At 43.7% G+C, this 57,671-nt stretch carries 44 protein-coding genes, 1 tRNA gene and 1 pseudogene (1 of these 46 running past the window's edge); 31 read left to right on the top strand and 15 right to left on the bottom strand.

Translation table 11 applies throughout. From position 1 onward, the window contains the following. Positions 1–1,089 carry the 3' portion of a phosphoglucomutase (alpha-D-glucose-1,6-bisphosphate-dependent) gene (pgm, locus tag K0625_RS13390; RefSeq protein ID WP_220110158.1) on the top strand. 564 nt of this gene lie to the left of the window's left edge, so only the last 1,089 of its 1,653 coding nucleotides appear in the window; its start codon lies beyond the left edge, outside the window; the stop codon is at positions 1,087–1,089. Positions 1,090–1,169: 80 nt separating this feature from the next. On the opposite strand, the pseudogene K0625_RS13385 reads toward pgm, so the two are convergent. Then, positions 1,170–1,352: pseudogene (locus tag K0625_RS13385) on the bottom strand (peptide-methionine (S)-S-oxide reductase); the annotation flags it as partial. 199 nt (positions 1,353–1,551) lie between these two features. On the opposite strand from K0625_RS13385, the gene astE reads away from it, so the two are divergent. From astE to K0625_RS13345, 8 genes are all read left to right on the top strand, one after another. Further along, the gene (gene astE, locus K0625_RS13380; protein ID WP_220110157.1) at positions 1,552–2,589 is read left to right on the top strand and encodes a succinylglutamate desuccinylase; all 1,038 of its coding nucleotides are present in this window, start codon (positions 1,552–1,554) and stop codon (positions 2,587–2,589) included. Positions 2,590–2,813: 224 nt separating this feature from the next. After that, positions 2,814–3,992, top strand: coding sequence for a thiamine pyrophosphate-dependent dehydrogenase E1 component subunit alpha (locus tag K0625_RS13375; protein ID WP_220110156.1), 1,179 nt, complete (start codon positions 2,814–2,816; stop codon positions 3,990–3,992). Between the two features lie 3 nt (positions 3,993–3,995). Continuing rightward, positions 3,996–4,973, top strand: a complete 978-nt coding sequence (locus K0625_RS13370) for an alpha-ketoacid dehydrogenase subunit beta (protein ID WP_220110155.1) — start codon at positions 3,996–3,998, stop codon at positions 4,971–4,973. 10 nt (positions 4,974–4,983) lie between these two features. Continuing rightward, entirely contained in the window at positions 4,984–6,564 is a 1,581-nt protein-coding gene (locus tag K0625_RS13365; protein ID WP_220110154.1) for a dihydrolipoyllysine-residue acetyltransferase, read from the top strand. 146 nt (positions 6,565–6,710) lie between these two features. Beyond that, entirely contained in the window at positions 6,711–7,778 is a 1,068-nt protein-coding gene (nadA, locus tag K0625_RS13360) for a quinolinate synthase NadA (protein WP_220110153.1), read from the top strand. Positions 7,779–7,936: 158 nt separating this feature from the next. Continuing rightward, entirely contained in the window at positions 7,937–9,931 is a 1,995-nt protein-coding gene (locus K0625_RS13355) for a methyl-accepting chemotaxis protein (protein WP_220110152.1), read from the top strand. Positions 9,932–10,194: 263 nt separating this feature from the next. Further along, positions 10,195–10,716 carry a hypothetical protein gene (locus K0625_RS13350; RefSeq protein WP_012324907.1) on the top strand — a complete coding sequence of 174 codons (522 nt, stop codon included), beginning with the start codon at positions 10,195–10,197 and terminating at the stop codon, positions 10,714–10,716. A gap of 94 nt (positions 10,717–10,810) precedes the next feature. Beyond that, positions 10,811–11,575, top strand: a complete 765-nt coding sequence (locus K0625_RS13345) for a tetratricopeptide repeat protein (protein ID WP_220110151.1) — start codon at positions 10,811–10,813, stop codon at positions 11,573–11,575. A 98-nt stretch (positions 11,576–11,673) separates the two neighbouring features. Here K0625_RS13345 and K0625_RS13340 read toward each other — a convergent pair. Continuing rightward, positions 11,674–11,764, bottom strand: a tRNA-Ser gene (locus K0625_RS13340). Between the two features lie 232 nt (positions 11,765–11,996). Beyond that, positions 11,997–13,454: a cardiolipin synthase gene (gene cls, locus K0625_RS13335; protein ID WP_220110150.1), complete on the bottom strand. Its 1,458-nt coding sequence runs from the start codon at positions 13,452–13,454 to the stop codon at positions 11,997–11,999. A 444-nt stretch (positions 13,455–13,898) separates the two neighbouring features. On the opposite strand from cls, the gene K0625_RS13330 reads away from it, so the two are divergent. From K0625_RS13330 to K0625_RS13300, 7 genes are all read left to right on the top strand, one after another. Next, complete coding sequence (locus K0625_RS13330) at positions 13,899–14,756, top strand: endonuclease/exonuclease/phosphatase family protein (protein WP_220110149.1); 858 nt, start codon at positions 13,899–13,901, stop codon at positions 14,754–14,756. A gap of 59 nt (positions 14,757–14,815) precedes the next feature. Then, complete coding sequence (locus tag K0625_RS13325; RefSeq protein WP_220110148.1) at positions 14,816–16,753, top strand: RecQ family ATP-dependent DNA helicase; 1,938 nt, start codon at positions 14,816–14,818, stop codon at positions 16,751–16,753. Positions 16,754–16,873: 120 nt separating this feature from the next. Then, positions 16,874–18,649: a DUF885 domain-containing protein gene (locus K0625_RS13320; RefSeq protein ID WP_220110147.1), complete on the top strand. Its 1,776-nt coding sequence runs from the start codon at positions 16,874–16,876 to the stop codon at positions 18,647–18,649. Between the two features lie 208 nt (positions 18,650–18,857). Beyond that, positions 18,858–19,538 (top strand): response regulator transcription factor, encoded by a 681-nt coding sequence (locus K0625_RS13315; protein ID WP_220110146.1) that lies wholly within the window; start codon positions 18,858–18,860, stop codon positions 19,536–19,538. A gap of 143 nt (positions 19,539–19,681) precedes the next feature. Further along, complete coding sequence (locus K0625_RS13310; RefSeq protein ID WP_220110145.1) at positions 19,682–20,809, top strand: M14 family metallopeptidase; 1,128 nt, start codon at positions 19,682–19,684, stop codon at positions 20,807–20,809. Between the two features lie 71 nt (positions 20,810–20,880). Then, complete coding sequence (locus K0625_RS13305; protein WP_012324917.1) at positions 20,881–21,198, top strand: hypothetical protein; 318 nt, start codon at positions 20,881–20,883, stop codon at positions 21,196–21,198. Next, positions 21,195–21,479, top strand: coding sequence for a YeaC family protein (locus K0625_RS13300; protein ID WP_220110144.1), 285 nt, complete (start codon positions 21,195–21,197; stop codon positions 21,477–21,479). The genes K0625_RS13305 and K0625_RS13300 overlap by 4 nt, the downstream gene beginning before the upstream one ends. Before the next feature lie 68 nt (positions 21,480–21,547). Here the strand turns inward: K0625_RS13300 and ansA are convergent, their stop codons facing one another. Both ansA and sppA read right to left on the bottom strand, forming a co-directional pair. Continuing rightward, entirely contained in the window at positions 21,548–22,561 is a 1,014-nt protein-coding gene (gene ansA / locus K0625_RS13295) for an asparaginase (RefSeq protein WP_220110143.1), read from the bottom strand. A 172-nt stretch (positions 22,562–22,733) separates the two neighbouring features. Then, on the bottom strand, positions 22,734–24,575 hold the full coding sequence (gene sppA / locus K0625_RS13290; RefSeq protein ID WP_220110142.1) for a signal peptide peptidase SppA: 1,842 nt from the start codon (positions 24,573–24,575) through the stop codon (positions 22,734–22,736). Between the two features lie 166 nt (positions 24,576–24,741). On the opposite strand from sppA, the gene K0625_RS13285 reads away from it, so the two are divergent. Beyond that, entirely contained in the window at positions 24,742–26,757 is a 2,016-nt protein-coding gene (locus K0625_RS13285) for an NADPH-dependent 2,4-dienoyl-CoA reductase (protein WP_220110141.1), read from the top strand. A 135-nt stretch (positions 26,758–26,892) separates the two neighbouring features. Then, the gene (locus K0625_RS13280) at positions 26,893–27,336 is read left to right on the top strand and encodes a YciI family protein (RefSeq protein ID WP_220110140.1); all 444 of its coding nucleotides are present in this window, start codon (positions 26,893–26,895) and stop codon (positions 27,334–27,336) included. Between the two features lie 17 nt (positions 27,337–27,353). Here K0625_RS13280 and yfaE read toward each other — a convergent pair whose 3' ends face one another. From yfaE to ubiG, 5 genes are all read right to left on the bottom strand, one after another. Further along, positions 27,354–27,752 (bottom strand): class I ribonucleotide reductase maintenance protein YfaE, encoded by a 399-nt coding sequence (gene yfaE / locus K0625_RS13275; protein ID WP_220110139.1) that lies wholly within the window; start codon positions 27,750–27,752, stop codon positions 27,354–27,356. Next, positions 27,721–28,851 carry a class Ia ribonucleoside-diphosphate reductase subunit beta gene (gene nrdB, locus K0625_RS13270; protein WP_220110138.1) on the bottom strand — a complete coding sequence of 377 codons (1,131 nt, stop codon included), beginning with the start codon at positions 28,849–28,851 and terminating at the stop codon, positions 27,721–27,723. Before nrdB ends, yfaE begins: the two co-directional genes overlap by 32 nt. 88 nt (positions 28,852–28,939) lie before the next feature. After that, positions 28,940–31,228, bottom strand: coding sequence for a class 1a ribonucleoside-diphosphate reductase subunit alpha (gene nrdA, locus K0625_RS13265; RefSeq protein ID WP_220110137.1), 2,289 nt, complete (start codon positions 31,226–31,228; stop codon positions 28,940–28,942). A 437-nt stretch (positions 31,229–31,665) separates the two neighbouring features. Continuing rightward, positions 31,666–32,358, bottom strand: a complete 693-nt coding sequence (locus K0625_RS13260; protein ID WP_220110136.1) for an HAD family hydrolase — start codon at positions 32,356–32,358, stop codon at positions 31,666–31,668. Continuing rightward, on the bottom strand, positions 32,358–33,071 hold the full coding sequence (gene ubiG / locus K0625_RS13255) for a bifunctional 2-polyprenyl-6-hydroxyphenol methylase/3-demethylubiquinol 3-O-methyltransferase UbiG (RefSeq protein ID WP_220110260.1): 714 nt from the start codon (positions 33,069–33,071) through the stop codon (positions 32,358–32,360). Before ubiG ends, K0625_RS13260 begins: the two co-directional genes overlap by 1 nt. Positions 33,072–33,380: 309 nt before the next feature. Here ubiG and gyrA point away from each other — a divergent pair, with 309 nt between their 5' ends. Both gyrA and serC read left to right on the top strand, forming a co-directional pair. After that, complete coding sequence (gene gyrA / locus K0625_RS13250; protein ID WP_220110259.1) at positions 33,381–36,098, top strand: DNA gyrase subunit A; 2,718 nt, start codon at positions 33,381–33,383, stop codon at positions 36,096–36,098. A gap of 229 nt (positions 36,099–36,327) precedes the next feature. Then, positions 36,328–37,422 carry a 3-phosphoserine/phosphohydroxythreonine transaminase gene (gene serC, locus K0625_RS13245; RefSeq protein ID WP_220110135.1) on the top strand — a complete coding sequence of 365 codons (1,095 nt, stop codon included), beginning with the start codon at positions 36,328–36,330 and terminating at the stop codon, positions 37,420–37,422. Between the two features lie 53 nt (positions 37,423–37,475). Here serC and K0625_RS13240 read toward each other — a convergent pair whose 3' ends face one another. Then, positions 37,476–38,681, bottom strand: a complete 1,206-nt coding sequence (locus K0625_RS13240; RefSeq protein WP_220110134.1) for an amino acid aminotransferase — start codon at positions 38,679–38,681, stop codon at positions 37,476–37,478. Between the two features lie 441 nt (positions 38,682–39,122). Here K0625_RS13240 and aroA point away from each other — a divergent pair, with 441 nt between their 5' ends. The 8 genes from aroA (at position 39,123) to K0625_RS13200 (ending at position 46,389) form a co-directional block, all read left to right on the top strand. After that, on the top strand, positions 39,123–40,403 hold the full coding sequence (gene aroA, locus K0625_RS13235; RefSeq protein ID WP_220110133.1) for a 3-phosphoshikimate 1-carboxyvinyltransferase: 1,281 nt from the start codon (positions 39,123–39,125) through the stop codon (positions 40,401–40,403). Positions 40,404–40,649: 246 nt separating this feature from the next. Continuing rightward, positions 40,650–41,342: a (d)CMP kinase gene (gene cmk / locus K0625_RS13230; protein ID WP_220110132.1), complete on the top strand. Its 693-nt coding sequence runs from the start codon at positions 40,650–40,652 to the stop codon at positions 41,340–41,342. Between the two features lie 102 nt (positions 41,343–41,444). Next, positions 41,445–43,112, top strand: coding sequence for a 30S ribosomal protein S1 (rpsA, locus tag K0625_RS13225; protein WP_012324932.1), 1,668 nt, complete (start codon positions 41,445–41,447; stop codon positions 43,110–43,112). Positions 43,113–43,184: 72 nt separating this feature from the next. Then, positions 43,185–43,472 (top strand): integration host factor subunit beta, encoded by a 288-nt coding sequence (gene ihfB / locus K0625_RS13220; RefSeq protein WP_012324933.1) that lies wholly within the window; start codon positions 43,185–43,187, stop codon positions 43,470–43,472. Between the two features lie 122 nt (positions 43,473–43,594). Continuing rightward, positions 43,595–43,885, top strand: coding sequence for a LapA family protein (locus tag K0625_RS13215; protein ID WP_012324934.1), 291 nt, complete (start codon positions 43,595–43,597; stop codon positions 43,883–43,885). A gap of 1 nt (position 43,886) precedes the next feature. Next, positions 43,887–45,047 (top strand): lipopolysaccharide assembly protein LapB, encoded by a 1,161-nt coding sequence (lapB, locus tag K0625_RS13210; protein WP_220110131.1) that lies wholly within the window; start codon positions 43,887–43,889, stop codon positions 45,045–45,047. Positions 45,048–45,142: 95 nt separating this feature from the next. Next, a complete protein-coding gene (gene pyrF, locus K0625_RS13205) occupies positions 45,143–45,844 on the top strand; it encodes an orotidine-5'-phosphate decarboxylase (protein ID WP_220110130.1) in 702 nt (233 codons plus the stop codon). 2 nt (positions 45,845–45,846) lie between these two features. Next, a complete protein-coding gene (locus K0625_RS13200; protein ID WP_220110258.1) occupies positions 45,847–46,389 on the top strand; it encodes a DUF2058 domain-containing protein in 543 nt (180 codons plus the stop codon). Between the two features lie 79 nt (positions 46,390–46,468). Here K0625_RS13200 and K0625_RS13195 read toward each other — a convergent pair whose 3' ends face one another. From K0625_RS13195 to K0625_RS13180, 4 genes are all read right to left on the bottom strand, one after another. After that, a complete protein-coding gene (locus K0625_RS13195; RefSeq protein ID WP_220110129.1) occupies positions 46,469–46,807 on the bottom strand; it encodes a hypothetical protein in 339 nt (112 codons plus the stop codon). Positions 46,808–46,823: 16 nt separating this feature from the next. Further along, positions 46,824–48,968, bottom strand: coding sequence for a lipoxygenase family protein (locus K0625_RS13190; protein WP_220110128.1), 2,145 nt, complete (start codon positions 48,966–48,968; stop codon positions 46,824–46,826). Positions 48,969–49,092: 124 nt separating this feature from the next. Beyond that, a complete protein-coding gene (locus tag K0625_RS13185; protein ID WP_220110127.1) occupies positions 49,093–50,448 on the bottom strand; it encodes a DUF1329 domain-containing protein in 1,356 nt (451 codons plus the stop codon). A 23-nt stretch (positions 50,449–50,471) separates the two neighbouring features. Then, positions 50,472–52,292 (bottom strand): DUF1302 domain-containing protein, encoded by a 1,821-nt coding sequence (locus tag K0625_RS13180; RefSeq protein ID WP_220110126.1) that lies wholly within the window; start codon positions 52,290–52,292, stop codon positions 50,472–50,474. Positions 52,293–52,730: 438 nt separating this feature from the next. Here K0625_RS13180 and K0625_RS13175 point away from each other — a divergent pair, with 438 nt between their 5' ends. The 3 genes from K0625_RS13175 (at position 52,731) to K0625_RS13165 (ending at position 57,448) form a co-directional block, all read left to right on the top strand. Beyond that, positions 52,731–53,774 carry an AraC family transcriptional regulator gene (locus K0625_RS13175; protein ID WP_220110125.1) on the top strand — a complete coding sequence of 348 codons (1,044 nt, stop codon included), beginning with the start codon at positions 52,731–52,733 and terminating at the stop codon, positions 53,772–53,774. Positions 53,775–54,002: 228 nt separating this feature from the next. Continuing rightward, positions 54,003–55,574 (top strand): AMP-binding protein, encoded by a 1,572-nt coding sequence (locus K0625_RS13170; RefSeq protein ID WP_220110124.1) that lies wholly within the window; start codon positions 54,003–54,005, stop codon positions 55,572–55,574. A gap of 116 nt (positions 55,575–55,690) precedes the next feature. Beyond that, positions 55,691–57,448 carry an acyl-CoA dehydrogenase family protein gene (locus K0625_RS13165; protein ID WP_220110123.1) on the top strand — a complete coding sequence of 586 codons (1,758 nt, stop codon included), beginning with the start codon at positions 55,691–55,693 and terminating at the stop codon, positions 57,446–57,448. The last annotated feature ends 223 nt before the right edge of the window (positions 57,449–57,671 follow it).

Here is a 57,671-nt window from a genome sequence, read left to right as displayed (position 1 = left end):
AATCGCCTTGATTACACCCAATCTATGCAGAGTCATTTAGTTCAAGAGGTCGATTTAATCACGCCTTATGTTGATGATCTCATTAACGTAATTGATATGGATGCCATCAAGAAAGCAAAAGTGAGATTGGGCGTCGATCCACTTGGTGGCTCTGGTATCCATTATTGGGCAGAGATCGCTAAGCGCTACAAGCTTGATATTACGTTAGTGAACAAGAGTATTGATCCAAGTTTTGGATTTATGCCGCTGGATAAAGATGGCAAGGTCCGCATGGATTGTTCATCTCCCTATGCGATGTCCGGCCTATTAAAGCACAAAGACAATTTTGACCTATGTGTAGGTAACGATCCTGACTATGATCGCCATGGCATCGTTTGCCCAGGCTCTGGCCTAATGAACCCCAATCACTTCTTAGCGGTGGCCATTGACTATCTAGTCACCCATAGGCCTCAGTGGTCTAAATCTTTAGTGATTGGTAAAACGTTAGTTTCTAGTGCCATGATAGATAAGGTGTGTGAGCAACATCAACGTGTGATGAGTGAAGTTCCAGTTGGGTTTAAGTGGTTTGTTGATGGTTTAGCGCAGGCGACCTTTGCCTTTGGTGGTGAAGAGAGTGCTGGTGCGGCTTTCTTACGACGCGATGGCACCACTTGGTGTACCGATAAAGATGGATTTATTTTAGCCTTACTGGCCGCCGAAATGTTGGCCGTGACCGGTAAAACACCAGCAGAGCGTTATAATGAACTCGTTAAGCTTCATGGCGAGAGTTTTTATACCCGCGTAGATAGCCCTGTTACAGCCGAGAAAAAGGCCAAGTTTGCCAAGATTATTGCAGAAAACGTAGATACTAAGGTATTAGGTGACACTAGGTTAGCAGGTGAAACGATCACAAGCGTACTGACAAAAGCGCCAGGTAATCAAGCCAAGATTGGCGGCATTAAAGTTGTGACTAAAAATGCTTGGTTTGCTGCTAGACCGTCGGGTACAGAAGCGCTATTTAAGATATATGGTGAAAGTTTTGTTAGCCAAAAGCATCTCGATGAGGTGATTGCTCAAGCTCAAGCCATGATAGAGACGATGTTAAGTTAACCATTCGGTTTATGTATTTTATCGAGCCCCTGTATCAATACAGGGGCTTTTTATTGGACAGCTTATTTATACCAATTGTATTAATATGAGATATGGCAGCTAGGAAGTTCATTTTTCTCTAGATAATTCTGATGGTACTCTTCAGCTCGGTGAAAAGTGAGCAGGGGAACTATCTCTGTCACGATATGGCGGCCACCCCATTTACCACTACGTGCTAATGTTAATTTAGAAAGCTCAGCCGCAGCTTTTTGCGTTTTGTCGTGTTTTACTCATAAACAAAATGTAAACAGTAAATGGCAATAAAGGTAAATTTTTTGGAATATGTTAGCTTTGAAATGCTGATAAATGGCTGATGTGGGAGTAAAATGTTACTATGCTAAATCCGAGTTTTTATAACAAAAAAGGATCTTGCTTAAACTGCCCTTTGTTGAGGTGTTTATGTAGGACAATAAGGAGTACCTCGTGTTACAAGCACTAAAAGAGTCTAAAGACTTTTTACAACTTACACTCGCCCAACCACAACATTTCGATGAAACATTCACATTTATGCTTGGCTCTCATACTCAAGTGGAAGTATGGGATACGGGGGTCATTGTGTTTGAGCCTAAGGTGGCTCGGGGAAAAGACATTGTACTCTCATGTGCTGTGCACGGTAATGAAACCGCGCCTATAGAGCTATGTAACGGACTTATAAAGTCACTGCTTGAAGAGAGATTAATTGCCGAGCAAAGGATACTTTTTCTTTTTGGTAATCCGCCTGCGATTATCAATGGCACCCGCTTTATTGATGAAAACCTTAACCGGCTGTTTAATGGAGCTCATTCTGTTGGTGAAGGGCTAGTTAATCCAGAACGTATTAGAGCAAAAAAACTTGAGTTTTACGTTGATAAGTTTTTTAGCTCATCAAAAGATAACAGCCATAAAATTCATTACGATCTTCACACCGCTATCCGAGGCTCTAAACACGAAAAATTCGCTATCTACCCATACAGACCTGGTCGCAAGTACAGTGGTGAGCAGATCATGTTTCTTGAAGCATGCGGTATCGATACAGTGTTATTTCATCATGAGCCCACTACTACATTCAGCTATTTCTCATCCCTTAATTACCAAGCCGATGCATTTACTATTGAGTTAGGCAAAGTGCTTCCAATGGGCCAAAATGATATGACGCGCTTTATCGCGCTCAACGAGATGCTTAGCCGCTTAATCGGCAATAAACCCTTAGAACTGCCAGTTTTTAATGCTAATGCGGTGAATCTGTATCAAGTGTGTCGAGCGATTAATAAAGGCTTTGATGACTTTGAGTTTACCTTCGCCAATGATGTCGAAAACTTTACCTCATTCCCTAAGGGCTATATTTTAGCCAAAGAGGGCGGGGAGAGCATCAAGGTTGAACACGAAGTAGAAGCCATCGTCTTCCCTAATGCCAAGGTACCAGTAGGTCAGCGAACGGTTTTATGTTTAAAGCCTGCCACCACTGAGAATATAGACGGTTAAATATTTGCATTAAGGATTAAGATTAACGGTGCCTGTTGCGGGTTTGCACTTGGATGTAAAGCTAAACATACGCGCAGGCCCATCGTTAGTTTTTGCTAAGATAGAATGAATGGTTGATAGGTAGTTTACGTTAACGTAATGTTCTGCAACGCGTATAACAAGAATTAACTCTTCTCATGGGAAGAGGACTCAATAACAAAGCACTCAGCTGATAAGAGAATAGTATGAGCAACGCAACAAGCCAGAATGAAACTGTCCATCGTGTCAGTTTTCTCGATAGGGATTCAGTAAACATTCCTATTTTAAAAATCTTGCAAGCCGATGGTACCGTGTATGAAAACGCGGTATTACCTGCTATTGATGAAGCCCTAGCACATAAGATTTATGATACGTGTGTATTTACTCGAGTATTAGACGAGCGCATGTTGGGCGCACAGCGTCAGGGCCGGATCAGCTTCTATATGACCTGTACAGGTGAAGAAGCCTCTATTATCGGCAGTGCAGCATCACTTGATAATGACGATGTTATCTTAGCGCAATATCGTGAACATGCGGCGCTGAGATACCGTGGATTTACCACAGAGCAGTTTATGAATCAGCTGTTCAGTAATGAAAAAGATCTAGGGAAAGGCAGACAGATGCCGATCCATTACGGCTCTTCTGAGCTGAACTACCAAACTATCTCATCACCACTTGCGACTCAGATCCCTCAGGCGACTGGTGTAGGTTATAGCCTAAAGATGCAGGGAAAGCGTAATATTGCCATCTGCTACTTTGGAGAGGGGGCCGCATCTGAAGGTGATTTCCATGCTGGTCTAAACATGGCCGCAGTGCTGAAATCCCCGACTATTTTCTTCTGTCGTAACAATGGTTATGCGATCTCGACACCGACCAGTGAGCAGTTTATGGGGAACGGTATCGCAAGTCGTGGCCCAGGTTATGGCATGCACACGATACGTGTTGACGGTAATGATATGCTTGCCGTGCTTGCTGCAACTCAACAGGCAAGAGCCTATGCGGTTGAAAACAACGCACCAGTTCTTATAGAAGCCATGACTTATCGACTTGGCGCGCACTCATCATCGGATGACCCTTCAGGGTATCGCTCAAAAGATGAGGAAGCGAAATGGCAACAACATGACCCAGTTAAACGCTTTAAACTATGGATGATCAACAAAGGTTGGTTAACCGAAAAACAAGACTCTGAGCTGTTTGAAAAATACCGTAGTGAAGTGCTCGCTGAGGTAAAGGTGGCAGAGAAGCTACCAATGTCCAGTGTTGATACCTTGATTGAAGATGTTTACGACACGCCAACGCCGCGATTAAAGCAGCAGTTAGAGATGCTGAAAACCCATATTAAGAAGTACCCAAAATCATATCCAAATAGCGAAGGGAGTGTATAAGCCGTGGCCGAAATTAACATGTTACAAGCCATCAATGATGCACTCTCTATGGCGATGGAAATCGACGACAAGGCGATACTCTTCGGTGAAGATGTAGGTCATTTCGGTGGCGTATTCAGGGCGACTTCTGGTTTACAAGATAAATATGGTCGTGATCGCTGTTTCAATACCCCATTAACCGAACAGGGGATCGCTGGATTTGCTAATGGTTTGGCCTCAAATGGCATGACGGCAATTGCTGAGATCCAGTTTGCTGATTATATCTTTCCTGCGATTGACCAAATTGTGAATGAAACCGCCAAATTCAGATACCGCAGTGGCAATGAGTTTAATGTCGGTGGCGTCACTTTTAGAACTCCCTATGGCGGCGGCATTGCTGGTGGGCATTACCATTCACAATCCCCTGAAGCATACTTTACTCAAACTGCGGGCCTTAAAGTCGTGGTTCCGCGTAATGCTTACCAAGCTAAAGGGCTGTTACTGGCATCGATCCGTGATAAAAACCCTGTGATCTTCTTTGAGCCTAAGCGTCTGTATCGTGCCAATATCGGCGAAGTCCCTGATGGTGATTATGAGATTGAGTTAGGTAAGGCTGAAGTTGTCCGTGAAGGTAAGGATATCACCTTGCTTGCATGGGGCGCTCAGATGGAGATCATAGAAAAAGCTGCCGATATGGCTGCAAAAGAGGGGATCTCCTGTGAAATCCTTGATCTTCGAACTTTAGCACCTTGGGATGTTGAAACCGTGGCAACATCAGTGAAAAAGACAGGACGTCTGCTGATAAACCATGAAGCACCGTTAACAGGTGGCTTTGCCGGTGAAATTGCCGCAACCATTCAAGAGGAGTGTTTCCTATACCTTGAATCTCCAATCAGCCGGGTCTGTGGGTTAGATACTCCTTATCCTTTAATTCATGAAAAAGAGTATATGCCTGATGCGCTCAAGACATTTGAAGCCATTAAAGCATCGGTAACATTTTAGGAGCTTGGCGATGATTAAAGAGTTTATTCTGCCTGATATTGGAGAGGGTGTCGTCGAGTGTGAGCTTGTCGAATGGTTAGTCAGCGAAGGGGATGTTGTTGTTGAAGATCAGCCCATTGCAGATGTGATGACCGATAAAGCCTTGGTGCAGATTCCAGCGCCCCATGCTGGTGTGATAAAAAAACTTCATTATGCTAAAGGTGAAATAGCAAAAGTTCATGCGCCTTTATACTCTGTTGATATATCAGGGGAAGTTACATCTTCTGATATTGCTGAGACCCAAGCTTTTGAATCAAAAAGTGAGGTTGAAAAGCAAGAGGCAGCTATCTCAGTTGAAAATATCTCATCACAAGGAGCTGTTCAAATCGAGGAGTTTCTTTTACCTGATATTGGCGAAGGAATTGTTGAGTGTGAGCTGGTCGAATGGCTTGTGAAAGAGGGCGATCTTGTTGTTGAAGATCAACCCATCGCAGATGTAATGACAGATAAAGCCTTAGTTCAGATCCCTGCCATTAAAACAGGAAAAATTGCTAAGTTACACTACCGCAAAGGCCAATTGGCCAAGGTCCACGAGCCTCTCTTTTCGGTAGAGGTGGCAGTAGAAGCTGGCGTTAAAGTACCATTGACTTCTGAGACTGCAGTAGCTAGCGAGCCAGTTGTTTCTCAAGAGCTGGTCGCTCAAGGAAAAGCACTTGCCAGTCCTGCTGTTAGGCGCCTAGCTCGAAGTTTGGGTATCGATATTGCCAGTGTTTCCGGTACAGGCAAAAATGGTCGTGTCTATAAAGAGGATGTTAATCGTCACCAGTCGGGTGCGACAGCGATAACATCTCAAGCTCAGAGTGAAACGGTATCATCGCCTCAAGTACTTCAAGGTATTGCTAGTTTACAGGATCGTGTTGAGCCTATTCGTGGTGTTCAGGCGGTCATGGCTAAGATGATGACTGAGTCAGTGACCACAATCCCACACTTTACCTACTGTGAAGAGATAGATCTCACTGAGCTGGTTAAGCTCAGAGAGAGTATGAAGAAAAAATACTCAACAGATGAGCTTAAACTCACTATGATGCCATTTTTCATGAAGTCGATGTCACTGGCATTAAAGCAGTTCCCAGTGATAAACAGTCGCGTCAATGAAGATTGCACTGAGCTGACCTATCTTGCCCAGCATAATATCGGCATGGCAGTAGACTCAAAAGTGGGGCTGTTGGTGCCTAATGTTAAAGGGGTACAGGATAAATCTATCTTAGAGATCGCAGCTGAGATAACGCGTCTGACAACCGCTGCTCGAAGCGGCCGTGTTAGCCCTGACGATCTAAAAGGTGGCAGTGTTTCTATCTCAAATATCGGTGCTTTAGGTGGAACGGTAGCGACACCTATCATCAATAAGCCTGAGGTTGCCATAGTCGCGCTAGGTAAGCTGCAAGAGTTACCAAGGTTTAACGAAAAGGGTGAGGTGGAAGCTAGGAAGATCATGCAGGTAAGCTGGTCTGGTGATCATCGAGTGATTGATGGTGGAACCATTGCCCGTTTTTGTAACCTCTGGAAGTGTTATCTAGAGGAGCCGCAGGAGATGTTATTGGCGATGCAATAACAGATAAAGTGAGTGATAAAAAGAGCGCTTCGGCGCTCTTTTTATATAAAAAATTGACTTTTTTCTGTTGCCTCCTGAATAGAGGTTAATTTTTCGGTCATATTTACGTATAATCCCGCTAATAAGAATTTCGTCCTGGTTGTAAAATGAGTCAGTTAGCCCCAAAAGTTGAACCAATTCAATACCCTTTTCCACCAAAACCACTTCCTTTATCTGAACATGAAAAGTCAGAATACAAGGCAAAGATCAAACAACTCCTGATAGACAGAGACGCGGTTTTAGTGGCTCACTACTACACAGATCCTGAGATCCAGGCGTTAGCGGAAGAGACGGGTGGCTGTGTTTCTGATTCACTTGAAATGGCGCGATTTGGTCGCGATCATCCAGCAAAAACCTTGATTGTTGCTGGCGTTAAGTTTATGGGGGAAACCTCTAAAATTTTAAGCCCAGAGAAAACAGTATTGATGCCAACACTCGAAGCGACCTGTTCATTGGATATTGGTTGTCCCATTGAAACTTTCAGTGAGTTTTGTGATGCGCACCCAGATCACACCGTTGTCGTGTACGCCAATACTTCTGCTGCAGTTAAAGCACGTGCCGACTGGGTGGTAACCTCAAGTATTGCCCTTGAGATTGTTGAGCACTTAGACAGTGAAGATAAGAAAATTATCTGGGGGCCAGATCGCCATCTAGGCAGCTATATTGCTAAAGAGACTGGTGCAGAGATGCTCATGTGGCAGGGCGAGTGCATCGTTCATGATGAGTTTAAAGCGAATGCATTGCGAGAGCTTAAAATACAACACCCAGATGCGGCTATTTTGGTTCACCCTGAGTCTCCAGCTAGCGTGGTTGAACTTGCCGATGCGGTGGGTTCAACAAGTCAGCTCATTAAGGCTGCTCAAACCATGGAGAATGACACCTTTATCGTGGCAACAGATAAGGGGATCTTCTATAAGATGCAGCAGGCGGCACCAGGAAAAACATTAATTGAAGCACCAACTGGTGGTAATGGGGCGACGTGCCGAAGCTGTGCTCACTGTCCTTGGATGGCGATGAATGGTTTACAGGCGATTGAAGCTTCATTAACGGCTAAAGATACCCAAGAGCATGAGATTTTCGTCGATGATGAATTGCGAAAGGACGCTTTGATACCGCTTGATCGTATGTTGAACTTTGCTCAAACACTGAACATGAAAGTGAAGGGTAACGCTTAGTCATTGAGTGTTTCTGCTGATATTTTGAGCAGTAAAAATTGATCTAGATTAAAAAGCCCTCAAAATGAGGGCTTTTTTTTATTTTATTTACTTTATTTAACGGGAATAGGCTAAAATAGTAACCACTAAAAAATTGTTAGAATACAGGGATGTTACTTATGAACTTTCGTTGGGTCGGAAATTTAACAATTACTAACAAACTGCTCTTAGTCATTATCCCACCTATCTTAGGATGTATCGTTTTCGGTTGTGCCATTGTTTATAATCAGTACCGTCTCTCGACAGGTTTAGAGCAAGTAAAAGTGCTAAGTGAACTTGCTGTCGTCAATAGCGATCTGGTTCACGAACTGCAAAAAGAGCGGGGTATGAGTGCCGGATTTATAGGTTCGAACGGCCAAGCTTTTGCGAATAAATTACCAGCTCAAAGAGCAGCAACAGATAAGCAGTTGAACGGCTTTAAAGATTTTGTCTTAAACAACTCCCTACCAAACTCATTTTCAAGTCAGCTCAGTCAGTTAAATCGCGATATTTCACAGCTTAACTCGATGCGTAAAAGTATTGATAGTTTAACTGTGTCGGTAAAAGAGGAGGTGGCTTTTTATTCCCAGCTCAATAATGGCTTACTTGCGATCGTCGATCACACAGTGAAAGAGGGAGACAGCCAGACTATTGCTATTCAGGCGGCTTCTTTTAGCGCTTTTTTACAGATGAAAGAGCGGGCGGGCATTGAGCGCGCGGTACTGAGTTCAACCTTTGGTAATCGTGAGTTTAAACCTGGCATGTTTCTGAAATTTGCTACTTTAGTGTCTGAGCAACACAGCTATGAGGAACGTTTTCTTGCACTAGCCACGCCAGATGTCCAGCAGCAGTTTCGGAAATTGACGAACTCGCGAGCGGTCAAGGATGTACACTCACTGCGTGAGTTAGCCTTCAGTGGTAATGCCGATGCACTGAGTGCTCAAAGTGCCGAGCAGTGGTTTGCCAAATCTTCTGCTCGAATTGAGCTTGTGAGGCAGTTTGAAAAGTCACTATCTAACTCTTTAATCTCCCAGACTGAAGGGAAACTGAGTGGGGCGAAATCGCTGATGTACAGCATTATGTTGTTGATGCTAATGGCTGGTTCGTTAGTCTTTTATATCTCTATGACAGTCGCTAAATACATGCATAACCGACTGCATTACCTTCATGATAGCGTTACGCAAGCTCAGAAGAATTTTGACCTAAGCATTCGTATTAAGGGAAATACGAGTGATGAACTGGGTCAATTAGGAAATGCATTCAATCAGATGATGAGTGATTTTGAGAAGGTGATCTATCGTGTTAGAACTAACACAGATAGTCTGCTTAAAGCTTCTGAAAAGATGGAGTCATGCGCTAATGTGATGCAAAGGGATGTAGCTATTGGTCATAGTGAGACTGAACAAGTAGCCTCTGCAATGACTGAGATGAGCAGTACGGTGCAGGAGATTGCCCTTAATGCTGTCAAAGCCTCAGAAGCTTCGGCTGCTGCCAATATAGAAGCAAAAGAGGGCAATATTGAGGTTGATAAGACCGCCGAGAGTATTCATCTTCTAGCTGAAGAGATAGGTGATGCTTCAAAAGCGATCAATGAATTGGATAATGATATTCAAGGTATTGTGAGTGTTCTTGGGGTGATAAGTGGTATCGCTGAGCAGACAAATCTTCTAGCGCTTAATGCGGCTATTGAAGCTGCGCGAGCGGGTGAGATGGGACGAGGCTTTGCCGTGGTAGCCGATGAAGTCAGAAGCCTTGCTCAACGCGCTCAAACCTCGACAGAGGATATTCGTGATATGACAGAGCGGCTTGAGAAAGGAGCTGCCGTTGCTGTTCTTGCAATGGAGAAGGGTAAAGCACAGGCAGAGCTGAGTGTTAAGGACTCAGAGAAAGCGGGACAGGATCTGGATAAAATTGTGGCTGAAGTCGGTGTGATTGATGCGATGAACGAACAGATTGCGGCAGCGACTCATGAGCAATCGACAGTATCGGAAGAGGTTAATCGTAACGCACTTAAGATCAGTGAAATCTACCAAAACACTCAAACCATTGCTGATGAGCTCAGTGCCCTTAACGAAGGCTTGTTAGCCGATGCGAATATGATGTCTCAAGAGGTCAGTAAATTTAAAATTAGCTAAGTTATCCCGTCATAGATCTACCAACAAGCCCTGCATAAAAGCGGGGCTTTTTGTTAGCGCAGTATTACTATCCTTTGTAACTACTCCTTTACTCCTAAATTAACCAGTTTTTCTTTATTAGTTAAACAGACTCTGGTAATACCTTGAGAGGTTTTACAGCCAAACATAAGGCATAAGGATATGGATTAATGTTCTAGATTTAATTATATATTTCAATATATTGATTATAAACAGTTAATGGCATTAGGGAAGCAGGAGTCATTATGGATAATTTAGATGTGGTTGCAATACTTGGAACCGGTGCAACTGGTTTCTCATTTTTAATGTTATTCATCGGATATAAACTGACATCCGATGTACAAAATAAGATTTTAGACACCAGCCTTTTAGACTTTGAGCCCGAAAAACTTAAAATTTGGGAGGAGATGGCAGGCAAGCAACTGAATAATACACGGATTTTTTTAGGGTTTACCCTGCTTTTTTTAATGGCAGGTCTCGCCATTTTAATACATCGACCTGAAGCCGAAGTTGTATTGAGCTTGACTCCGGTAGAGGCTGAACATCCCACCATTCTCTATATTCAAAATAGAAAAATCACCTTAGATGAAAACGGCAAAGGTTTAATTGTCTTGAAAGATGAGCATGCATTGAATATTGATAATTCAACCGTTTTTTCTAAACTTTCAAAGCTTGAAGCAAAATTATCGGCCAGCACTACATCTGAAAATGCCTTAATACAGCAACTATCAGATAATACTAATGATTCAGGTTTCGGTGACTTTTAACCAGGAGAGCAGCATGGTCAGCTTAATCAAGCATTATGGTTATCTCGTGTTACCGATCCTTTTTTTTGTTCCATTGTTTGGGATAGCAGAAACAATGGAACTTAAGGATGTAAAAGCACTCATCGAAGAGGGAAGGAGCTTAGAAGTCGTTAATACTTTAAAAGAGAGGCTAAATGAAACATCTGAACCGAAAAAGAGAGCAGAGCTACAAGGTGCAATAGGTTGGACCTTAGTACAAGCCAAAGAGTACGAGGAAGCAAATAAGTATTTAGAAAGCTCTTTAGTCGGTGCGACTGATGGCGGCTATACACATGTTAAGTTAAGAGCCAATAATAATTTGGGGATCTTACATTATCTGCAAAATGATTTTGACGTTTCACGGAGTTATTTCAATCAAGAGATAGCCAGTAATAGTAAGACTGCAAAGATATATCTTAGGTTATTAGACATCAAAGAGAGGGAGTATTTGGGGAAGGAAGCCCTGTTATCTGGTGTCGGGAAAAGACAGAGTAAACAGTTTCAAGAGGCGATAAATGAGTATGAGGTATCATTAGAACACCAACCTAATAACCCTAAAACACTCGAGTTTAAGGGATATGCTGAATTTAGGTTAGGGAACCTAGAGGAAGCTTATCATACGCTTGAGCAAGCAAAGCGCGCCGATCCCAAACGCAAGTTCACCCATCTAAACTTACTAAAAGTAAGCTGCGCACTTAAGTCCTCACCAAAGGTACTGCAGGTGATTAATGGATCAGAGCTAGAACAGGAAGTGTTTATCGATTGGGCCGAGCGGGATCTTGAACTTCAAAGAGTGTGTGATGGAAATGAGGCGTTTACAGACTTTATCCAAGCTAAGTAGCGCTGAATATCTGATAGGCTTGTGAGTGAGAAAGGAAGCCTAATTAATAATTTAATACGAAAAAGGGCTGTCACGAATGATAGCCCTTAATCTAAATATGGCGGTGAGTTAGGGATTCGAACCCTAGATGGGCTATAAACCCATACACACTTTCCAGGCGTGCTCCTTCAGCCACTCAGACAACTCACCAAATTTTTAACTATTATAGCGTGTTAGTTTTCACGTTTATCTCTATATCGCTGAGATAACAAGTTTGGAAATCGTTAACAAATCACTAAACCGCGCTGACTGGCTTTCCCTGTTAACGGAGCGGTACTTTACGCAAAAGCCTGAAGATGGTCAAGTGATAAAACTGACATTTCAATCGTTTGCGTATTAGATAGTCAAATAGTGTTTATTTAAAACGCGTTAGCTGCGTTTTTTACAAGAGTGGGCTAAACATATAGAAAAACTGCTCTATGATCCTCTTATAAACGGGCCTTTTACGCCACCTCTCATGTTCGAGCTGTGTAGAGTCATCAATGTAGCTCTGTTGAAGTTGACTTAGCTCCTGAGTAAAAGCCAGATCGTCTACCGCCAAAGTGACTTCGTTATTTAGCCATAGACTGCGCATATCTAGGTTAACAGTGCCTATCAGACAGTGGTTTTGATCGATAACGACTGATTTAGTGTGTAAGAGTCCACCTTTAAAGCGGTAGATCTTAACCCCTGCACTGAGCAGTTCGCCGAAGAAGGAGCGGCTGGCCCATTTAACCATGGTTGAGTCATTTCTCTCTGGAATTATGAGCTCGACAATGACGCCGCGCTGAGCTGCTGATGTTAACGCAAACATCAGGTTTTCACTGGGAACAAAGTAGGGGGTCGTGATAACAATTTTTGATTTTGCCTGATAGATACTCAGTAGCAATACCTGATGAATAATCTCTGAGGGCATTCCTGGTCCCGAAGGGATCACCTGCAGCATATCGATAGGGTGATCAGCGTTTAGCTCGATGCACTCAGGGGCTTCTGGTAACTGCCTGTGATTGGTCTCGACTTCCCAATCCCAGCTATTAATCGTGTTGAGTACAGGTACGTTCGAGCCAGTTATTCGCACCATCACATCAATCCACTGTCCAACATGGGCATTTTGTTTAAAAAAGGCTGGATCGACCAGATTCATAGAGCCTGTATAGCCTATTTGATTGTCTATGATGACAATTTTACGGTGCATCCTAAGGTCTAAACGTCTGAAGAACATTCTAAGTGGGGAAACAACCAGAGCCTCAGTTACCTCTATGCCACTTTGCTTAAGCTGTTTTGGCCAATGGCTCTTAAAGAATTGCCGGCTTCCTGCAGCGTCCAGTAATAGCTTAATTTCAACGCCGCGTTTTGCGGCATCAATCAATGCTTGCACGACTTTGTCTGCTAAACCGCCAGGGTGCCAGATATAAAATTCGAGGTTAATTGAACTTTGAGCTCCCTCGATATCAGCGATGAGCGAATTTAAGATCTGTTGTGGACTGGATTGAAGCTCTAGTTGGTTATTGCCTAAAGAGGGGATCCCCAATCTTTGCTCGCACAGCGAACTGATGGAGTGGCCATATTCGGTTAACTCTTTAGGTCGGTATTGGCGAAACAGGTAGAGATCAGCGAACCACTTCCTGTAGGGGGCATACATCAATTTGGCTCTGTTTTCTCGTGCTTTTCCCCAGTTCTGCTCTCCAATAAGTAAGTAACCTAATACACCAAAGAAAGGCACGAAATAGATAACCATCATCCAGGCTAACGATACGCCGATACTGCGGCGTTTGATAATTACTCGAATCACCACTCCGGCGGCAATTAACCAGTATGCAAATAAACCCACTAAGGTTAAAATTTGATAAAAATCTTCCATATTCTCTGCTTGAGGTTAGTATTTAAACCACGATGAAATTAAGCGTCTAGTGTGCATTGTTTTTCGATATTAATACAGATAGATATTGTCACTAGACTTGAACTTTTTGGGCATGGCTAATGCTTTGTTATATTGCTATACCCAAGCTACCTCAGGGTGCTCGTTTCAGAGTTCCCGTAGGATAGCTGAACAAGGCAGTGATTGAGGATAATGGTTATTCCCTTGTCGATATCACTAACGCAGTGCAGCGGTTCTACGGGAGCTCCCGAAGGGCATGGCGCGAAGCAACATTTTTCTGTGTTATGAAATATTGAATTAGAATAACTAGTCCTACTATTTCATGCCTTGAACTCTGTCACTTCTCGACATGCTGAATCCTGCACCTTGAAGTTGTTTGGGTATAACCATAAGCTCAGTCTAAAGTTATATAAATGGGTAACTATATTGAAATTAAGTGTTAAAACGATACTTGCCTTAGTCATGGGGTTGTCATTTAGCGCCGTCACTTATGTTTATGTTGTTAATGAGGCGAATGGAGAGAGTCAGATCATGAACAGTGCAAGTTTACCCTTGTTTCTATCCCAATGTGTTGAGAAGTCTGTGAGTACTCCATTAGATCTTGAGGGAAGGCTCAACGTGGCGGTTTGGAACCTCTATAAGCAACAAAAGTCTGGCTGGGACTCTGTGTTAACTGAACTTGTGTCTAGTAACGAGCTCGTGTTGTTGCAAGAGGCTAAGTTATCAAAGAACTTAACTCAATTTATAACAAACAATAGCCAGCAGGTATTGATGGCCAAAGCCTTTAAGGTGTTCAAAACACCAATCGGCGTGATGAACTTGGCCAATGTGCAAGCTGAGTCTGCTTGTGCTTATCATGCTACTGAACCTTGGATCCGTTTTGCCAAATCTGCGCTGGTTTCACAATACCTATTATCCAATGGCGAAAACCTGATGGTTGTGAATCTACATGGAATCAATTTTGATTGGCGCTTAAAAGCTTATCGATCTCAATTTGCACTGTTAGCTGAGCAGATCAGTGTACACACTGGTCCAGTAATCATGGCTGGTGACTTTAATACATGGCGACAAAGCCGCTTAGATGTGGTTGGCGAGTTTGCGACAAAATTAGGGTTACAAGAAGCAAACTATGAGACAGATAACCGTAACCGCGTATTTGGTAAGGCACTGGATCACCTTTATTATCGAGGTCTTAAGTTACAAAAGGCTCACTCTAATACGACAGAGGCCTCAGATCATAACCCGATACAAGCAAGCTTTACCTTGATTGAAAAGCGTGTTTAGCCCTGTATCAACTCTCTTAATATCATTAGCCATTGTCGCCATTTAAGGTAGGTTTATTCATGCAGCAGTTATTGCAATCCCATTTCGGTTTCAGTGAGTTTAGACCCGGTCAAGAACAGGTCGTTCGTGCCATACTCGATGGCCATAGCGCTGCCGCTATATTTCCAACGGGTTCGGGAAAATCACTCTGTTATCAACTGCCCGCCCTGTGTTTACCTCATTTGACCATAGTTGTGTCGCCACTGCTTGCCTTGATACAAGATCAGATAAGCTTTCTCAATAGCAAAGGTATCGCTGCAGCGAGTATCGATTCGACCCAAAGTCGAGAGGAAACCAATGAGGTGATGGCAGGCGTTAGAGCTGGTGTGATAAAGATCTTAATGATCTCTGTTGAGCGGCTCAATAACGAACGCTTTAGACAGTTTATTGCCGGAGTACCCATTTCGCTATTAGTGGTCGATGAAGCCCACTGTATCTCTGAGTGGGGGCATAACTTTCGTCCAGATTACCTAAAACTGCCCAGCTATCAGCAAGCATTGAATATCCCCCAAACCTTACTGTTAACAGCCACGGCAACCTCCAAAGTCATACAGGATATGGGAAGTAAGTTTGGCATTAAACCTGAGCATATCACCTTAACGGGCTTCTACCGGCCTAACTTGCACTTAGGAGTAAAAGGACTCAGCAGTACTGATAAACTTGATTATCTCTCCACTTGGCTACAAACACGGCTGGCTAGCTCTGGGATCATCTATGTCACGCTACAGCAGACTGCTGAAAAGGTTGCTGAGCAACTAAAAGCAAGAGGTATATCGGCAAAAGCCTATCATGCGGGTATGACCTCTGAGGTGCGCCAGGCCATTCAGCACAAGTTTATGTCAGGAGAGCAGGGCATTATTGTCGCTACCATCGCCTTTGGTATGGGGATAGATAAGAGTGATATTCGTTTTGTGGTGCATTATGATCTACCAAAATCTATTGAGAACTACGCACAGGAGATTGGTAGGGCTGGACGTGACGGTGGAGACTCTGAGTGCTTGGTGCTGGCGAACGGGGATAATCTCAGTACATTAGAGAACTTTGTGTATGGAGACACTCCTGAGCCGGTAGGGATTGAGATGGTGCTTAATGAGATAAAAAAAGCTGCTTTTGAGAGCAGGAGCTCGCAATTACCTCAATGGGAGCTGGTGTTAAATAGTCTCTCTAATCAATCCAATATTCGCCCGTTATCCCTTAAAACCTTGCTGGTGTATCTGGAACTTCTTAATGTCATTAAGCCTACCTACAGCTACTTTGCCGAGTATAAGTTTAAGTTTCTTCTTCCTGAAGCGGAAGTGATTGAGTATTTTACCGCAGAAAGACGAGACTTTATTCGCGCCATTTTTACTACAGCAGATAGGGCAAAAATTTGGTCGAGTGTTAACTTTGATTCACTGAATCAAAGTTATGCTAGCGACAGACAAAGAGTCTTAAAAGCTATCAATTACCTTGATGAAAAAGGGATGATTGAGTTGCAATCAAAGCAGATGACTCAGGTTTATCAGGTTGTGAATAGCGAATTTGATGATAAGGAGCTAACAGCAAGGTTATCTAAGCGTTTTTTGAATAAAGAAGCCAGTGAAGTGGCGAGGATCAATCATCTGGTTGAGCTGTTTACTTCGCCAAACTGCTTGAGTCGCCAACTTGCTCACTATTTTTCAGATGATCAGATGACACAAGATTGTGGTGTCTGCTCAGCTTGTCGTGGTGAGCAGGCAATACTTCCTCCACCTCCCTACTTAACACCGCTTGAGGAGTATGACTTTAACCAAGTTTGCGTTGATGTTGTCACTAAGCTTGGTACTGCATCTACACCAGTTTTGGTGGCTCGCTTCCTTTGTGGACTCACTACCCCCTTGTTTACCAAGTTAAAGCTCAGATCTGCTAAAGGCTTTGCTCAGTTTGAGCGATACCGATTTTCTGATGTAAAGCTATGGGTAACCCAAGGGCTAAAATAGATGTAACGCTATGTTTCTGACCCGTTACAGATGCTGAAAAATTTTATAAGACGTGGTTAACTAGGCCGCGAAAAAGAGTCAAAACTAATAAAAAATAAAAACAATGAATTGGGATTAGATATGAAAAAAGCAACATTATCACTGGTGGTAGGATTAGCGCTTACGGGATTGACTGGGTGCCAGACTCAGGAGAGTACTCAGCAAACAGATGTAAAAAGTGTGACTCAACAGCAGATGAGCTTTAACCAATTTTCTCAACAGTTTGTGAGTGACTTCTGGAAAGAGTCTCCCACGTGGGCGCTCTACAGTGGATATCACAAGTACGATGGTATTTTAAAGATCCCAAATGAAGAGAATCGTCAGGCATCGATATTGTTTAATCAACAACAACTGGCAAAACTGGCTCAGTTTGATACAGATAAACTCTCTGCAAACGAGCTTATAGATTACCGTTTAATTGAGAATTTGCTTAAGCGTGACCTATGGGAGATCACAACCTTTAAGTCTTGGCAGTGGAATCCAAGCGCTTACAACGTCGCAGGTGGTTTTGCACAACTGATTAATGAGGATTTTGCCCCATTTGATGCCCGTCTTCGTTCAGTATTGGCACGTATGGAAAATGTTCCAGCCTTTTATGAAGCAGCGCGCCACAATATCAATAATCCAACCTTAGAGCATACTCAATTAGCCCAGATGCAAAATCAGGGAGCTTTCTCGGTGTTCTCTGAAGATCTATTAGATAGCGCTAAAAACTCAGGGCTGACAACTGCAGAGAAAAAACTGTTTGAACAGCGCTTTAATGCATCAACAAAAGCGATAAAAGAACATATTGACTGGTTAGCAGCGCTAGCGGCCAAACTTGAAAAAGAGGGCGCGCGCAGTTTCAGAATTGGTGAAGAGCGCTATGAAGAGAAGTTTGCTTTCGATATCCAAGCAGGCATGAGTGGTAAAGCTCTCTATGAGAAAGCATTGGCAGATAAACTGCGCGTGCAAACTGAGATGGCTAAAATTACTACTCAGCTTTGGTCGAAGCACTTCGATACTCCGCAGCCAAAAGATCAGAATAAAGCAACCCGTCAACTGATAGACAAACTCTCTGCAAAGCATGTTAAACGTGACGATTTTGTCGATGAGGTGAGAGCGCAAATACCTGAGTTGGTTAAGTTCGTTAATGAGAAAAACTTGGTCACGCTTAACCCTGAAAAGCCATTGGTCGTGCGGGAAACTCCGGCTTATATGCGAGGCTTTGCTGGTGCATCAATCAGTGCGCCAGGGCCTTATGAGAAGTCGAGTAACACCTACTACAATGTGACTCCCCTCGATGCCATGGATGCAGAGTCTGCAGAAAGTTACCTTCGTGAGTATAATCACTGGATCTTACAAGTGCTTAATATCCATGAAGCCATTCCTGGGCATTACACGCAGCTCGTCTACTCAAATGAATCACCAAGTATGATTAAGAGCTTGTTCGGCAATGGTGCAATGGTTGAAGGTTGGGCCGTTTATACCGAGCGTATGATGCTTGAAGAGGGTTATGGTGATTTTGAGCCTGAGATGTGGTTAATGTATTACAAGTGGAATCTGAGGGTTATCGCCAATACGCTACTCGATTACAGCATTCAGGTTAAAGGGATGACTGAAGAGCAAGCGTTAGACCTTATGGTAAATGAAGCGTTTCAGCAACAGGCAGAAGCCGAAGGTAAGTGGAGAAGGGCTACGCTTAGCCAAGTCCAGTTAACTAGCTACTATTCAGGCTACCGTGAGATCTATGATTTCAGAGAGGAGTTGAAGGGGATAGAGGGCGATAATTTTGATCTAAAAACTTTTCATGAGCAGTTCTTAAGTTATGGAAGTGCGCCTGTTAAGTATGTACGTCAACTTATGCTAGAGAAGTAATTTAGCCATATCTTCTGACACTTTGTCAGTCAATTTCACTAAAGCCAGACTCGTTCTGGCTTTTTTTATCTCTTGTTTTTCTGTTTGTTACAGACAACTAGACGATCTAACTAACAAAATTAATATTTATAATGAAAAATAACTAGTAGATCACATTTGAATATAGTAATGTTGTTGATAATTGTTCGCATTTGCATTAAAGGTTGAGATGAGCAAAGTACTCTTAGTTGATGATGATCTGGTTTTTAGGGAGCTATTAGAGCAAGCGCTCGCTGAAGAGGGTTATCGTGTTATCTGCGCTGAAGATGGAGTCGCTGCACTTTCTATATTGGAAATAGAGAGTCCAGATATCATATTGCTAGACATTATGATGCCAAATCTAGATGGCTTTGGTTTGTTAGCTGCTCGTAAGGAGCAGATCCCTGTGATTATCATCTCTGCCATCGATTGTGAGAGTGATAGGATTAAAGGTTACGAGTTAGGTGCTGATGACTTCCTCAGTAAACCTTTTAGTGTAAAGGAGTTACTTGTACGCATGGCTGCACTACAACGTCGAGTGGATCTGGTTCGTTCCGAGCGAATCTGCTCTATTGAACAGATTAAAGATGAAGTCGAGTTTGATGATCTTCAATATTGCGTCTCTATCGCATCTAAGAGGGTGTTGCTGACTCAAACTGAGTTTAAGCTATTTAAGTACCTGTTTGAGCGTAAAGGAGAGGTCATTACTAAGCAGGAGCTTCAGCGAAGTGTGCTGCAAAAAGAGCTGGGAAAATTTGATCGTAACTTAGATATGCATATCAGCAATACCCGTAGAAAGCTTGCCAATACTGAACTGCCTAAAACCTTAATTAATACCGTTAGAGGGCAAGGGTACAGTTTCGCTACCTAATGGTAACGAGATACCGATAAACCGTGAAGATTACTGTTTATTTTTTACTTTTCAAGCTGCTCTATGGCGCTTTTTCGTTTATCCTATAGCGTATCAGATAGGCCGTTTTAGCCTCTCTTAATTGATAACATAAAGGAAACGTTATGCGGATCAGCGCCAATTTTGATGGTGGAAATATTGAAGTCATCAATCAAGATAATATTAAAGATGTGCAACTGGCTATTCGTCCCGATGTTGGTGATGAGTTTTATCAGTGGTTCAATTTTCGTTTAGAAGGCGAAGTGGGAAGCCAGTACCTACTTAATATTATGAATGCTGGTTCAGCTTCATATCCTAAAGGTTGGGAAAATTACCAAGCCGTAGCGACCTATGACAGGCAACAGTGGTTTCGTCTTCCAACTGAGTACAAAGATGGTAAATTAACCATTCAAGTTGACCTTGATTGTGACTCTATTCAAATAGCTTATTTCGCTCCCTACAGTTATGAACGTCACCAAGATCTTCTCGCTTCAGTCCAAGTCCACCCATTAGTCAGTCTCGAGCACTTAGGTTTAACCTTAGATGGCCGAGATATGACACTGGTGAAAGTGGGGGATGGTGATGAGTCTAAAGCAAACATCTGGATCACAGCGCGCCAACATCCAGGTGAAACGATGGCTGAGTGGCTAGTCGAAGGCTTCTTTAACAGCTTGCTTGATAGTGACAATGTCAATGCTCAGGCGCTGCTAGACAAAGCAAATTTCTATATCGTTCCTAATATGAATCCTGATGGAAGTGCACGTGGTCATTTGAGAACCAATGCACTGGGTGTTAATTTAAATCGTGAATGGCAGACCCCTTCACTTGAGAAGAGTCCTGAGGTCTACTACGTCACCAACAAGATGAAAGAGACTGGCGTGGATCTCTTCTATGATGTCCATGGTGACGAAGGCTTACCTTATGTTTTCCTTGCGGGTTGTGAAGGCGTACCTTCCTATGATGAGCGCATGGCAAAGCTGCAACAAGATTTTGTGGACGCGCTAACACTGGTCAGTGCCGATTTTCAGTCTGAGTTTGGCTATGATAAAGATGAGCCAGGCAAAGCAAACCTAACAGTTGCCTCTAACTGGGTCGCCGAAACATTTACCTGCCTCTCTAATACACTCGAAATGCCATTTAAAGATAATGACAATATGCCAGATCCTATGTCTGGCTGGTCTCCAGAGCGCTCTATTTACTTAGGTGAGGCATCTTTAATCGCTATGTTAGCGGTAGTGAATAACTTACGATAATAACTGTGTGTGACTAACTTGGTCTAGTTTTGGGCTAGTTAGGGTTAGTCACGCAGCTTTGAGGTAATACGATGGCATTGATTGAATGTCCTAGCTGCAATAAACGGATCTCAAGTAAGGCGACAGAGTGCCAGCATTGTGGAAGTCAGCTATCAGGGGATAATCAGGTATTGAGCAAAATCAGCCATATTAAACGCTCGGCGCAACTTGTGAATCAAGGCCTACTATCCATGTCACTGTTTATCGCAGGAGTCGTGGTATGGTTTTGGGGAGGGGAGCCCGCTGAAGGGTTACGTTCCTATATTGGCGGCGCTTGTTTTGTACTTGGCTTTGTTGGCTACCTAGTTACCCGATTACAGATAGTGTTACATGAACGGAAAAAAGTATGAGTGATGAGATAAATAAGGTCATCGATGAGATGCCGCAAGAGGTTTATGAGCGTCTGAGAACAGGTGTAGAGTTAGGTAAGTGGGAAGATGGCACTCGTTTATCTGATGCCCAGCGTGAGTCGACTATGCAGCTGGTGATGCTCTATCAGGCAAGAAGACTTAATCAAACTGATCACTTCACCATTAGTAGTGAAGGCACCATAAACGAACTCTCTAAAGCTGAGCTAAAAAAGCAGTTCAAGGGCGAGAGTATCGCCGAGTTTAAAGAGAAAGAGTTATAAATTAGTCTTACTAAGCAGCACCTAGCAGCACTATGGTTGCTCGGTGCTCAATCGCCAACTGAGTCCTTTTAATCTTCGCTTAGTTCACCGACCAAGTTTTGCTGCATTGCGGTGCGGATCTCATTGGGAGTTAACGAGGTCGACAGCAAGTAGTGCAGTTTTGCTAGTGCCGCTTCCGTGGTCATATCTGAGCCACTTATTACTCCAGCCGCTTCTAAAGCATGTCCGGTGGCATAACCTTTCATGTTCACTTTGCCCTGCAAACATTGCGTCAAGTTAACAAGAATGATACCTCGAGCCGATGCTTCAGACAGCGCCTTAAGCAAGCTAGTATTCTGAGGAGCATTACCTACACCATAGGTTAGGATGATTAGGGCTTTTACTGGTTGTTGAAGTAAGTTTCTAATGACGTCGGTGGTGATCCCTGGATACAAGGTGACGACACCAATTGGCTGTGGGCTGATGGTTGCCACTTCTAACTTTTTACTGTCTCCAGTAGCAATTCTTCCGGCTTTCACTCGAATTTTAATCCCAGCCTCAAGAAGAAGCGGGAAATTTGGTGATGCAAACGCGCCGAAACCGTCAGCATGTGCCTTAGTGGTTCTATTGCCTCTAAATAGCTTATTGTTAAAGAAGAGGCACACCTCTGCAATAGGATAGTTTGCGGCAATATACAAGGAGTTAAGCAGGTTGGTTTGTCCATCAGATCTTAGTTGACCTAATGGGATCTGTGAGCCTGTGACGATGACAGGCTTAGATAGGCCTTGCAGCATAAAGGAGAGGGCTGATGCGGTAAACGCCATGGTATCAGTGCCATGTAGGATCACAAAGCCATCATACTTTTCATAGTTGGCTTTGATGTCGTTAGCGAGTCGCTGCCAATCAGTTGGAGCCATATCTGAGGAGTCCATTAATGGGCTGTATTCATGTATGACAAAGTCGGGCATATCATCATAGTAAAACTCAGGCATGGATTTCACACAGCTTGTAAGAAAACCTGCAACGGGGGCAAACCCTTGAGCTGTTTTTTGCATGCCTATGGTGCCGCCTGTGTAGGCAACGTAGATTGTACGCTTTGTCATGATGAACTTCTGTTGGCCACTAATGGGCAGCAGTATACTTGCTTGAAGCGTTCAGCCCAATGCTATTGAGCCATTTAAACTCATTATTGTTACGATTAGTATAAAAAAAGCCCGCTGAGTTGAAGCTCTGCGGGCTTAGTCAATTAATCTTGTGGATAGAAAGCTCTAGATGTTAGAAGTTACAGGTATCGCAGTACAGATACATGCCTTTAGGATCATCAAAAGATCTGAACTCATCAATGGCGTTAGACCATTGGGAGAGTAACTGCTCAATCACAGAACTATGACCCACAGATTCAGGCAAATAAGCTGACGCTGAAGCAAACATCTCTTGAATAAACTGCTCTTGAGGTGTGAGCTCTTGCTCAATGATCTCACTGTCAAAGTCATCGAGTTCCGCCATCTGAGCCGCTTTAGCAACAGCTTGTTTTAGATCGCCTAGCTCGTCTACCAAACCAAGGCTAAGGGCTTTCTTCCCTGACCAGACACGGCCTTGAGCTATGTTATCCACATCGTTCAAGCTCATATCACGCTCTGTGGCAACTAGGGAGATAAAGTCTTGATAGCCACGTTCAACGTGACGTTGAATCACATCTTTTATACCTGGGGTTAACCCCTTCGCCACTGAAATACCTGCCCATTCGGAGGTAGCTACGCCGTCAGTGTGGATCCCTATACTCGATAGCGAGTCTTCAAAAGTGGTGATCATGCCAAAGATGCCGATTGAACCTGTAAGTGTTGTTGGTGTCGCGTAGATGTAATCTGCGCTGGCTGAGATCCAATATCCGCCTGATGCAGCATAACTGCCCATACTGACGACAACGGGTTTACCTGCGGTTTTCAGTGCAAGTACCTCTTGACGGATCTGCTCGGAAGCGAAGGCGCTTCCACCAGGGCTATCGACTCGTAACACAACAGCTTTTACCTGATCATCAAAGCGCGCCTTTCTGAGAAGTTCAGAGGTACTTTCACCGCCAATATTACCAGCAGGTTGATTACCGTTGAGTATGGTACCTTTAGCGACAATAATACCGACAGTATCATTGGTATAGAGAAGAGGGTGCTTAGCGGTGAGACTCAAGTAGTCATGAAAGCCTATCTGTTTAAAACTATCGCCATCTCTTGCCTGTCCGACTAAGTCTAACATCTTAAGCCTGAAGCTTTCTGACGTTGCGAGTTCATCGACCCACTTCATATTCAGTGCCATTTCAGCAGATTGACCTTCGGCATTATCAAGCTCTGCGAGGTAGCGTTCAGAATTGAGCACAAGATCGTCACCTGCAATATTACGATTATCGGCAACCACGCTTTGATAGCTACTCCAGATATCATTCAATAGCGCAAGATTGGCCTCTTTTGCCGCTGGAGACATATCATCACGAATATAGGGCTCAACAGCCGATTTAAAGGTACCGACTCGGAAGATGTGTGCTTTTACTTTAAGCTTCTCAAGTGCCGATCTGTAATATTGGCGATAGCGGCTCAAGCCTTCCAGTTCAACACCGCCCTGTGGGTTGAGGTAGATGGTATCGGCAAAGCTGGCGAGAAAGTATTGATTCTGGCCATAGCTATTAGCTTGTGCAATAACAGGTTTACCCGATTCTTTAAATTGGATTAGAGCATCACCGATAGATTGTAGTTTGCTTATTCCTGTCCATCTCAAATGCCCCATATCCAAAACGATGGAGGAGATGCGGGTGTCGTGAGCGGCGTTATCGATCACATTCAGCACATCGGCAAGCAAAATCTCGCCTTGACCGTCGTGGTTTTTGCCACTTTTCATCGCCTCTTCAAATGGGTCTACTTGTCTTTTTTGCTCAACAATAGAACCTGAAAGGTTGAGTACTAATGCTGACCCAGTTTCAATATTTACACTATCATCTATATTCATGGCAACAATCAGCGCCAGCAGGAAACCGAAAAAGATCACATTTAAAATCAGTTTTCGTGTACCGTTAATTGTTTTCCATAAAAGAACAAATATTCTTTTTATTAATGAGGGTTTATCGGACATTATCCAATCCTTTATTACGTCAATGAGACTATGCTAACTGAAATTTCCGATTTAGGGAAAAATCAATTGTAAAGGAATCTGTTGCTTTACAATTGAACAACTAGTTGAGCTTAACTATAACAAGAGGTATGCTGGTTTAAATCAGTTGTTTAAAAAGGATGTTTGAATGTCGTTTCCGCATTTATTAGAACCCTTAGATCTTGGCTTTACTCAATTAAAGAACCGTGTGCTTATGGGCTCCATGCATACAGGCCTAGAGGAAGAAAAGGGCGGCTTTGAGAAACTGGCACAGTTTTATAAAGAGCGTGCTATTGGTGGTGTTGGCTTAATTGTCACAGGTGGGATCTCGCCCAATTTACGCGGGCGTCTGGCACCAAATGCTTGCCAGCTTAGTTTTCCATGGCAAGTTGGAAAACATCAAATTGTTACTAAGGCGGTTCATGAAGCGGGTGGCAAGATCTGCATGCAACTCTTGCATGCTGGGCGCTATGGTTATCACCCACTCTCTCAAGCTCCTAGCAAAATAAAGTCTCCTATTACACCTTTTACACCCTCAGCCATGTCAGCAAGGCAAGTTCGTGGCACCATTAAGGATTATGTTACCTCAGCGGCCTTATCTCAAAAGGCTGGGTACGATGGTGTTGAGGTGATGGGCTCTGAAGGTTACCTGATTAACCAGTTTGTTTCTGCCCGTACCAATGTTCGAGATGATGAGTGGGGAGGAAGTTTCGAGAATCGGATTAAATTCCCACTGGAGATAGTACGCAGTATTAGAAAGCGTGTCGGCGATAACTTCATTATCATCTTTAGACTCTCGATGTTAGATCTGGTTGATAATGGTTCGACTTGGGATGAAGTGGTGGAGCTGGCTAAGCTGTTAGAGCAAGCGGGGGTCACCATTATCAATACTGGCATTGGCTGGCATGAAGCCAGAGTGCCAACCATTGCAACCAGTGTACCAAGGGGCGGATTTGCGTGGGTGACTGAGCGACTCAAAAAAGAGATGAACATCCCGCTTGTGGCAACCAACAGAATCAATACGCCTGAGATTGCTGAACATATCATAGAGTCAGGTCAAGCGGATATGGTGTCAATGGCCCGCCCATTCTTAGCCGACCCCGACTTTGTTAACAAGGCAGAGGCAAACACCCCTGAGCTTATCAACACCTGTATTGGTTGTAATCAGGCTTGTTTAGATCATACCTTCTCACTGAAACGCGCAACCTGTTTAGTGAACCCCAGAGCCTGTTACGAGACTGAGATCAACTTTACTCCAACGACGAACAAGAAACGTATTGCTGTGATGGGCGCAGGCCCTGCAGGAATGGCTTTTTCTGTCTATGCTGCAAGTCGAGGCCACGAAGTGGTGTTGTTCGAAGCTAAGTCAGAGGTGGGTGGCCAGTTTAATCTAGCTCGTAAAATCCCGGGTAAAGAGGAGTTCGATGAAACCATACGTTACTTTATCAATCAGATGAAGTTGCACAAGGTTGAGCTACGTTTAAATACCCGACTCGACGCCCCTGTGATCAGGGATGAGCAGTTTGATGAGATTGTAATGTCATCAGGTGTAGTGCCAAGAAAAATAGACCTGCCTGGTTTTGATAATCCCAAAGTGGTGGACTACCAACAGGTGCTGAACCGTGAAGTGGCTTTAGGTGAACGTGTCGCATTGATTGGCGCCGGTGGTATTGGATTTGATATGGCCCATTATCTTTGCGAGCCAGAATCGACCACACTGCAACCGGATAAATGGTTAAAGCAGTGGGGGATCGATAAGGAGTACGCTGAGCGTGGTGGTTTGACTAGCCCCGAAGAGGCGAGTGAGTACCGTGATATCTATCTGCTGCAACGTAAAACCAGCAAGATGGGTAAAGGATTAGGTAAGACCACAGGTTGGATCCATAGACTGGTGTTAAAGAAGCATCAGGTTAAGATGAAGACTGGCGTCAGTTATCAAAAGTTCGACGAGCAGGGTTTGCACATAAGTGTGGGTGAACAAGATGAGATCTTGGCGGTTGATAATGTCGTGCTTTGCGCCGGACAGGAGTCTAATCGTACTCTGCAAAAGGAGATGCAAGCAACGGGCTTACCTGTACATCTCATCGGTGGCGTTGACGTAGCAGCTGAACTTGATGCCAAACGTGCGATTCGCCAAGGAGCTGAGTTAGCAGTCAAGCTATAATCGTTAGTAATACCTCTCTAATCTTAAATAGTGTAAGGGGCCGATTATTCATCGGCCCTTTTTTGTACTTACCCATCTAAAAAGAGTTCTCTGTGCTATAACTAGCTCTGAAACCAATAAAAGGGAAGGTTTACTATGCTAGTTAAAATCGCAATATTTCTATCTCTTATTTTTATTAGTACATCTAGCGTCGCAAATTTTGACCCCCACCTTGCCCAAAAGCTAGGTGCCGATGAATACGGCATGAAGCAGTATGTGATGGCTTTCTTGAAAAAGGGGCCTAATCGGGATCAAACTCAAACAGAGGCCGCGGCGCTTCAGCGTAGCCATTTAGATAATATAACTCGCCTTGCTGACGAAGGTTTATTGGTATTAGCAGGGCCATTTATGGATGATGGTGAAATTAGGGGGATCTACATTTTTAATGTAAAAACCGTCGCGCAGGCTCAGGCATTGACTGAAACCGATCCTTCAATCAAGCAGGGACGCTTGGTGATGGAGCTACATCCTTGGTATGGAAGTGCAGCTTTAATGGAGCTAAACACCAGACATAAGTTAGTAAGTAAAAAACCTATTTAATGAACAGCCTCAATAAGCTAGCGGTTATCGACACAGATCGTCTGAGTATCTTTTATCTGTTCTTGTGGGATTAACTTAGCATTTTCTTCGCGTTTAGGTGTAAGGGTTACACCTTGAGTTGGCAGCTCCAGATCGAGATCTGAATTTGGTGTACAGCAGCAGGGGAGACACTCATCCTTTTCAAGATGAACCAGCGGCTCAGTATGGTAAGTCACACCGCCACTGATTATCTTGGTTTTACAAGCGCCGCAATAACCATTGCGGCACTCAGAAAACAGTTTAACTTTTTTTTGCTCCAATGCCATCAAGAGGCTAGTGTACTGCTGGGTAAATAGCAACACAGGTTGGCCTTGCAAGCTGACGATAGGGGCTTTTTTAAAGTTATTAAAGTTCAAAGTCTTCAAACTCACTCTCATCGATGGATGAATCAATTTGTCCAACCAAGTAGGATGATACTTCCACTTCCTGCGGCGCTACCTGTACAGAGTCACTCTCTAACCAGGTCTTCATCCAAGGAAGAGGATTGGTGATCTGTGCATAGGGTAGATCTAAGTTCACTGACTTCATGCGCTCGTTAGTGATGTACTCAACATATTGGCATAAGATCTGTTCATTAAGGCCTATCATAGAGCCGTCTTTAAACAGGTATCTTGCCCACTCTTTCTCCTGCTCAGCGGCTTTAACAAAGATGTCGTAGGCTTGCTGCTCACACTCTTTTGCTATTTCGCCCATCTCAGGATCGTCTTTACCCGCTTGCATCAGCTTGATGATGTGCTGAGTGCTGTTGAGGTGAAGTGCTTCGTCACGTGCAATGAGGCGAATGATTTTCGCATTGCCTTCCATCACTTTTCGCTCTGCAAATGCAAAAGAGCAGGCGAAACTGACGTAGAAACGGATCGCTTCGAGCACATTGACTGACATCATGCAGAGGTAGAGGGCTTTTTTGATCTCACGTTTAGTGACAACAAGCTCTCGACCGTCAATCATATGTGTGCCTTCACCTAACAGGTGGAAAGCTTGGGTGAGCTTGATAAGTGTGTCGTAGTACTCTGCAATGTCACTTGCGCGCTTTAAAATCTCTTCATTTTCAACAATATCATCAAATACAATCGATGGATCATTAACGATATTACGAATAATATGAGTGTAAGAGCGTGAATGAATAGTCTCTGAAAATGACCAAGTTTCAATCCAAGTCTCTAGCTCTGGCAAAGAGACCAGTGGCAGAAAAGCAACATTTGGCGAGCGACCCTGAATTGAATCCAGCAGTGTCTGGTATTTCAGGTTAGAGATAAAGATATGCTTCTCATGATCTGGAAGGGCAGCATAATCGATCTTATCTTTACTGACATCAACCTCTTCAGGACGCCAGAAAAAAGAGAGTTGTTTCTCAATCAGCTTTTCAAACACTTCATATTTTTGTACATCGTAACGTGCCACATTGACCGATTGTCCTAAAAACATAGGTTCCAAACGGGCATCATTAGGGGTTTGACAAAAAGTAGAATAGGCCATGGTTTCTTCCAGAATACAGGGGCTTCATGCCCCTATTAAAAATTAATAACACACTCAGTGCCAATGCACTGAGTCTTGATACACCTTGTTAGATCTTACACGCGCCGCCAGCACAGTCATCGTCTTCTTTCTCAACGCTGACCATATCATCGTGTTTATCTGACGCGCCATCGCGTGTGTTGTGATAGTAGAGTGTTTTCACGCCGAGTTTGTAGGCATTTAACAGATCTTTCAGTAGTACCTGCATTGGCACTTTCTGATTATCAAAACGAGATGGATCATAGTTTGTGTTAGCGGAAATGGCCTGATCGACAAACTTCTGCATTAGACCAACGAGTTGTAAATAACCGTCGTTATTTGGCATCTGCCAAAGTAACTCATAGCTGTACTGGTACTTCTCAAAATCAGGAACGACCTGCTTAAGTTGACCATCTTTGCTCGACTTTACGCTGATAAGTCCACGTGGTGGCTCGATACCATTAGTGGCATTGGAGATCTGTGAGGATGTCTCAGATGGCATCAATGCAGAAAGGGTCGAGTTACGCAGGCCGTGAGTCACGATATCCTGACGCAGTGTCTCCCAATCCATGTGCAGTGGCTCATCACAGATATTGTCCAGAGCGCGCTTATAAGTATCGATAGGCAGTACGCCCTTCGAGTAGGTTGTCTCATGGAATGCTGGACATGCACCTTGCTCTTTAGCCAAGTTCATCGAGGCTTTCAAGAGGTAATATTGAATCGCTTCAAAGGTCTTATGGGTGATGTTGTTTGCTGAGCCATCAGAGTAACGCACTCCCTCTTTGGCAAGATAATTAGCAAAGTTGATCACACCTATGCCAAGTGTTCGACGATTCATCGATGACTGTCTAGCCGCGATTAATGGGTAATCTTGATAATCTAACAAGTTATCAAGGGCACGAACTGCAAGATCTGCTAGTGGCTCAAGTTCTGAAAGGTTCTTGATCGCCCCAAGGTTTAGTGCCGATAGGGTACAAAGTGCAATCTCCCCGTTTGGATCATTCACATTATCCAAAGGCTTAGTTGGCAGTGCGATCTCAAGACACAGGTTAGATTGTCTGATTGGCGCAACTTTACTATCAAAGGGGCTGTGAGTGTTACAGTGATCGACGTTCTGTACATAGATACGGCCAGTTGACGCACGCTCCTGCATCATTAAACCAAAGAGCTCAGAGGCCTTAACCTGTTTCTTACGAATACTGTCATCAGCTTCATATTGTAGGTACAGACGATCGAACTCATCTTGGTCTTCAAAGAAAGCATCATAAAGACCTGGCACATCCGATGGGCTAAATAAGCTGATCACGCCGCCTTGAATGAGGCGCTGATACATTAGCTTGTTGATCTGTACGCCGTAATCTAAATGACGGATACGGTTATCTTCAACGCCTCGGTTGTTTTTAAGGACTAACAGAGACTCTACTTCAAGATGCCAAATCGGGTAGAAGAGAGTTGCAGCTCCTCCACGTACACCACCTTGCGAGCAAGACTTTACCGCAGTTTGGAAGTACTTAAAGAAGGGCAAGCAGCCAGTATGGAAAGCTTCACCACCACGGATAGGGCTACCTAGGGCGCGAATACGCCCTGCATTGACACCGATCCCAGCACGCTGACTGACATATTTGACGATAGAAGATGAGGTCGCGTTAATGGAGTCTAAGCTATCACCACACTCAATCAGTACACATGAGCTAAATTGACGCGTTGGTGTACGAACTCCTGCCATAATTGGGGTTGGCAGTGATATTTTAAACGTTGAAACTGCATCATAGAAACGCTTGATATAGTCAAGGCGAGTCTCTTGAGGGTATTTAGCAAATAGACAAGCCGCGACCAAAATATAGAGGAACTGTGCACTCTCATAGATCTCATGAGTAACACGGTTCTGAACCAGATATTTACCCTCTAACTGCTTTACAGCCGCGTAGGAGAAATCCATATCACGCCAGTGATCGATATAACCATCTAAAATATCTAGCTCTTCACGGGTATAGTCCTGCAGGATATGAGTATCATATTTACCCATCTCAACAAGTTTTACTACGTGATCATAAAGCTTAGGTGGCTCGAACTGGCCAAAGGCCTTTTTACGCAGGTGAAAGATCGCTAGACGAGCCGAAAGAAACTGGTAATCAGGTGACTCTGGAGAGATTAGGTCGGCTGCGGCTTTAATAATGGTTTCATGAATAGCTTCTGTCGGTATGCCATCAAAAAACTGTAAGTGAGAGCGAAGTTCAACTTCTGATACCGATACATTTTTTAGGTCTTTGGCTGCCCATGTGATCACACGGTGTATTTTATCGAGATCGATGATTTCGCGTTCGCCACTACGTTTGGTGACTTTCAGATTGCTATTCATTAAAGAAAGGTCCTGGTATTTATACGTGTGTAGGTGACTGTGAGTAGTCGGCCTTAAGATTCCATGTAACAAACAAATAGAGCATCCAAATAGAACATCGAAAATAGGATAATTTTCATCTAAAAAAACAGAAGGTCTCTAGTGTCTCTGACTGTTACTTACACACTATATATGGTGTCTTAAAATTTATAAGGTACAAGATAGTGAGGTTTGTGGGATTTTGCAAGTCTGATTTTGGCTTAGTTTATGGGGGCATCTTGTGGATAAGTTGAGGATAAAAAAAAGGGTGAGCGAAGGCTTACCTTTAAAGACCATTTTTAGTGGCTTTGAGAGGAGTTGACTTAATTTTGAGCGGCAAGATGTCGTGACAAATTTGGTAGGATCAAATGGTGATCTTTTGGATCATAGACTCAAAAAATCACCTAGAGAAAAATAGATTAGCTGGATAATTGCGCCAGAAGTTCAACCACATCTTGTGGAGAATGGAAAGTATAATTACTTGGCCAGGTATGCGGTGTTGCATCTGAGCCTATGTACCCCCACATGGCAATTCCACCTAACATCCCAGCATTATCGGCAGCGAGCAGATCTCGCTCTGCATCGCCTAAGTAGAGGATCTGCTCTGTAGGGCACTCTATCTGCTGCGCGGCGAGTAGCATGGGGGCAGTATGAGGTTTTGAGAAGAGAGTGCTATCACCGCTGACAACGGTTCCCATTGAGACCGAAAGCCCTAATACATCAAGCAGTGGGCGAGTAAAACGAGCGGGTTTATTGGTGACTATGCCATAGGGAATGGCGTGTTTATCGAGATAAGAAAGTAATGTTGATATCCCATCAAACAGCTGGCTATAGTGACCATTTATCTGGGCATAATGGCGCAGTAACCCCTGTTGTAACTCAAACTGCTTATCTTCATCAAGATGAGGTTGGGCTGCCTTTACGAGTGCTAAGCTGCCATCGGAAGCCACTTGACGCATCTTATCCAGACTCACCTGGGAGCAGTTGAACTCAGTTAAACTCAGGTTCAAAGCAGCAACAAGATCGGGAGCGGTATCCACTAAGGTGCCATCGAGATCAAACAGTACGGCTTTTATAGAGGTAACGCTTTGTTCTTGTGACTGACGGGTCATTAACTTTCGCTCTTCTTGGTCGCTATCATATAGTTTACGTCGACATTTTTTGTGTAGCTAAAGGTATCAGTTAATGGGTTAAAGGTAATACCGGTTGCGTCTTCACAAAATAGCTCAGCATGTTCAGCAAGGGAGATAAGCTCCGATGGCTTGATAAACTTTTTATGATCATGGGTGCCGATTGGCAACATCTTAAGGATATATTCCGCACCCAGTATTGTTTCAACATAGGCCCGCAGATTACGATTAATCGTGGAGAAAAACACATAACCACCGGGTTTAACCATATCCGCACAGGCTTGTACAACAGAGCGAGGGCTAGGTACATGCTCTAACATCTCCATACAGGTGATGACATCATAACTCTCTCTATGACTCTCTCTGTGTGACTCGGCAGTATCTTGTATATAGTTAATCTCAACGCCCATCTCTAGTGCATGTAATCTGGCAACATCTAATGGTTCTGCGCCCATATCGAGCCCATCTACCTTAGCACCGATACGTGCCATGCTCTCAGATAAGATCCCACCGCCACAGCCTACATCAAGGACACGTTTGCCAAATACACCACCACAGGTTTGATCGATATAGTTCAAACGCAGTGGATTAAGTCTGTGCAGCGGCTTAAATTCACCCTCAGGATCCCACCAAGTTGCTGCCATCTTTTCAAATTTCGCTATCTCACTTGGATCAACATTTATCTCTTTTTGTATATCTTGCTGCACGCTGTCACCTATAAAGGCATGGGTTATTGTGGCCATTATACCCATAGGTAGTAATAAACAAAGGCCAATAGTGGGTGAATTGAGTGATATTTTAACCAATTGATTGAATAGCGAACATTGTTTGATTCTGGTCAACTAATTTGTAGATTAATACTTATTTAGGGGGAAAGATAAATAGGGTCTGGCGACAAAAAATAACTGTGTTAGAATGCCAAATCACGTTTTCAGGCTCGATGATTTCAGCTTTCCATTTCGGATGTTGAGTTGTCGGCTAAATTTCAAGGGATCGAGCAGTTTATGACTGATCTGGCTTCATCTATAACTCCAATTAATATTGAAGACGAATTAAAGAATTCATATCTAGATTACGCGATGAGCGTGATCGTAGGCCGAGCATTACCAGATGTTCGTGATGGCTTAAAGCCTGTACACCGCCGCGTTTTATTTGCGATGAGTGAGCTTAAAAACGATTGGAATAAACCTTATAAAAAGTCGGCTCGTGTTGTCGGCGACGTTATCGGTAAATATCACCCACATGGTGATACTGCTGTTTACGATACTATCGTACGTTTAGCGCAGCCTTTCTCTATGCGCTACACGCTTATCGACGGTCAAGGTAACTTTGGTTCTGTCGATGGTGACGCTGCAGCTGCGATGCGTTATACCGAAATTCGTATGGATAAGGTGGCTCACCAGCTACTCGCCGATCTCGAGAAAGAGACGGTCGACTATGTACCTAACTATGATGGTACCGAGTTTATTCCTGCTGTTTTACCAACACGTATCCCAACCTTATTAGTTAATGGTTCTTCAGGGATCGCGGTTGGTATGGCAACGAACATTCCGCCACATAACTTAAATGAAGTGGTTTCGGGCTGTTTAGCACTGATTGAAAACCCAGATTTAACCATTAATGAGTTAATGGAATACATTCCAGGGCCTGACTTCCCAACGGCTGGTATTATCAATGGTCGTAAAGGGATCATCGATGCGTACCATACTGGGCGTGGCCGCGCAGTGATGCGTGCCAAAGCGGAAGTGGAGATTGAAGACAATGGTCGCGAGCGTATTATTGTCCACGAGATCCCATACCAGGTAAACAAGGCGCGTCTGATTGAAAAGATTGCTGAGTTAGTTAAAGATAAAAAAATCGAAGGTATCAGCGGCTTACGTGACGAATCTGATAAAGATGGTATGCGTATTGTTGTTGAGATTAAGCGCGGTGAAGTGGGTGAGGTTGTGCTTAACAACCTATACGCTCAAACACAGATGCAGAGCTCATTTGGTATCAACATGGTGGCATTGACCAATGGTCAGCCTAAGTTGTTTAACCTTAAAGAGATGCTTGAGTGCTTTATTCTTCACCGTCGTGAAGTGGTCACTCGTCGTACTGTTTTCGAGCTACGTAAAGCCCGTGAACGTGCGCATATTCTTGAGTCACTTGCGATTGCATTGGCAAACATTGATCCAATTATCGCCTTAATCAAAGCATCACCTACGCCAGCTGAAGCAAAAGTTAAGCTTGTTGCTGAAGGTTGGGAGCTGGGTAATGTACAAGGCATGCTTGAAAAAGCAGGTGATGATGCTGCACGCCCTGAGTGGTTAGAGCCAGAGTACGGGATCCGTGATGGTCGTTACTACTTAACTGAGCAGCAAGCACAAGCTATTTTGGATCTACGTCTGCATAAGCTAACAGGCTTAGAGCACGAGAAGATCTTAAAAGAGTATGAAGAGCTACTTGAGCTTATCGCTGCACTGCTATACATACTTCGCAGCTCTGTGCGTTTGATGGAAGTTATCACCGAAGAGTTACAAGAAGTGCTTGAAAACTTTGGTGATGAGCGTCGTACCGTCATTAATGCGAACGAAGTTGATATGAGTCTTGAAGACTTAATTAACGAAGAAGATGTGGTTGTAACACTTTCTCACCTTGGCTATGCCAAGTATCAAGCGCTAACCGATTACCAAGCACAACGTCGTGGCGGTAAGGGTAAAGCGGCGACGAAAGTGAAAGACGAAGATTTCGTTGAGAAACTATTGGTTGCCAATACTCACGATACGATTTTGTGTTTCTCTGATTTTGGTAAGATGTACTGGTTGAAAGTTTACCAGTTACCATTAGCTAGTCGTACAGCTCGTGGTCGTCCAATTGTGAATATTTTACCTCTGTCTGAAGGCGAGCGTATTACGGCAATCTTGCCAGTACGTGAATATGCAGAAGACAAGTACATCATCATGGCGACCTCTCACGGTACCGTGAAGAAAACAGCATTGACGGCATACAGCAATCCTCGTGCAAACGGTATTATTGCGGTTAACCTTAAAGATGGCGATCAGCTCATTGGTGTTGATATTACTGATGGCAGCAATGACATCATGTTGTTCTCTAATGAAGGTAAAGTCGTTAGATTTAACGAGAAAGCTCGTAACTCAGAGACTGGTGAAGTCAAATTAGATCCTGAAACAGGTGAAGAGATGATCGCACTACGTGCCATGGGCCGTACTGCAACAGGTGTACGTGGTATCAAGCTAGAAGATGGCCAGCAAGTTGTTTCACTGATTGTGCCTAAAGGCGAAGGTGATATCTTAACTGTGACTGAGAACGGTTTTGGTAAGCGTACTGACTTAGCTGAATATCCAGCTAAGAGCCGTGGTACTAAAGGTGTAGTCTCTATCAAGGTCAGTGAGCGTAATGGTGCAGTAGTTGGCGCTGTTCAAGTTGGCGAAAATGATGAGATCATGTTGATCAGTAACAAGGGAACCTTGGTACGCACACCTGCAACAGGTGTATCAAGTATTGGTCGTAACACTCAAGGTGTAACGATAATCCGCACCGCTGAAGATGAGAAAGTCGTTGGTCTTCAACGTATCGATGAGATCCAGGAGCCTGCTCTGGAGCTTGACGAAGAGGGTAACCCAATCATTCCAACTGTGGCAGATGAAGCTGTAGAGGCAACACCTGAAGGTGAAGCTCCTAACGCAGATGATGCACCAGAAGCAGAACCTGCAGAATAACGATTTCATGTGTTAAGGAATAGATTAACGGGCGTCCATTTGGACGCCCGTTTTGTTTCTATCTTATCAATTTGTGATGTTTTATAAAAAGTATTGAGTTATTTGAAAATAATCTAGGTAACTTAATAAGCCCTATGACAATATGCTTATATCGAGATTATCTAATACCAATCAGTATCGATAAGTGAGCAAACCTTTATATTGTTCGATAAGCCTGAAGGAGAAAGAAGTGAGCGCGACATACAATTTTTGTGCAGGTCCTGCGATGTTACCCCAAGCTGTGATGGAAAAGGCTCAGAGTGAGCTGCTTGATTGGAATGGACTAGGAACCTCGGTGATGGAGATAAGTCACCGTAGTAAAGAGTTTATTGCCTTAACTGAACAAGCTGAAATTGATTTGCGTGAATTGATGTCAATCCCATCTAACTATCATGTTTTGTTTATGCATGGAGGAGGTCGGGGACAGTTTTCTGCTGTTGTGAATAATTTTTTAGGCAACAATGGAAAGGCGCTCTATTTGGTCGATGGCAGCTGGTCATCGGCAGCAGTAGATGAGGCAAAAAAGCTTGCTGGTGAAACACAGATAGATACACTCAACATCATTGAAAAGAATGGTGCTACAAGCCGAGTATCTATCCCTAACCTAAAAGAACTCGATCAAGATTATCGCTATCTTCATTACTGTCCGAATGAGACTGTTGATGGTATCGAAATTTTTGACGAGTTAGACTCGCCTTGGCCGATTGTGGCGGATATGTCCTCTAATATTATGTCTCGCGAGATAGATGTTAGCCGTTACGGTTTAATCTACGCCGGTGCGCAAAAGAATATAGGTCCGTCTGGATTAAGTATCGTCATTGTCAAAGATGAGCTGTTACAGCTGCCGCAACTGCCGCAATCCTCAATTATGGATTACCGCTTAGGTGTTAAACATGGTTCCATGTATAACACGCCTCCCACTTTCGCTTGGTATCTTGCCGCTGAAGTCTTTAGATGGCTAAAAGCCTCTGGTGGTGTGGCTGAGGTTCAGAAAACTAATGAGCGCAAAGCTGACACTCTGTATCAGTTTATTGATAGCTGTGATTTTTATGAAAACAGAGTCGCGTTCGAGAACCGTTCAATGATGAACGTGACCTTTTATCTTAAAGATGAAGCGCTTAATGATGAGTTTATCAAGCTAGCCAAAGCGGCGGGTTTTGTGGCATTAAAAGGTCATCGAAGTGTCGGCGGCATGCGGGCGAGTATCTATAATGCGATGCCGCTTGAAGGAGTTGAAAAGCTGGTTGAGTTTATGGCTGATTTTGCTGACAAGAATAAAGCTTAAAAGTTGGAAAAAGTTCCTAGGAGCTAGGCCTAGGAACTTGTTATCGCAAACTTTTAGAGTATTTTTGCTATCGACTCCGCTAAGTGGTCAACATTTCCTGTGCCGATCCCTGCGATACTAATGCGACTGGAATCAACCATATAGATCCCATAATCTTGCTGAAGCTGAGCAACCTGCTGTGGATTTACCCCAAGGAAGGAGAACATCCCTTTCTGCTGGGCAATAAAGTTGAAATTGTCCGTGACGCCTTTCTCTTTTAGCTTGTTCACTAACATGGCACGATTACCATTGATGCGATCTCGCATTACCGTTAGCTCATCTAACCACTCTTGCTTAAGCTCCTGTGAGCCGAGGATCGTTTCTACAATCGCGGCGCCATGTGCTGGCGGCATAGAGTAGATGCAACGAACGACATAGAGTAATACAGAAAAGGCGACATTCGCAGAGGCTGCATCTTTGCCTATGATAGAGCAGGCGCCAATACGTTCACGGTAGAGGCCGAAGTTTTTAGAGCATGAGCTGCACAAAATCATATTATCGACTGTGGCTGCCATCTTACGTACACCATAAGCATCTTCATCAACACCATCTCCAAAGCCCTGATAAGCCATATCGATTAGGGGAGTAAAGCCTTGCTCTTTAGTAAGATCAATGATCTGATCCCACTGCTTTGTGGTCAGATCCATTCCGCTTGGGTTATGACAGCAAGCGTGCAGCAGTACAACATCATCTGGGCCCACATTCGAAAGCGCGGCCTTCATCTCATCGAATTTCAGGCTTTTTGTGTCGTAATCATAGTAGGGGTAGGTTTTAACGGTGACACCAGCTGCTTCAAATAAACCTGTATGATTCGCCCATGTTGGATCGCTAACCCAAATGACCGCTTCACCACTTTTGGTACTGCTACTTGCCCGTTTGATAAAATCTGCTGCCACACGAAGTGCGCCAGTACCGCCTGGTGTAGACACAGTGCGCACTCGGTTAGCTAATAATGCTGGGTTATCATTGCCAAATGCGAGCTGGCTTAACAGGGTATTAAAATCAGCGGACCCTGTAGGGCCGATGTAAACCTTGGTTTCCTCGCCATCGATACGAAACTGCTCCGCTTTTTTAACGCAGGTTAAAATAGGGGTATGGCCCTGCTCATCTTTGTAAACGCCAACACCTAGATCTATTTTATTATCACGGGGATCTTCACGATATTTGGTCATTAATCCAAGAATTGGATCGGAAGGCATAGCGGTGAGTGTGTCGAACATAGCTTAGTTACCCTTATTTTATTTTTATGGCTCAATCAGCCTTTACTCCATCACTTTAGAGTAACTTAAATTCTTGCAAGAGTAATAGCTGTTCGGGTGAAATGATAAAACTATTTCACTGGCATGTTTTTTTTCCACTTCTGTTAGCAAGTTGACTTTTAGATTTAAGAAAAACGATTTTTAGGCAGAAAAATAGAGCATTTATTATTGAAATGAGTTCCTTTGGAAGAAAAACGGCCTTAAAGGTCATAAAAGCATAAAAAAGTGTTGAATAGTGACGCTCAATCAGTAAATTTAATACTACGAAGTTCAAACACCGGTTAAACAGAACGCCATTTTGTCGTGATGGTGCTTGTGTATCTGTATCTGCAATCTGTTTACCATGAACATCTATCGTTAATCTGTGGGTTGTTTGTCCCGCAATAATAAAGAAGTTATTTAATGAAGCAGCTACGTCTCGAGACCATTAACAAAGTGCAGGGTACGGTTAACATTCCTGGATCTAAGAGTATCTCCAATCGCGCACTCCTCCTTGCAACCTTAGCCAAGGGCACCACGACACTAACTAACTTATTAGATTCAGATGATATCCGTTATATGCTGGCATCGCTGAAACAACTGGGTGTGAATTACCGTTTGTCAGAGGACAAAACGGTGTGTGAACTCGATGGACTGGGTGCTCCAATCAACTCAAACGTGGCACAAACGCTATTTCTAGGAAATGCAGGAACGGCGATGCGTCCCTTATGCGCAGCGTTAACCTTAGGTGAGGGCGAGTTTACGTTAACAGGTGAGCCTCGTATGGAGGAGCGACCTATTGGCGATCTCGTTGATGCCTTACGCCAGCTTGGTGCAGAGGTGACCTATCTTAAGAGTGAAGGATTTCCGCCATTGACCATTAGTGCAACGGGCTTGAATGCTGGAGACGTTGAGATAGCAGGGGATCTATCTAGTCAGTTTCTCACTGCACTGTTAATGGTGTCACCACTGGCTAAAGGTGATGTGAACATTAAGATAAAAGGCGAGCTAGTCTCAAAACCCTACATTGATATCACTATTGCCTTGATGGCTCAGTTTGGCGTAAAGGTGATTAATCATGATTATGAGCGTTTTGAGATAAAATCAGGCCAAAGCTACGTTTCTCCAGGTAAAGTATTAGTTGAAGGTGATGCATCATCGGCATCATACTTTCTTGCTGCTGGGGCGATTAGAGGCGGTGAAGTTAAAGTGACTGGTGTTGGACGCCTGAGTATTCAAGGTGATGTCAAGTTTGCCGATGTACTCGAAAAGATGGGCGCAGAAATTGAGTGGGGCGATGATTACATCATATCCCGTGTTGCCAAACTCAACGCGGTCGACTTGGATATGAATCACATTCCCGACGCAGCTATGACGATTGCTACTGCAGCACTTTTTGCAACCGGAACCACCCATATTCGCAATATCTACAACTGGCGCATTAAAGAGACAGATAGACTTGCTGCCATGGCTACTGAACTACGAAAAGTAGGGGCGATAGTCGATGAGGGACATGATTACATTAGTGTAACACCACCGACTAAACCTCATACTGCCAATATTGATACTTATAACGATCACAGAATGGCCATGTGTTTCTCTATGCTAGCCTTTGCTGATTGCGGTATCACAATTAACGATCCTGACTGCACCTCAAAGACGTTTCCTGATTACTTTGAACAGTTTGCAGCACTCGCCTGTTAACTGAGCTGTTTAGAATATAATTCGACCCACTCTCCTGTTTCAGGTTAATGCTAATTAGCCTGAAACTTTTCACCTAGTACGCATTCTATACTTTTAAGAACTCAATTATAAATACTTGCCGCTTTCTGTTATCAGATAGTTTATAATACGCGCGCTCATTTTCTCGGTTGTGCGAATGTAACCGAATTTAGGTGACTAACTCATTTAAAAATCTTAGGGAAGACAGATTTTACTGTGGAGAAATTTATGTCAGAACGGGCTCCTGTTGTCACTATTGACGGCCCTAGCGGTGCTGGGAAGGGTACTATCAGCCAGCTACTAGCCGAGCGTTTAGGTTGGAAATTATTAGACAGTGGTGCGATATACCGTGTCTTAGCTTTAGCTGCAATTCATCATAATGTAGAGCTGGACAATGAAGATTCTCTTACCTTACTCGCTGCACACCTGGACGTGCAGTTTATTACGGGTAACGGTAGCAAAGGTATTAAGGTCGTACTAGAAGGTGAAGATGTCTCTAATGATATCCGCAGCCAAGAGTGTTCAAATGCTGCGTCAAAAGTCGCAGCATTCCCGAGAGTAAGAGAAGCATTATTGCGTCGCCAGCGTGCATTTAGTGAAGCACCAGGTTTGATCGCCGATGGTCGTGATATGGGGACCGTTGTATTCTCTAAAGCGCCAGTGAAACTTTATTTAACTGCATCGGCTGAAGAAAGGGCTCAAAGACGCTATAATCAGTTGCAGGACAAGGGCTTCGATGTTAATATCGATCAGCTTTTGACTGAGATAAAAGAGCGTGATGACCGCGATATGAATCGCAGCGTTGCTCCTTTGGTTCCTGCCGAGGATGCATTGGTTATCGATACCTCTGAAATTGGGATAGAAGAAGTGCTTAATATTGCATTAGCACACATAGAAACTAATTTATCTGGCGTGAGCTAATTTCGGCTGACGCTATACTATTCGTAACATGGAAGATACGAATTATTTTACTGACTCCACGTCCAGGATGGTCCGTGGTTTATTAAAGAAAGTAACTTAAACATGACTGAATCTTTTGCTGATCTATTTGAACAATCCCTTAATGAACTTGAGTTCCGTCCTGGTTCTATCGTAACTGGTGTCGTTGTACGCATCGAAAACGGTACTGTACTAGTTGACGCTGGTCTTAAGTCAGAGAGCCCAATCCCAGCTGAGCAGTTCAAAAATGCTCAAGGCGAACTAGAAATCGCTGTTGGTGATTCTGTTGACGTAGCGCTTGACTCTGTTGAAGATGGCTTCGGTGAGACTCAACTGTCTCGCGAAAAAGCTAAGCGTCACGAAGCTTGGATCGTTCTAGAAAAAGCGTACGAAGATGCTGAAACTGTAATCGGTGTCATCAATGGTAAGGTTAAAGGCGGTTTCACTGTTGAATTAAACGGTATCCGTGCATTCCTACCTGGTTCTCTAGTTGACGTTCGCCCAGTTCGCGATACTGCTCACCTAGAAAACAAAGATCTAGAATTCAAAGTTATCAAGTTAGACCAGAAGCGCAACAACGTTGTTGTTTCTCGTCGTGCTGTTATCGAATCTGAAAGCAGTGCAGAGCGTGATGCTCTTCTTGAGAACCTACAAGAAGGTCAATCAGTTAAAGGTATCGTTAAGAACCTTACTGACTACGGTGCATTCGTAGACCTAGGTGGCGTTGATGGTCTTCTACATATCACAGATATGGCTTGGAAGCGCGTTAAGCACCCATCTGAAATCGTAAATGTTGGTGATGAAATCAACGTTAAAGTTCTTAAGTACGATCGTGAGCGCACTCGTGTTTCACTAGGTCTTAAGCAACTTGGCGAAGATCCATGGTTAGAAATCAGCAAGCGTTACCCAGAAAGCACTAAGCTTACTGGCCGCGTAACTAACCTAACTGACTACGGTTGTTTCGTTGAAATCGAAGAAGGCGTTGAAGGTCTTGTTCACGTTTCTGAAATGGATTGGACTAACAAGAACATCCACCCATCTAAGGTTGTTAACCTAGGTGATGAAGTTGAAGTTCTAGTTCTAGACATCGATGAAGAGCGTCGTCGTATCTCTCTTGGTCTTAAGCAGTGTAAAGTTAACCCATGGGATGACTTCGCAGATCGTTTCGCTAAAGGCGACAAGGTTACTGGTAAGATCAAGTCAATCACTGACTTCGGTATCTTCATCGGTCTAGACGGCGGCATCGACGGTCTAGTTCACCTTTCTGACATCTCTTGGAACGGTACTGGCGAAGAAGCTGTTGCTGAATACAAGAAGGGCGACGAGATCAACGCAGTTGTTCTTTCTGTTGACCCAGAGCGCGAGCGTATCAGCCTAGGCGTTAAGCAAACTGAAGACGATCCGTTCAATGCTTATCTTGCAGATAAGAAGAAAGGTGCTATTGTAAATGGTACAGTGACTGCAGTAGACGCTAAAGGCGTTACTATTGAACTAGCTGAAACTGTTGAAGGTTACCTACGTGTATCTGATATCTCTCGCGAGCGTATCGAAGATGCATCTACAGTTTACTCTGTAGGCGACGCTGTTGAATCTAAGTTCATGGGTGTTGACCGTAAGAACCGTACAATTAGCCTGTCTATCAAAGCGAAAGACGAAGCTGATGAAAAAGAAGCTATGGCTAGCTTGAACAAGCAAGAAGATGACGTAATGAGCTCAGCTATGGCTGAAGCATTCAAAGCGGCTCGTAAGTAATTCGCCTGAAGTACTGAGGTGCTTGCACCTCAGTTAGGTGACTGTGTTGGGCTTGATAATAGAGGGTATAGGATGACCAAATCCGAACTGATCGAAAAACTCGCCATGAGGCAGTCGCAGCTGTCGGCTAAAGAAGTGGAAAGTGCAATTAAAGAGATGTTAGAGCAGATGGCTCAAACATTAGAAGGCGGTGATCGTATAGAGATCCGTGGCTTTGGTAGCTTTTCTCTCCATTTCCGTGCACCGCGTACTGGCCGTAATCCAAAAACTGGAACCTCAGTTGAGCTGGATGGCAAATATGTACCGCACTTTAAGCCAGGTAAAGAACTGCGCGAACGTGTCGATGCGATAAACGTTTAATCAGCATAGTTTCAAAAGCCTCCGAATGGAGGCTTTTTTATGCCTATAATTCAGTAATCTCTAGCTAGTTGAGTCAAATTCTTAGATAATCATATGATATCAATGGATGTGTGGAGCGAAACGTGAAGTCTTTTATCATTACAGTGTTAGTGGCACTGTTTTTCTTTCTGGCTCTCATATTCGGTGCTCGTAATGAGCAAGTGGTGACAATTAGCTATTTCATCGCTCAGGGAGAGTTCAGATTACCTATTGTGTTGGCCGTTGTTTTTCTTGCCGGATTCCTTATTAGCTGGATCTTTGCTATGTACCACATTGCAAAGCTTAAACTTGCACTTCGAACTCTGAATAAAAAAAATCAGCAGCTTGAGAGCCAAACAAGCGATACCACTTCAGTGCAGGAAGTAGACGCCTAATATGCTAGAAATACTGTTTCTGTTACTTCCCATTGCCGCTGGTTACGGTTGGTATATGGGGCGTCGAAGTGTCAGACATAAGCAGAGTAGTGATCGTAAAAAGTTAAGTCGGGATTATTTTACTGGTTTAAATTTTCTTCTTTCCAATGAGTCTGATAAAGCGGTTGATCTGTTTATCTCCATGCTCGATGTCGATGATGACACCATAGATACCCACCTTTCCCTTGGCTCCTTGTTCAGAAAACGTGGTGAAGTCGATCGCTCCATTCGCATTCATCAAAATTTGATCGCAAGACCTAGCCTCGGCAATGAGCAACGTGATATTGCCATGATGGAACTAGGCAAGGATTATCAAGCTGCTGGCTTTTATGATCGTGCAGAGGAGATATTTCTTAATCTGGTGAAACAGGAAGATCACAGTGAGGTGGCTGAAGAGCATCTGATTGATATCTACCAGATAACGAAAGATTGGCAGAAAGCGATCAATATCATTAAAACGCTTAAACGCAAACGTCAGCAGTGTTTTAAGCACAACACCGCACATTTTTACTGTGAACTCGCCGATGAGGAAACTGAGAGTAGTGAACAAGTTAAATTACTACAATCAGCCATTAAATTGGACTCAAAATGTGGTAGGGCAATTCTCACGCTCGCCAGACAATATCTTGAGTTAGGTGAATTATCCAAATGCATTGAGATGCTCACAAAGCTTATCGATGCCGATATTGACCTAGTTCCCGATGCATTATCTACCGCGAAACAGGCCTTTATTAAAAAAGGAGATCGAGTGGGTTACTGTGAATACCTCCGCCTTGCGCTTTCTGAGGGAGCTGGCGCCAGTGTGGCTGTTAACCTAGCCCACAACTTGATTGAACAGGGCGAGCACAAAGAAGCTGAGAAACTAATTTTAGATGGCTTGTATCGTAATCCGACAATGAAGAGTTTTCAGCACTTAATGCAGATGCATGTACAGCAAGCTGAAGAGGGACAAGCGAAAACGAGTTTAACCATGTTAGAGAAGCTGGTTGAACAGCAGATTAAGTATCGCCCTGGTTACCGGTGCAGTGAATGCGGTTTTCCCTCCCACAGCCTTTATTGGCATTGTCCCTCTTGTAAAAACTGGGGCAGTGTTAAGCGCATTCGTGGATTAGACGGTGAATGATCCTAATAAATTGTACCGTTTTGAAATATTGATAAATATTGGGTAATGGGCCCACGCAATAAGTAAAAATATACCGCAAAGCAAATGGAGAAATAATGAGTAATAAACCAATTTTAGTCGCCTTAGATTTTGATGATAAAAACGCTGCTTTGCAATTAGTCGATAAGCTCGATCCAAACATGTGTCGCCTAAAAGTTGGCAAAGAGATGTTTACTCTTTTCGGGCCACAACTGGTTAAAGATATCCACCGCCGTGGCTTCGATCTCTTTCTTGATCTAAAATTCCATGATATTCCAAATACAGTCGCAAAAGCCGTTGCATCGGCGGCTGAGTTAGGTGTTTGGATGACAAACATTCATGCTAGTGGTGGTCTTGCCATGATGGAAGCGGCTAAAAAAGCACTCGTTCCATACGGTGACGATGCTCCATTACTGATTGCTGTTACTGTGTTGACTTCAATGAGCGATGAGGAGCTTAAGCTGATTGGGATTGATGTGCCAGCTTTTGAGCATGTTCAACGACTTGCTAAACTGACGCAAAAAGCCGGACTCGACGGTGTGGTATGTTCAGCACATGAAGCTGAGATATTAAAATCCTCTTTGGGTGATTCATTTAAGTTAGTCACACCAGGTATACGCCCAGTTGGTGCAGATAAAGGCGATCAGCACAGAATTATGACACCGCCCCAAGCGATTGCAGCAGGCTCAGATTACTTAGTGATTGGGCGACCTATTACAAAAGCTGCCGATCCACTTGCGGCGCTAACGGCAATTCATCAATCGATTCAAGTGAGTTAATGATGGCAAATCCATTTCAAGAGCAGCTCCTTAAAGCAGGGCTGGTTAGTAAGCAAAAAGTACAAAAAGCAAAAACCCAGAAAAGACGTGATCGTAAGGCTAAAGTTGATGACGGCTCAGCAGAGCTAAAGCAGCAGATCGCTCAGCAGAAGCAAGCACAAGCAGCAAAAGACAAAGCGTTAAATGAACAGCGCTTTGAAGCTGCATCCGAGAAAGGCTTGGTTCGTGGTTTAGTGACAGAGTTTAAACGTTTAGCGATTAAGACACCTCAAAACGCAGAAGTTAAGTTTAACTATACGTTTGAGAATAAGATCTTTTCTCTGTATGTCGATGATAAATTGCAAAGTCAACTGCTCAATGGCCAGCTTGGTATTGTTCGTCATGAACAGAGCAGTTACTTAGTACCACATAAATTAGCCGAGCGAGTTAATTTACTGGTGCCTGAGTGGTGTGGTTATCTGTGGGTTCAGGATGATACAAGCCAAGTGGTCGAAGAGGATGATCCATATGCTGACTATGTGATCCCAGACGATCTGATGTGGTAAAGCTTTTCCTCATTTAACATTAAAAAAAGGATATTCATTGCTGAATATCCTTTTTCTTTTTAGCTCGTTCTAGGCTGTTTTAGGCTAACAGTGAAGCATGAAGACTACGTATAAATAGTTTAACTAAACGATACTCGCCATTTGCTTTTGCAAACTCCTTTTTATAGTTTAGATCGCCATTGAGTGCGACAAACTCCTGTGCAAACTCAATGATATTCTCCTGCTCAACTTTTTTTGAGCGTTTCGTATGTTTCGTTAGCACTTGAACGATAAACTCAACCGATGCCTCTCTCTCTGGTTTCAGAACTTCAGATTGTGTTGCCATCCCAATGGCAATATTAGGGGTAACAGCGGCCATTGCGGTAATAGATAAACTTGACTTGATAACGCTGCGTCTTCCGACTTTTTTATTCAACATTATGGCTCTCCTAGTATTAGTTCCAAGGGCTGACAGTGATACTTGACGGCATCATCAACTCATAACCCCATCGTCTCTGTCTGTTCTTCTCTTCAATCCCTGTATTGAGGTTTTTTAATCGAGTTTGGAAGCGACTCAGGTGAGGGTATACATCTGGATCGTGCATAAACTGACCTTTAGGATACTTTCCTAATGAACGGTGCCACTTATTAGGAAGGTCAACAAAGATCCGTGAGAAGACGAAGAGCCCCATACCAGCATTTAACGGAGGACAGACATTTAGCCAGTCTTGCTGTGATTTGACTTCATCATTGCGCGGGGTTCTGTCGGAGTAATAGCCTAGTGAGCCCAGCTTAATAAAAGAGGGAAAACGGTCTAGAGCGTGATTAACTGACATCCAATAGATTAGGCGAGTAACCGTATCGACTAATGTGTCGAATAGCAGAATTTGCGATGGGAAACCATTCACACCAGCTTCATTGACGGTCTCCTGACAGAAATTTTGCAACTCAATATCTTCAGCCACGTCACTGTCATTAGCATAATAAAGTGACAGGTAACTCTCTACCCAATCGTGAATGATAGGGTACATGCCGTTATCATCATGGATGGGAAAATCTGATATGGCATCAAACTCACTATGCTGGTTACGCTCTATTGGTGTCGAGTCAGTGATAAAGTGGTATTCACTAGCACGCCTTAAGGTACTTTCTACAAAAGCTTCACTGGTAAACCCTGATAAACGCTCAATGGCACCGGTTAATAAGCCATCGTAGCCGTTACCATACTCGCCATCTTGTAGTGGGAACTGAACATCACTGAATACACCAATATGATTATTCATGATAAGCGACATAAAATGAGTTTCAAGTAGCGCCGTTAATGGATGCTGTTTGGGAATGGTACGATAAAATGCAATAGGAATAGGCCCCAGGTAGATATGGGTAGAGAGGTGGTCGACAACCGAGGCCATAGAGTGTGCGGTTGTAAGCGTGCTCTTAGCCATCTGCCATGACCAGTAATCATTGTTTGGTGTTAGGATCTGCGATAAAGGCCTTGCAGGATTTTGGATATTGAGAAACTTCCACCAGAACCACTCGCCGAAATCAGCCGGTTGATCTTGGGTTGACTGTATGGCGATAGTTTTCAACGCTCCCCCTGATTTTGGGACAGCGAACAAACCGATTGAGGCATGAAGTCGAGCGCCGTAGGCCTCAGTAGGTCTTGAGTTAACAAATTCATCGTGAAACTCACCATAATTGACGATAAACACACGCCCCTCATTCATGGCCGTGTCTAAATCGTCGTTTGCAAATGCTGGCGTACTTCTAAAGTGTGTATTTGTTACTGGGAAATTGCTTAGGTGCTGAGTATAGGGTTTTAAACGAGAGTAGGGGGAAGCTGGGGAGAGTTGCAGCCAACCCATGAGATCGTCATCGAAGATATCGCTGTCATAGGCCTGTTTTGGGTATCTTTGCTGATTATCTGGAAAGAAGTTTAGCTCCTCAATGTTGATGGCTTTTCGTTGAGGGAAGAGGGTTAAAATCGGATCAATGATCTCCAGTTTAAAACTGTCAGGATCGTTATCGGTAAAGTTCTGTACAACAATGTTCAGCAGATCGGCAAAGTTGAGTAAAATTGTTGGATTTAGTATAAATGCCCATAGGTGTTTAGCTACATACTCAGGTACCGCTTCAAATATGTCGGTACCATCATCGCCAGGATCTGTGTCATTGACGCCAAAGTCATCCTCTTGAGCTCGAGCATTTCGCTCCTCTTGTGTGCCTCTGAGCACCCAATGAGTGTTATTAGATACATCTTCTGAGAGTATATTGCCATGCACGACTGCGCCATTAACTCGGCTGGCATCAAACCAGTTGTTCTCCTTCGCTGTGGCAAGTTCAGCCTCACGCTCTAATCGATTTGATTGCTCCGCGTTTTGATAAAGGCTTGGATAAGGGTACTCTGGAAGTTCACGGTGTGTAGCCCCAAGGCCAATAGGCCAAGGTTTTGAGATTGAGAGTATGTGGGGGAGTTCAAACGTTCGGGTTCCCACTGAGGAGAGCTGCCTGTTTTCAAGTTGTTCCTTAAAATTGTCCAGCTCTCTCTTTACGCTCTGATAGCTTTGTGTTCTCCGTTTACCTCTTATTTTTATGCTCATAGTGTCATCCTTCGCAGCAGCGAGTTTAATGTCAAAGCAGGACAGTCACGACCAAGATACTCAAGGTTGGCTCCCAAAATTATTTAGTTTGGGTATTGTGACCGTCCGATGGGTTTAGTTGGGGTTAGCGGCCTACACGTCTTAGGGCCGCTGAGGTAAAGTCCTTTCTTGTTGCCTTACCTCCCCATTTTATAAAGCTAGGCTCTTCATTACTTAGGCCTGTCACTAGGTAACGACCTGAATCGAGATCGTGGAGTGTTTCAGCCACCATCCATGGGGTGTCTACATCGTAGAACTGAATGTTGTGGGCTTCTGACATTTTCCACAGTTCACCGCGATTATCGAAATGGTCAATCACAGATGCTCCCCATGAATCTTCATCGATATACAGAGTTCGTTTTGAATAGATGTGGCGAGAGCCTGACTTGATATTAGCCTCAACAACCCACACCCGATGGAGCTCATATCGAAGGTAGTCGGGGTTAAGGTGGCCGGCACCAATCAGCTCATCATACTCAAGTTCAGTGTTAAGAAGTGGGTAGGCGTTATAGGGGATATAGATCTCCTTTTTCCCTTTTAACGTCCACTCATAACGATCTGGTGAGCCGTTGTACATATCATAATTATCAGTGGTTCTAAGGCCATCGGTACCTGCACCAGGCCCATCGTATGCAACGTTGGGCGCGCGTCTTACACGGCGTTGGCCTGAGTTATAGACCCAAGCGCGTCTGGCTTCTTCAAACTGATCTATGGTTTCATGTATAAGCAGAGCCGTACCAGTTAACCTCGCTGGCGCTGTGATCCGCTGCAGATAGTAAAACAGTACATTCTTATCTTTATCGGTATCACGGCCACCCTCTAAGTACTCAGGCCAAACTAGGCGGTCGGTGATCTTAACGGGCACAAACGCACCACCAGATTGAACAGGGATGGCAGTTGCAACACGTACAGCAGAGCCGCCCCTAAAGCGAGTAATATGATTCCAGACCACTTCTAGTCCGTTGTTTGGAATGGGAAAGGGGATAGTGGTATCGAAATCCACGAGTCCATAGCCGCTCTCAATCAAAGATGCGCTTTGGGCATTTTGCTCAATGAGGGGGTAGATAGAATCTGGATAAGCTACTGTTCTATGGGTTTTATAGACTGGCATCTGATAATCAGGGTACTTCTTGAACATGGCGACCTGGCCTTGGGTCAGATTATCCTGATAATTAGCCATATTCTTAGCGGTAATGGTAAATAGTGGCTTCTCGTCGGCAAAAGGATCGACAGGTCTTCCTGAGTCGGGGCTTTTGGGCATATTTTGGCTGTTTAGTCCACCAGTCCAAGCTGGAATGGTGCCGGCTTCATTTGCAGCCATCTCTGCGCCCAATGGAGTGAGTTCTTTACCTATTTTGCTCGCCTCTTCGGGAGATACTTTGGCGGTTACGTTCAGACTCACTAAGGTAAGCAGAGCTGGTATGAGTGTGAGATATTTCATCTTATATTCTCTTATCCAATTAATTAGTAGGAGATATCTAGGCTAAGAGCTAAGAAATCTTTATCTTGTAGTGTGTTATGGCTACCACCGGAAAAGGATTTGTAGCTTAAAGTTGTGGCGTATTTTTGAAGGTATGAGGCTTCTAATGCGATGCCGATTGCTCGGCTACCTTCGTTAAACTGCTGCCCTGGTGCTGGTGAGTTTCCATCAACGTCATGAGACCAAGACAGTGTCGGCTTAAATGAGATCCCAGCGACTAAATCAGGGTATTCCCATACGGCATTTAAGCGATAACCCCATGCGGTGTCAGTGGTAAAACCTTCATCCTGACAATCTGAGCCTATGGCGCCTGCAACCACTAAATTAGTACAGTTTATCCCATTGCCGAGATCGAAATTGGCTAGACCAAAAACAGTGTTACGGCCATACCTTTGGTTTGAGTCCTCCACACCGTCGGTATGAACAAAGCCTATCTCGCCTATCAGAGATAACCTTGATGCCCCCATAAACTGCTCAATAAACTGAATACCGGTTAACTGAATTTGAGTCACATCAAACTCATCGTAACCTTTGGCCACACCGCCTTTCTCTGTTGCTAGCACTCGCGGTGTATAACGAAAAATGGGTGATTCACTGAGTACACCATTGAGGATCTCTGCACCATTAATCTGGACCGGAGAGTCTGGCTTGTATGAGATCTCACCGGATACGGCAACTCCCTTTATATTGGTGGCGAAACTTGCGCCAAAAAATTGTAGATCTTCTGGGAACTCAACCTGATAAGCGGGGTTCAGTGCTGCAAGACTTCCACCAGTTGGATCCAATGAACTCGGAATAAAGACATCCGTCACACCAGGTATAGTAGTGGTAGCGCTACGTACGGCGTTAATCATGGGAACACGTGAGTGGATATTGAGGTAGTAAAGTCCAAACTCTGTGTCATTAAGGGCTTCGGAGTAATATTTAAGAGATAGACCGTATTGGCCTATATCATCGGGTTCAACATCATCTCTGCGTTTTGCATAGAAGCCTCCCTCAAGTGCTGCTTGGTCATTGACGCTAATGGTGACTGCATTACAGCCATCGGCAACAAAGTCGGCACTGGAAAACAGTGTTCCACAACCATCGATTTGTGTCTTCTCCCACTCAAATTGATAGAAGGCTTCAACAGAGAGTGATTCAGTGACTCCAAGGGACGCGTAAAACATGCCAACAGGCAGATAAGCCTCTTTTAATGTCGCCCCAGGTCGGCGAAATGCACTGACATCGAAAGGGTTGACAGAGTTGATCCCTCCCTGAATAAAGGTACTTTCGCCCCAACTAATCACCTGTCGCCCTAATCTAAGATCTAAGGGCATCTCGCCAATCTCTGTTTGTGTAAACAGATAAGCATCGAGTAGGGTGATCCCAGAGAACTTCGTGTTATCAGCGAAGCCATCATCACTCAGTGGTCTATTGGGTATGTAGCCGTTTACCGAATTACCATGTGGACGATCACCATCAGACAACTCAGTGTCATACCAGTATTTTATGCGAACAAATGCCCCGAAGTTATCCCGTGTCAGTAGGAATTCGTTTGTCCCCTTGATTATTTGAGAGTAGGTATCATGTTTTTCAAAGTTTAGGTTGCCATCATCAGTAGTCATGGTGGCGCCTGTTCCACCATTTTTGCTGCCGATAAACGCAGGATCTTGCCCCGTCATTCTCCAGCTGGCACCCAGTGAAAGCTGCGAATTGATCTGCAATGCTATATCTTTATTTTCACCAAAATAGAAATCGGCTGAGTAAACCGGATGACAAAACATGCTGGCAAAGACGATGAGCACAGGTTTTTTTAATTTCATTTCTAGTACCTTGTTATTATTTTTACCTTTTCAACATACGAGCTTTTTGGTCAAAAAAAATATCAATCCGCGCCAAGTTCTTATCATTCAATCAGTCGTTTGTTTTTAACAAATGACTCAAAATGTTTTTTTCCTAATATTTAGAGTTAGCTAGGAAAGTTTGCTAGAAATAGTGGTTCGATGAGTGGTCGGAACTCAAATGTTAACGGCTTGTAGTTAGTTGTGGCGTGTGGCATCTTGAGTACAGGAGTTCATCATTTACCCCGTAATATGGGAGATGTTGCAGACTATATATGAAGATCAATGACTGATCTGGTGGCTACGGCTTTATGCTAGTTGAGGTCAAGACAGGGAAATAACTGACTTTCCGTTATCAAATCTTTTTCAACTTAAAGCCATTATCTAAGCTCATATCAAACTAACCAAAGAGGGCTGATTTTGGCAGAGTACTACTCAACATTAAGTGGATGGATAATACCTTTTTCAAGAGCGATGGATGCTTGTGATATCGATGCAGATAAAGCTTTTTCTTCCTGTGGAATTGATGCTAATGCGGTAAAAGATCCTGAAGCTAGAATAGGCACACAGAGGTTCGTCGAGCTTTTGGATTACTGCAATGACCTTAGGGAGGTCGATGACTTCTCTATTCAAGTGGGTCAGTACTTTCACCCTGGAATGTTTCATGCGCTAGGCTACGCCATGATGACATCCAATACACTTAAAGATGCCTTAGCCCGAATTGTCACCTATAAGCGAGTGGTATCTAACGCCTGCACACTGGATCTTGATGAAACCCAAGAGCATTTAGTGCTTAAGATGATGGTAAGCACATTCGAGACTACTGGTCGAAAAGTCCTAAGCCGAGAAGCCACTGAAACATTTTTGGCCATTGTGGTGCAATTTACCAGAGAGCTGTTAGGAGTTAATTTTCATCCTAAAAGAGTCATTATTGGTTACGAACAACCACAACATGGCACCCAATACTTAAGTCAGTTTTTTGAGTGTGATGTTGAATTTGGCGATGGTGACTCCTATCTATACTTTGAAAAAGTGCATGCTGAAGAGTACCTCTGTGTCGCAAACCCTATGATCAATGGCATACATGAAAAGATGTTGACGGACTTTCTAAGTCGCATCGATAGGCATGATCTGACCTATGTGATTAAAAATAAAATTTATGAGATCTTACCCTTAGGTGCACCGTCCCAACAGGAGATCGCCGATAAACTGGGGATGAGCTTGCGCAACCTGCAGCGCAAACTACAGGAGCAGGACACTTGCTATAAAACCATTTTAGAGGACACGCGCAAATCATTAACTCTGGATTACATTAAGCAAGCACATCTGAGCTTAAGTGAAATTGGTTATCTGGTTGGCTTCTCCAGTGTCGGTAATTTTAATCGTGCATTTAAACGTTGGACGAACTTAACACCTGGAGAGTACAGAAGAAACTATATCTCCGACGGAAATATTCGTAACTAGTTAGTTTAAAATAATTAACTCTATTTCACTCCCTCCTATTTAACAATCTTGTTTATCAAAATATGACAAGCATTTGGCGCGTTTAGCGTATCAATTCCACCTTTAGTTTAGCAAACTGGTGTTTCCTACTTTTTCATCTCCTGTTTATTTGGTTGAGCATTAAAACAACTAAACTTTGTCGCCATTAAACAGATTATTTACGCCTCAGTCTTGGGCAAAGGAAACAGAATGAGTCAGTTATTCGACAGTAAGATTGAAGATTTAGCCAGCCTGATTGAGTCTAGTATGAGCAAGTATGGCAAAGCACCTGCCTTTGAGTGTTTTGGTCAAACCCTCACTTTTGAAGAGTTGGAACGTCTATCTGGTGCATTAGCTGCGTGGCTGCAACATAGCTCCGGACTCGTTGCCGGTGACAGAATCATTATACAACTGCCTAATATTAACCAATTCCCCATTGCGGTATTTGCAGCGCTTCGCGCCGGACTTGTGGTGGTCAATACCAACCCACTTTATACCCCCCGTGAGATGCTACATCAGTTTACTAATTCAGGCGCTAAGGGGATCATTATCCTACAAGACCTTCTGGGTAAGCTGTCTGAAGTGATAGAGAGCACTGAGATTGGTACTGTCATTGTTACCCACCCGTTAGATCTCATCTCAAAGAAACTTGCCTCACCAGAATGGGGAGTAGGGATGATGGATGCGATCGCGCTTGGGGAAACATATGAGCTTAAGCCTAGATTTAACAAAAATTTAGATGATACTTGCGTTATCCAGTACACAGGCGGCACCACGGGGCCCTCCAAAGGAGCTTGCTTAACTCATCGAAGCATTTTAAGCAATGTAGGGCAGTTTTTTGAACGTATAGATGAAAAGCTTGAAGAGCAAAATGAGATCTTCGTTTGTCCCTTACCCCTTTATCATATCTATGCTTTTGTGGTGAATATGATCATGTTGTTTAGCAAGGGAAACCTAAATTTACTTATCCCTAATCCTAGGGATCTCGATGCTTTAGTGAAGAGCATAGGAGAGCATAAGATCACAGGCTTTAGCGGTATTAACACCCTATTTGTCGGTTTATGTCAGCATTCAGGATTTAAGGCGTTGGATTTTAGCTCCTTAAAGATGACTTTTTCTGGGGGATCGGCGCTATCAATGCATGCGGCTCAAACTTGGCAGAACCTCACAGGCTGCACGGTCAGTGAAGGTTATGGTCTCACCGAAGCTTCTCCGGTTGTTTGCATGAATGAGCCTGGCAATGAACAGCTTGCCTCTGTGGGGAGACCCTTAATCGGTACGCAGGTGGAAATTTGGGATGAGCACGATAGGGTGTTGCCTATTGGTGAGCAGGGGCAGATTGTCGTTAGGGGACCTCAGATCATGAAAGGATATTGGCTGTTACCCGATGAGACTAACAAAGCGATGGCAAAAGATGGCTTTTATCGCACTGGCGATGTGGGTGAGATCAGGCCAAATGGCTGTATTAAAATTGTTGACCGTTTAACTGACATGATCATTGTTTCAGGTTTCAATGTGTACCCTAATGAGGTGGAGGAGGTGTTAGTGAGTCATCCTAGCATCAACGAAGCGGCTGTCGTTGGTGAACCCGATAGTAAGTCTGGGGAGCGAGTTTGTGCCTATGTTACTGTTTTAGATAAAAGTATAGAGATGAAAACCTTGCTTGATTACTGCCGTGAGATGTTAACCGCCTATAAGATCCCTAAGCGTATTATCTTTATGGAATCATTGCCAAAAACAACCGTAGGTAAAATTCTACGCCGAGAACTGAGGCAAACATAAATAGTGGAACAGTTTATTTTGTTTTTGTTAGCAAAAATGTAAAAAACACTTCCTTTTATCCTGTTTTTTGGTGTAAATTGAAACAACTGTTTTAATCTTACGTTTGAGAAATAATAATGAATCCTTACCAAGCTCCGCTAGCTGAAATGAAATTCCTATTAGAGAAGGTTTTTGACGCTCCTCAAACATGGGCGTCACTACCTGAAATCGCTGAGAATGTCGATCTGGATACAGCTGTTGCGATAATGGATGAAGCAGACAAAATAAGTCGTGAGCTTATTCATCCTATTAACCGCAGCGGTGATGAGCAAGGGGTTACACACCAAGATGCTAAGGTGATCACACCAGATGGTTTTAAAGAGGTCTATAGCCAGTATGCTGAAGGCGGCTGGGTTGGCTTCTGTGGTGATCCTGAGTTTGGCGGCATGGGAATGCCTAAAATGTTAGGTGTTTTAGTCGATGAGATGGCCTACAGCGCTTGTAACTCTTTCACTCTCTATGGCTCATTAACAGCCGGGGCCGCATTATGTATCAATGCCCATGGTAGCGATGCGTTAAAAGAGAAGTACTTGCCCATGATGTATAGCGGTGAGTGGGCAGGGGCCATGGACATGACTGAGCCACAAGCGGGTTCAGATCTCCGTAATATCCGCACTAAGGCAACGCCAAATGATGATGGTAGCTACAGCATTACAGGCAGCAAAATTTTTATTACCGGTGGCGATCATGATCTCACCGAGAACGTTATCCACCTTGTATTAGCAAAGCTTCCCGATACTAGCGGGATCTCACTCTTCTTAGTGCCTAAGATTAAAGTCGATGATAAGGGCAACCTAGGTGAAGCCAACGGCGTAACAGTAGGTTCAATTGAACACAAGATGGGACTTAAAGCCTCTGCGACTTGTGTCATGAACTATGATGGTGCCCAAGGTTACCTAATTGGTAAGCCTAACCGTGGACTGGTTTGCATGTTCACCATGATGAACTACGAACGTTTGGCTATCGGTATTCAGGGGTTAGGTACGTCACAAGCTGCGTACCAGATGGCCTCTGACTACGCCAAAGAGCGTGTTCAAGGAGTGGCTGCTGGTGGCTCACCAACAGGAGCGACTAGCGATCCCATTTTAGTTCATGGTGATGTTCGTCGCATGCTGCTAAATATTCGCGTGTTAACCGAAGCGGGACGTGCTCTGTCTGTATTGACTGGCCAGCAACTTGATATTGCTAAGTATGGTGACGGAGAGGCGCAGGCTAAAGCAAACCGTTATGTTGGCCTATTAACCCCTGTATCAAAAGCCTTCTTAAGTGACCGTGGCTTAGATGCAGCCGTTACAGCGCAGCAGGTGTTTGGTGGTCATGGTTATATCCGTGAGACAGGCATAGAGCAGCTGGTACGAGACACACGTATTGCTCAGATCTATGAAGGCACTAATGGTATTCAGGCTATCGATCTCCTTGGACGTAAAGTGACTGGTGATAACTTAGCTGCGTTAACTGAGTTTGTTGCTGAGTGCACCGAAAAGCTCTCTTCGTTAACGCAAGTCGATGAAAGCCATAGGGGCAAGGTACAAGCCCTGTTTGCTGAACTCATGGAAGTGGCTCAAATGGTGAACGATAAAAAACTATCAAACCCTGCAATCATTAATGCTTGTGCTGTGGATTTCCTCGATGCATTTGGTCATGTGGTTTATGGTTATTTCTGGCTACTAATGTCAGATGCTGCATCAGGTGACGTTGACAGTGACTTTGCCTTGCAAAAGCGTTATCTAAGTGATTTTTATATGAGTAAGATGCTACCTAAAGCTAAATATCATTTAACTCAGGTGCGTGAAGGCGAGAGTGCCATCATGGACATTCCTGAAGCACTTTTTTAAATATTTAGATCTTGCTGACATCACCTCTATTGCTATCCATCCATGGGCAATAGACATAAATGTTCCAGACATAAAGGCGAACCTAGGTTCGCCTTGTTTATTTTCAGCCCTAAACCACCTACTTCAGTAGGTGGTTATCATCAATTAGGCTTTGCCTGAATATCTACTCATGTTAATTGAACTCTAACTTTTAGCGAAGTCATAGAGGATAAAAAACATGAGT

This window comes from Shewanella nanhaiensis (assembly GCF_019457885.1).
GTDB lineage: Bacteria > Pseudomonadota > Gammaproteobacteria > Enterobacterales > Shewanellaceae > Shewanella > Shewanella nanhaiensis.
Note: the sequence above shows the minus strand (reverse complement) of the source record. Positions and strands in the feature narration are given on the sequence as shown.

What these genes read in the sequence shown, in the direction of transcription:
- K0625_RS13375 (WP_220110156.1), top strand. Translation starts at nt 2,814, where the DNA reads ATGAGCAACGCAACAAGCCAGAATGAAACTGTCCATCGTGTCAGTTTT.
- K0625_RS13365 (WP_220110154.1), top strand. Translation starts at nt 4,984, where the DNA reads ATGATTAAAGAGTTTATTCTGCCTGATATTGGAGAGGGTGTCGTCGAG.
- nadA (WP_220110153.1), top strand. Translation starts at nt 6,711, where the DNA reads ATGAGTCAGTTAGCCCCAAAAGTTGAACCAATTCAATACCCTTTTCCA.
- K0625_RS13355 (WP_220110152.1), top strand. Translation starts at nt 7,937, where the DNA reads ATGAACTTTCGTTGGGTCGGAAATTTAACAATTACTAACAAACTGCTC.
- K0625_RS13350 (WP_012324907.1), top strand. Translation starts at nt 10,195, where the DNA reads ATGGATAATTTAGATGTGGTTGCAATACTTGGAACCGGTGCAACTGGT.
- K0625_RS13345 (WP_220110151.1), top strand. Translation starts at nt 10,811, where the DNA reads ATGGAACTTAAGGATGTAAAAGCACTCATCGAAGAGGGAAGGAGCTTA.
- cls (WP_220110150.1), bottom strand. Translation starts at nt 13,454, where the DNA reads ATGGAAGATTTTTATCAAATTTTAACCTTAGTGGGTTTATTTGCATAC.
- K0625_RS13325 (WP_220110148.1), top strand. Translation starts at nt 14,816, where the DNA reads ATGCAGCAGTTATTGCAATCCCATTTCGGTTTCAGTGAGTTTAGACCC.
- K0625_RS13320 (WP_220110147.1), top strand. Translation starts at nt 16,874, where the DNA reads ATGAAAAAAGCAACATTATCACTGGTGGTAGGATTAGCGCTTACGGGA.
- K0625_RS13315 (WP_220110146.1), top strand. Translation starts at nt 18,858, where the DNA reads ATGAGCAAAGTACTCTTAGTTGATGATGATCTGGTTTTTAGGGAGCTA.
- K0625_RS13310 (WP_220110145.1), top strand. Translation starts at nt 19,682, where the DNA reads ATGCGGATCAGCGCCAATTTTGATGGTGGAAATATTGAAGTCATCAAT.
- K0625_RS13305 (WP_012324917.1), top strand. Translation starts at nt 20,881, where the DNA reads ATGGCATTGATTGAATGTCCTAGCTGCAATAAACGGATCTCAAGTAAG.
- K0625_RS13300 (WP_220110144.1), top strand. Translation starts at nt 21,195, where the DNA reads ATGAGTGATGAGATAAATAAGGTCATCGATGAGATGCCGCAAGAGGTT.
- ansA (WP_220110143.1), bottom strand. Translation starts at nt 22,561, where the DNA reads ATGACAAAGCGTACAATCTACGTTGCCTACACAGGCGGCACCATAGGC.
- sppA (WP_220110142.1), bottom strand. Translation starts at nt 24,575, where the DNA reads ATGTCCGATAAACCCTCATTAATAAAAAGAATATTTGTTCTTTTATGG.
- K0625_RS13285 (WP_220110141.1), top strand. Translation starts at nt 24,742, where the DNA reads ATGTCGTTTCCGCATTTATTAGAACCCTTAGATCTTGGCTTTACTCAA.
- K0625_RS13280 (WP_220110140.1), top strand. Translation starts at nt 26,893, where the DNA reads ATGCTAGTTAAAATCGCAATATTTCTATCTCTTATTTTTATTAGTACA.
- yfaE (WP_220110139.1), bottom strand. Translation starts at nt 27,752, where the DNA reads ATGAGAGTGAGTTTGAAGACTTTGAACTTTAATAACTTTAAAAAAGCC.
- nrdB (WP_220110138.1), bottom strand. Translation starts at nt 28,851, where the DNA reads ATGGCCTATTCTACTTTTTGTCAAACCCCTAATGATGCCCGTTTGGAA.
- nrdA (WP_220110137.1), bottom strand. Translation starts at nt 31,228, where the DNA reads ATGAATAGCAATCTGAAAGTCACCAAACGTAGTGGCGAACGCGAAATC.
- K0625_RS13260 (WP_220110136.1), bottom strand. Translation starts at nt 32,358, where the DNA reads ATGACCCGTCAGTCACAAGAACAAAGCGTTACCTCTATAAAAGCCGTA.
- gyrA (WP_220110259.1), top strand. Translation starts at nt 33,381, where the DNA reads ATGACTGATCTGGCTTCATCTATAACTCCAATTAATATTGAAGACGAA.
- K0625_RS13240 (WP_220110134.1), bottom strand. Translation starts at nt 38,681, where the DNA reads ATGTTCGACACACTCACCGCTATGCCTTCCGATCCAATTCTTGGATTA.
- aroA (WP_220110133.1), top strand. Translation starts at nt 39,123, where the DNA reads ATGAAGCAGCTACGTCTCGAGACCATTAACAAAGTGCAGGGTACGGTT.
- cmk (WP_220110132.1), top strand. Translation starts at nt 40,650, where the DNA reads ATGTCAGAACGGGCTCCTGTTGTCACTATTGACGGCCCTAGCGGTGCT.
- rpsA (WP_012324932.1), top strand. Translation starts at nt 41,445, where the DNA reads ATGACTGAATCTTTTGCTGATCTATTTGAACAATCCCTTAATGAACTT.
- ihfB (WP_012324933.1), top strand. Translation starts at nt 43,185, where the DNA reads ATGACCAAATCCGAACTGATCGAAAAACTCGCCATGAGGCAGTCGCAG.
- lapB (WP_220110131.1), top strand. Translation starts at nt 43,887, where the DNA reads ATGCTAGAAATACTGTTTCTGTTACTTCCCATTGCCGCTGGTTACGGT.
- pyrF (WP_220110130.1), top strand. Translation starts at nt 45,143, where the DNA reads ATGAGTAATAAACCAATTTTAGTCGCCTTAGATTTTGATGATAAAAAC.
- K0625_RS13200 (WP_220110258.1), top strand. Translation starts at nt 45,847, where the DNA reads ATGGCAAATCCATTTCAAGAGCAGCTCCTTAAAGCAGGGCTGGTTAGT.
- K0625_RS13195 (WP_220110129.1), bottom strand. Translation starts at nt 46,807, where the DNA reads ATGTTGAATAAAAAAGTCGGAAGACGCAGCGTTATCAAGTCAAGTTTA.
- K0625_RS13190 (WP_220110128.1), bottom strand. Translation starts at nt 48,968, where the DNA reads ATGAGCATAAAAATAAGAGGTAAACGGAGAACACAAAGCTATCAGAGC.
- K0625_RS13185 (WP_220110127.1), bottom strand. Translation starts at nt 50,448, where the DNA reads ATGAAATATCTCACACTCATACCAGCTCTGCTTACCTTAGTGAGTCTG.
- K0625_RS13180 (WP_220110126.1), bottom strand. Translation starts at nt 52,292, where the DNA reads ATGAAATTAAAAAAACCTGTGCTCATCGTCTTTGCCAGCATGTTTTGT.
- K0625_RS13170 (WP_220110124.1), top strand. Translation starts at nt 54,003, where the DNA reads ATGAGTCAGTTATTCGACAGTAAGATTGAAGATTTAGCCAGCCTGATT.
- K0625_RS13165 (WP_220110123.1), top strand. Translation starts at nt 55,691, where the DNA reads ATGAATCCTTACCAAGCTCCGCTAGCTGAAATGAAATTCCTATTAGAG.